The sequence below is a fragment of the Brevibacillus fulvus genome (assembly GCF_016908525.1).
In the GTDB taxonomy this organism is placed as follows: domain Bacteria; phylum Bacillota; class Bacilli; order Brevibacillales; family Brevibacillaceae; genus Brevibacillus_G; species Brevibacillus_G fulvus.
This window is the reverse complement of record NZ_JAFBEB010000009.1, coordinates 1-56,178: the sequence shown is the minus strand read 5'-3', so window position 1 is coordinate 56,178 and position 56,178 is coordinate 1. Positions and strand designations below refer to the sequence as shown.

The window sequence follows — 56,178 nt, the reverse complement described above, 5'->3', positions numbered from 1 at the left end:
GTATGTCCAAACTTCAGCAGAAAATGCCCGGGGCTCTCCGGAAACGGAGGAAGGACAAAAAACGTCGAGTTGTGTCGCAATCGTCATTCTAGGGCTATAATCGGTTGATTCATTTGCCGGATTCCCCACGTCAATTCTTTAGTGATGTGATTAAAAAGCCGACCCATAAGTATCATGAACGTGCATTAAAAACCCTGCAACAGCCTTTATTGGCCCAAGCTAAACAGATCGTTCGTAATGTTCGGACCCAACTAACTAAGACACGGAATGAAATCGATGTGATTTGTGTGTATGGTGGGGGGAGTATCTTAATGACTTTACATCTTTACCGTTAGCAAAATATTTAGTGCGTTGAAGGCAAAAGCAAAACAAGCTGTTTAATTAAATCGGTGGAAAAAGGGTAGGGGGTGATCGAGTGTCAAAAGGAAAAAAGACGGAAAAAATCCCTGGTAAGGGAGTTTCCTTCAAAACAAGAGTGGACGAACACCCTGCCGTTATGGAGTGGATCAATATACAGAGTAATCTTGCCGATTCGTTTCGCTATCTAATCGAACAGGAAATTATCCGGCGCGGTGGTGTGGTTGATTTGCAATTGATCATTCCAGCCAAACGTAATTTTGATTTTCCTGTTACGGAGTTGGTAGCCAGCAATTCGGTAATGCCACTAATTGAGCAGATTCCGGCTCCTCAGATTCGACAGCAGCAGCCTATCCTTAATGCGACAGAAGGGGTAGGGGAGGTTGCTTCTTCCGGAAAAGAAATCGAATCACCGCATCATGAAAAAGGGAGTATGGAAAAACCGGTTGCGGATGAGGTTGATCAGGTTACGATCCCGAAAAAGGAAGAGGATGCCGATTCATCTGATTCAGAAGCGATCTTTGAGATTGACGATGATGATATTGAATCCTGGTCGTAAAAATATGAAATTATCCCTGGGGGATCAATTGATTTAGGCGTTACGGCAGCCGGTAGCTGCCGCTGGGGGTCAGGGCAGGGAAGCCATCGATAACAAGAGGCGCTCGGAAAGCAAACCACGCTTTCTGAGCGCCTCTTTGTTAAGGTTGATTACGGACGTTTATCTTAAACTTTTTGTGACCATGAAGAGAATTTTTCTCAACATGAACAATCAAGTGATGCAGTTGTGGTTGTTCAAATCTGTAAGCTAGTTTGTAGTTTCCATCTCCCGTTTCGGTTGCTTCATGAAAGGAATGTTTTTCTTCTCCTTCCTTCCATATCTCAAAGCGAACTTTTGCATTTGTTAGTGGTAAATCGGACTGCATTATATGGGTGTTAAATACCGTCTCCTGACCACTTACAATCTTGGGAATCTCACTAGAGAGATGAATGATCACAGAACTTTGCTCAACTTCATGTTCGGTTTCATGGTGGTGTTCCTCCTGTGCCGAAACCTTTCTTTCGCCTACATTAGTATTACCTCCCTCTTTTGGAGAGCAAGCTACTAACACAGAAGTGAAGCAGATTAACAATAGTATTGAGATAACTCTATATTTCATTTGACGTGTCATAAAATTCCTTATTGCCAAGCTTCAGGATAATGATAGGATTCTAGCAAAACAATTCCAGATCATTTTGAGTACCATCTTTCAGCTTAATACTCTTTTGTGCTGTATAGTCTTTTCTTTTAAATGTACCCTTTAATTCTTTTTCCTTAATTCCTTTTACTTCAAAAGTACCATCGGAATTAACATCAATTTTTTCACCATTGATTTCAACCGTCCCTGTTCTTGCTGGATAAAACTTCTCAAGTCCTCTGTCAGTTAGGCGCCAACCGTTCTGTCCATCCAGTTTAGCGATTACATCTGCGTGAAGTTTTCGATCCTCTTTACTAATAGGGGCAATTAGTTGAATCCCTGCTTTCCCTTTTAAAGTTGTTTCTTGTTGAGCAGCAGCAACAAAATAAGACGTGTTCGCGTTTGCAATTCCGTAACCTGAGACAAGACTGGTTGCAATGGTTAATCCAGCAACAACATTAAAGATTTTGAACTTTGCCAATTAAATCTCAACATTTCAAAAGTTTTTAAATTCTTACAAAAATATACATTTGACACGGTTCGCTATTTTCCTTCTTAGTTTATGGTAAAAAAAGTAATTTTTTTTAAATGTAAATCCATATGTATATTGATAGTTAGGAGGGATACAATGAAGTTGATTTCCAAGTTAATCGGATTAACCGTTTTGGTTGCCATAGTAATTTTTATAAAGGTAAACTTTTATCCTAGTTTAGAAAGTATTGATACTAAAAAACTTCAGGTTGTATCAGAAAGTGTATCACCTGACGGAAAATATAGATTAAAAACTTATTTAATGGGGGGGGTATTGTTAAGATCCGACTATACTTACATTGGAGAAATTGAATATGGTAATGAAAGACGAAAAGTCTTTTGGATAAGTGGCGATAAAATCGACAGTTTAAAGTGGATTGATAACAAAACCATTGAAATCGCTGGCAAAAAAATTGATATCCTCAGTGAATATTACGATTTTAGATCGGATTTTTAAAAATCTTTGCATTCCTCTTATATGGGCATCAACTTCATACGCCCATTTACATGGCTCTTGATGAGATTGGGAACCTTGGACGAATTCCTAACTTGATTGAAAAATTACCGACCATGAGGGGGCGGCGGATCTATCCGATGATGGTATTTCAGTCCATTCCTCAGATGAAACAAAGGTATAAAGATTCTTGGGAGGAGATCATTAGTTATTGTGACACTCAGGTATATCTTGGTGTAAACGAACAAGGATCGGCTGATTATCTTAGCAATCTGCTGGGTGTAACGACCATTAAAATCCAAAATGCCAGTCGAAGTACCAAAGTAGGAAAAATAAATGGAGATGGGCTAACAGAAAGTTATAGCTACCAACAAAGAAAACTAATGTTTCCAGATGAAGTCCGGACGTTGAGCCGGGATAACTTAAGCTGCCTGCGCATATCGTAATGGAAAAATGATGTTGGAGGAAAGCGATGGAGCTTTGCAGCGACACGGTCTACTGCATATATTGTCGCAAGTTGGTCAAGCGGGAGCATTCTCAGCGTATTTTTCAAACCGGTTTTTATCAAAGGGTGTATCCGCTTGCGGAATGTTGCGCTTGTTTGCTGAAGACGACGGTAAGGCGGGTGAATGAGACACGGATGAACCGGGCAAATTATACGCGTAAGCAGCGAGAACAGGAGGTTTTCCGTTTGGAGAAATCAACGATTGAACTGCCTGAGGTCGACATTCCCGATGAAGTGACACAGGTAGAGCGTCCCGAAATTGGCGAGACTACCATCCACCCCGAGCCTTCCTCTCCGCAAGCAGAACAATTCAGCGAGTCTGCGAAAATCGGTTTTGGCAAATAAGAGCAAATGAACAGCGAACCCAATCTGTTCTCCGGATGTTCGGGGAAGTTGGGTTCGCTTGCTTTCGTCCACATGTTTACGATGTTTCCGCCGATCCGCTATAATTGGATGAGATGACGGTGAATATCGAAGAGGGTGTGAAGCATGTCCGTTCAACCTGGCTACTTTGACCAGTTCCAACATGCTGATATTGACGAGTTGGCTGACGCAATCGGCGATCTGCTCCAAAATCCGATTACAATCGAGGATGCTGACCATAAATTAATCGCGTATAGTTCGCACGGGGAAAGTACGGATTTGGCACGTCGATCAACGATCATGGGACGTCGTGTGCCGGAAAAAGTATTGACCCGCTTGTGGAAAGATGGCGTCTTCCAGCAACTGCTGACAAAAGAAGACCCGGTACATATTCCGCCGAAAGAGGATATCGGTTTGGGCAGACGGGTCGCAATCGCCATTCGTAAAGGGACAGATGTGTTAGGCTATATTTGGGCGCAGGAAGAGAACCAGCCCATTACCGAAAAAGACGATGAGATTTTGCGGCAGGCTGCCCGGGTCGCCGTGCCTCGCCTCGTCCAGCGCCAAGGAAAACGGAAAGCGGAAGAACAGAGGCGGAAAGAATTTTTTTGGGAACTGCTGCTCGGCAACCACACCAGCGAGTCATTTATCAAAAGAAAAGCGGAAAGCTTGCAGGTAGAATTGCCTGCGCAATATTTGATTTGCGTCATTGAAGCGGAGGAGACGCGCCTGGAACAGTATTTGTATCCGCTCCTGCTGCGGGACAAATTGCTCTGGGTCATGGACGGAGCGCAATTGATTTTGCTGATCGGCCTCAATTCGCAAGGGGGAAGAGAGAACGCGCTGCTGCTGCGCAAGGTGGAGCAGTTTCTTGATGATTCTCTGGAAAAGCTGGTCGATCATACGCCGCACGGCAAGGCGACGGCGGGGTACGGCAAAATTTACAGTGAATACAGCGATATTGTCAGGAGCTATCGGGAGGCGCTGCACGTCCTGGAAGTGAAACGGTTGTTTTTCGAGGAGACCCGACAGATTAAAGGGTATCACCAATTGGGCATTTATCGGTTTTTGCGCCAATTGAAAAGTTGGAGCGACGCGGAAGGGTACGTTAATGAACAATTGAAAACGCTGGCAGCGTATGATCAGGACAATCAGACGCACTTGCTGGAAACGCTGGAAACGTACCTGGACAGCGCAGGAAAAGTGAATGTAGCGGCACAACACTTGCATATTCATATTAATACTTTGAATTATCGGTTGCGCCGAATTGAAGAAATCATTCAGGTTGACTTGGATGATCAAAACCAGCGCACCTCGCTTTATCTTGATTTGAAGCTGAACAAGATGCCGGATACAACGGGAAAGTAAAAACAGCGATTTGTGAAAATTCACAAAAGGCAGGGGTTACGATTAATTGAATCACCAAAGAAGATTGCATGGAACCGCGGTACAATAGTAATCAAGAAGATGGATTGTACTCAAGGGGGACATGAATATGATCGTGGGGATTCCGAAAGAAATTAAAAATAATGAAAATCGTGTAGCGATCACACCTGCCGGAGTCACTGCATTGGTTCAAAATGGACATACCGTTCGAATTGAAACAAAAGCTGGCGAAGGAAGCGGTTTTACCGATGCGGAATATCAAGCGGTTGGCGCGGAAATCGTGGCAACAGCAGCGGAAGCCTGGGCGGCTGAAATGGTCATTAAGGTGAAAGAACCACTGCCATCGGAATACGGTTATTTCCGTGAAGGCCTCATCCTGTTTACTTATCTGCATCTTGCACCGGAACCGGAGCTTACTCGTGCGTTGATTGACAAGAAAGTGGTCGCCATCGCCTATGAAACGGTGCAACTCGACAATGGCGCATTGCCGTTGCTGACACCGATGAGTGAAGTTGCCGGACGGATGGCTGTGCAAATCGGTGCGCAATTTTTGGAGAAACCTTACGGCGGTAAAGGGATCTTGTTGGGTGGCGTGCCTGGCGTCCAAAAAGGAGAAGTGGTCATCGTCGGCGGCGGGATCGTCGGCACCAATGCAGCCAAGATGGCGGTCGGCCTGGGAGCCAACGTAACCATTATCGATATTAGTGCGGATCGTTTGCGCCAATTGGACGATATGTTCCAAGGCAAAGTGCAAACTTTGATGTCAAACAGCTTTAACATTGCCAATGCTGTGAAAAATGCGGACTTGGTGATCGGGGCTGTTCTGATTCCGGGAGCGCGTGCGCCGCGTTTGGTCACGGAAGAAATGGTCAAAACGATGTCGCCAGGTTCGGTCATCGTCGACCCGGCCATTGACCAAGGCGGTTCGATTGAAACCGTTGACCGGATTACGACCCATGACAATCCGACCTATGTGAAACATGGCGTGATCCATTACGCAGTTGCCAATATGCCTGGTGCGGTGGCGCGGACCGCTACGTTGGCTTTGACCAATGTGACAATTCCGTACGCTGTGCAAATTGCCAACAAAGGCTATCTGGAGGCGATCGCTTCCAATCGGGCGTTAGCCAAAGGGGTAAACGTTGCGCATGGCAAAGTAACATTCAAAGCGGTTGCGGAAGCGCACAATTTACCTTATGAACCAGTTGAAAATATCATGCTGGTAAGAAACTGATCATGCTGTAGCCAAACTGCTTGCCTGTTGACCGGGCAGGCAGTTTTTTTATGAGCGGAATCCGCTTTTTTGCATGTCGACGGACCGTAAATATGATATAGTACAGAGCAGGACAAGGAGCGGAGGAAGAGCGATGTACCAGCTGTTAAAAAAGTTTTTGTTTCAGCTTGACCCTGAGGAAGCCCACGAGCGGACGATCGCGGCATTGCGACTGATGGAACGGTCGGCGCTGGGCAGAAGCATGATGCAAACGATTTATGGCTATCAGCACAAACGTCTGGAGACGACGCTGTGGGGATTGACTTTTCCCAATCCCGTCGGACTGGCGGCAGGATTTGACAAAAATGCCGAGGTGTATCACGCGCTGGCCGCATTGGGATTTGGCTTTGTGGAAGTGGGAACGATTACGCCGCTGGCGCAGCCGGGGAATGAACGCCCCCGCCTGTTCCGCTTGCCTGAGTATGCGGCAGTCATTAATCGAATGGGTTTTAACAATCACGGGGCAGAGGCAGCTGCCAAGAATTTGGAGAATTATGCGAACGCAAATATACCGATCGGGGTCAATATTGGCAAAAACAAGACGACCGCTAATGAAGATGCCGGCAGCGATTACCAGAAATGTCTGGAAAAGCTGTATGCCTACGGTCATTATTTCGTGATCAATGTCAGCTCTCCCAATACGCCAAACTTGCGGGATTTGCAGGAGACAGCCAGTCTGCGCGCGTTGTTGCGCGGGATTGGAGCAAAGGCCAAACAGCTGGAAGACCAAGGGATCGAGCCAAAGCCGATCCTGTTGAAAGTCGCTCCCGATATGGCGGACGAGCAGATGAGAGATGTCGTTCAGGCCGCGATCGAGGAAGGGATCTCCGGTATCATCGCTACCAATACGACGCTGTCGCGAGAGCCGGTAAGCGGACACGTCCATGCCGAACAGGCAGGAGGACTGAGCGGAAAACCGCTGACAGAGCGTTCTACCGCCTGGATACGGGAGATTTATCAGGAGACAGGAGGCAAAGTCCCGATTATCGGGGTAGGGGGGATCATGAACGGAGACGACGCTTATGAGAAAATTCGCGCCGGCGCAAGTTTGGTGCAAATTTACACCGGCATGATCTATCAGGGCCCTGGACTGGCTGCTTCGATCAATAAACGGTTGGTGGAGCTGTTGCAGCGAGATGGTTTTGACCATATCGGACAGGCTGTCGGCCAAGATGCGAAAAGCAAATAAACGTATAAAAAATGGCAAGGCACCTTCGCGCGGAAGGTGCCTTATTACATATGAAAACCGATTGCCCCAAGAGAGCAATCGGCTTGACCGTACCAATATTTATAACCCCTAAATGTTTTTTCTTGTCTTTTCTATCTATATCTCTGGCTGCAGCCAGTCTGAATCTTACAGATCGTAGTACAATTCGTATTCTTTCGGATTGACCGTGCGTTCGACTTGTTGGATTTCAGCGCGTTTCAGGGAAATCCAGTTGTCGATGACATCTTTTGTAAAGACGTCGCCTTCGAGCAAGAAGTCATGATCCGCTTCGAGAGCATCGAGCGCTTCGCCCAAAGAACCAGGCACACTGCGGATTTCATGTTTTTCCACATCGCTCAGTTCATAGATGTTTTTATCAACCGGTCCGTATCCCAACTCGCGCGGGTCGAGCTTGCGCTTGATACCATCCAGGCCAGCCATCAGCATGGCAGCGAAAGCAAGGTATGGGTTGGCAGTGGAATCTGGTGTACGGAATTCAACACGTGCCGATTTTGGCGTAACAGCAGCGACTGGAATCCGTACAGCAGCTGAACGGTTTCCTTTGGAGAATACCAGGTTCACAGGTGCTTCATAGCCCGGTACCAGACGTTTGAAAGAGTTGGTGCTTGGGTTGGTCAAAGCGATCAAGGCCGGAGCGTGATGCAAGATCCCGCCGATGTAATGCAGTGCCATTTCGCTCAGGTTGGCGTAAGCGCCTTTTTCATAAAACAGCGGAGTATCACCATTAAACAAGCTTTGGTGAACGTGCATCCCGCTGCCGTTATCCCCTACGATGGGTTTCGGCATAAAGGTAGCTGTTTTTCCGTATTTGGCCGCTACGTTGCGAACGATGTATTTGAACAGCAACAGATTGTCTGCGGTACGAGTCAACGTATCAAAGCGGAAGTTGATTTCCGCTTGGCCCGCGGTTGCTACTTCATGGTGGTGGCGTTCGACTTTCAGCCCTGCTTGGCTCATCAGAGTAGACATTTCGTTGCGGATATCGGTTTGCGTGTCAGTCGGTTGAACCGGGAAGTAACCGCCTTTGTTGCGCACTTTGTATCCGAGGTTTTTGCCTTCCGCACCGGTGTTCCAGTAAGCCTCTTCGGAATCGATATGAAAATAAGAACCGTCTGGTCCGGAGGAATAACGAACGTTGTCGAAGATGAAAAATTCTGACTCCGGTCCAAAGTAAGCAGCGGTTGCCAATCCGGTCGCTTTCAAATAGTCTTCTGCTTTTTTGGCAATGCTGCGCGGATCGCGTTCATAAACAGTTCCATCTGGATCGAGAATGTCACAGACAATATTCAAAGTTGGGGCTTCCACAAATGGATCAACAAACGCGCTGGCAGGGTCGGGCATCATAACCATGTCGCTCGCTTCAATCCCTCTGTATCCGATCAAGCTGGAGCCGTCGAATGCGACACCGTTTACGAACGTTTCTTCGTCAACGGCGTAGGCGGGAATTGTTACATGGTGCTGGCGGCCAAGCATGTCAACGATCCGGAAATCCACATATTCAATTTTTTCAGTCTCAATCAAGGTCAAGATTTGTTTAGCATCCATGTTGTTCACTCCATTTACGAATATTATTTAAAATTACGTTAAACATTGTTCGTAACCTCATGTTATCTATAATATGGATTATAGTAATCAACACCCAAGGTGTCAATAGTTTTGGTTACATTTTGTGTTAGATTTTCTTACATAATATTGTTGCTTTCGAAAAAGGTGCATCTTTTGTAGAATGGAAACATGGAATGATCTGGATGATTGCGGGAGGGGTTGTACAATGAAAGTATTGGTATTGGGAGCGGGTGCAGTCGGCGGTTATTTCGGCGGGCGGTTGGCGGAAAAAGGAGCGGACGTAACCTTTCTCGTCAGGGAGAAGCGGCGAATACAGCTGGAAGAGCGCGGCTTGCGCATTGCCAGCGTCAATGGCGACGCCCATTTGCAACCGAAACTGCTAACGGCAGGCGAAGGCAAGGAGGCTTATGATTTGGTCATGCTGGCGACCAAGGCGTATCATCTAAACGCCGCCGTAGAGACGATTGCCGATTATATAGGAACTCATACAATGATTCTGCCGATGTTGAACGGGATCGCGCATATCGATTCTCTCAAGCAACGATTTGGCGCGGAACGGGTGCTCGGCGGACTTTGTTTTATTGAAAGCACCTTGAATTCGGAAGGCGATGTCATCCAGACGAGCAAAAATCACAATTTGGTCTATGGCGAGTGGGAAGGCGGGCGCAGCGAGCGGGTAACCGTACTGGAAGAGCTGTTTGCGGGCGCCAATGCCAATTTCGTCATGAGCGAATTTATTCAACGGGAGATGTGGCATAAATATTTGTTCATCACCACACTGTCCGGAATGACCACGCTGATGAATGCTGCGGTCGGCCCCATCCGCGATTCGGCTTATGGAAAAGAACTGACCCGCCAGCTGGCGGAAGAAGTCGCGGCGATCATGCGAGCGGTTGGCGCGCCAATAGCGGATCATGTCGTTGACATGCAAACCGAAGTCTTTTTGAACCAAGGATATAAGATGAAAGCATCGATGCTGCGCGATATGGAAAAAGGGTTGCCTGTGGAAGCCGAGCATTTGCAGGGCCACCTGCTACGGCTTGCTGATGCCAACGGAGTACAGGTGCCTTTGTTGAGAATTGTTTACAATAATTTGAAGGTTTATGAAATAAAACGTGCCGCCAGCATTGAGGTATAATAAAGCTGGATTGGATCAAGTATGAACCAACATAAAAAAGGAGGGGCAGAGATGGAAGTTGTAAAAATTTCCCCCCGCGGTTACTGTTACGGTGTCGTCGACGCGATGGTGTTGGCGTTGAAAACAGCACAAAATTTTGATTTGCCTCGTCCGATTCATATTTTAGGGATGATTGTCCATAATTCGCATGTCGTCGAATCATTTGAAAGCATGGGAATCAAGACGTTGGATGGCGATGATCGGCTTGCGCTGCTGGACAAAATTGACGAAGGGACGGTCATTTTCACCGCCCATGGCGTATCGCCGGAGGTTCGCCGCAAAGCTCGCGAGAAAGGGCTGACAGTTGTCGACGCCACTTGCCCGGATGTAACGAAAACGCATGATTTGATCCGAGAGAAAGTGGCTGACGGCTATCATGTCATCTATATTGGGAAAAAAGGCCATCCGGAGCCGGAGGGTGCGGTCGGCATCGCTCCCGACAAAGTGCATCTGGTGCAAACGCTGGAGGAGATCGAACAGCTTGCCCTGCCGGCGGATAAGCTGATTGTCACGAATCAAACGACGATGAGCCAATGGGATGTCAAGCACTTGATGGATGCTATCATCAAACGGTTTCCCGGTGTCGAAGTGCATAACGAAATTTGTCTGGCGACACAGGTGCGGCAAGAAGCGGTTGCTGCCCAAGCGGGTGAAGCGGATCTGTGTATTGTCGTGGGCGATCCGCGCAGCAACAATTCCAACCGGTTGGCCCAGGTGGCCGAAGAAATTGCCGGCGTGCCGTCCTATCGCATTGCCGATCTGTCGGAACTGCAACTGGACTGGTTGAAGGGGAAAAAGAAAGTGGCGGTTACTTCCGGTGCATCCACGCCTACGCCGTTGACAAAAGAAGTCATTCAATTTCTGGAGCAGTATGACGAAAACAACCCGGAAACATGGGTAAAACAACGCACGGTCAATATGCAGAAAATCTTGCCGACTGTCAAGTAAACATAAAAGCGGTCCGTTCTCCTCAAACAATGGGTTAGTTCAGTAAAGCGAGGAAATCCATCCATGAAACATGGGCAAACCGAACAGTTTCTACAAGAGCAAGGCAAGGCGGCGTCAAGGGCATACCTGATGATCAGCGGCCTCTATTTGGCCATTTATTACGGGATCGGTGCCTTTACGCCGCTCATTGCCCAGTATTATCATTCGATTCACCTGACAGGAACACAAATCGGCTTGATCAGTTCGATTACCCCGCTGATTTCCATTGTCACCCAGCCGATGTGGGGAATCATTTGCGACCGGTTTCAGGTGCGCAAGCGGGTGCTGTTTCTCACTCTGCTTGCCGCTGGCTTGGTCGTGTTGTTTTTTACCCGCGCGCAAACGTTTGGCCAGGTCATTGTTTTGCTGACCATTTTGTCTGTTTTTCAGAGCGCCGTTATCCCGATTTCCGACAGTTTGGCATTGGCTTATGGGAAGAAGCATAATATGCCGTTCGGCAATTTGCGCATGTGGGGAGCGGTCGGCTTTGCCGTATCCGCATTGGTGACCGGTTTGCTGATCCAGCTGTGGGGGCCGAAAGTTTTGTTTTTTGTTTTTGCTGCGGCTTTTGTGCTGGCCACTTTGTTTTTGAAAAAAATCCCCGATGATACGGAAGGGGCGCGCCTGCATGCAAGCATCTTTTCGGGCATTGGCAGTTTGCTGAAGATCCCCCGCTTTACCTTGTTTTTGTTCGGCGCGTTTTTCATCTATGGCGCCGTCAATGCCCACAATTTGTATTTTTCGCTGTTTTACCAGCATATCGGCGGATCGGTGGCGGGCGTCGGCCTTGCCTTTCTGCTGTTCGCCGGCAGTGAAGCCCCTTGCATGAAACTGGCCGCGATGATTACCCGTCGCTGGGGGCTGGAATACACCTTGTTAACCGCCGGCATTATTTCAACGGCACGCTGGTTCTGGTACAGCACCGCTCCCAACACGCTGATCGTGCTGCTGCTGTTTTTTATCCAGGGCCTCTCGATTGGCTTTTATTTGGCAGCAGCTGCCCAATATGTGCGGGAGAATACTCCCGGGACGCTGCAAGTGACAGCCTTGGCTGTATTTATGTCATTCGGGCAAGGATTGGGTGCGGTTTTTTGCGACTTTCTCGGCGGAATCGTCATGCAATATTTTGGCATTTTGCAAACGTACCTCTTCCTTGGGCTGGCCTCAGGACTTGGCCTGATTCCTGTTCTGCTCATTTGCTTTGGCCCATGGAAACGGCAAACCGCTTCCTGAAGTCATTCGATTGTTACGGTTCCGCGATATCCGGTTTCCGGGTATCCGGGACTGTTAGAGACAAACAGATACGTTCCTTTTTGCCCGGCTTTAAACTCCAAGGTCGCGGTTTGGTTGGGTTGGATATTGGCAGAAAACACTCGTAAGTCCGGTATCGTAAAATTATGGACATGGTTGTCGATATTGGTGATCATCAGCGATACGGTTTCACCCTGACGGCAATGAAGGTTTTGGGGCAAAAAGCCGGAATGAGTGATCGTGATCGGCTGATTCTTCTTGTTAATCGTCAGCGAGGAAGATTTGACCGACAACTGACTGTGCAAAATCAGCAAGACGGCAGTCAATGCCAAGGCAATCAGCGGGTATAGCAACTGGTTAAGGCGAGGTTGTTTGTTCATCATGCTTGTATCAACTCCTTATACCATCGTCTGTAACAAATCATTTGGTGTTAAAATTAGGGTTTCCCGAATCAACGCCAAAAAAACCCCAAAGTTCGCTGAGGTTTTGTCACGGAAACGATGCTAAGAGAGCGTGTGATACAAGCTGACGGCCATATAGACGGCGACGCCCCACATGATCAGTGCGGAGAGACGGTTGAGGATGCGCAGCAGCCGACCGGAACGATCAAGTTGTCCGACCATTCTGCCGGCCAGAGCCAGGGCGAAAAACCAGACGCAGGAGACGAGAATGCAGGCAATGGTATAACTCCATTTTTCCCCGCCCGCATAGACAAGCGAACTGGTTCCGATTACTCCGACCGTATCAAGGATGGCATGGGGATTAAGCAAGGAGACCGAGGCGGCAAACATCATTTGTTTTTTCGGGGAGAAGCGTTCCGCCTGCTGGCTCGAGCCTGTTTCGGGCTTGCTTTTCCAAGTTAACCAGCCCATGTATAGCAAAAAGAAGATTCCGATCGCAAACAAAAGCGTCTTGAGCCATGTAACAGTCAAAACAACCAGCGAGACGCCCAGCACAGCCAGCAAAATCAGGATCGTATCACAGATGGCCGCTGTGAAGACGACGGGCAACGCCCGTGAAAAGCGTTGTTGGGTCGCGCCTTGGGTAAAGACGAAAACATTTTGGGCGCCGAGGGGTAAAATTAAGCCGATGGCGAGCAAAAAGCCGTGCATAAATGCGCTTAACATCCTTGTTCTCCTTTCCCGATGAAAAAAATCCCATATGACTAAGCATAACGGATCACCGTCCGCTTGTCTGCAGTCAATCATATGGCGGGAAAGGCGAACCAAGAAATCGAGGGGACGAATAATGAACGAAACAAAAATGTGGACAGGGCGGCTTGTCCTGCCGGATCAGATTGTGGACGAAGGCGTTTTGTTGACAGAGGGCAGCAAAATCATCTACGCCGGTTCTCGTGCCGCTTGTCCGTTTTCTGCAACCAACGCAGAGCAAGTGGACGGTTGGATCTGGCCGGGATTGATTGATACCCATATTCACGGCATTGGCGGCAGCGATGTTATGGACGGCACACCAGAGGCATTGGCGGTGATTTCGCAAAGCTTGGCCAAATATGGCGTAACCGGTTTTTTGGCGACAACGATGACGGCAGAGGTAAACCGACTGGTAGAAGTGGTGGAAAATGCCGTCCGCAAGGCGCGGGAGCCGCAGGAAGCGTTAAGCGGCGCTCGCCTGCTGGGCATTCATTTGGAAGGTCCCTGGATTAATCCTGAGCTGAAAGGGGCGCAAAATGGCGAGTTTGTGGTTAATCCGACCCGGGAACAGGTAGAGCGGATTTATCACGCAGCCCAGGGGCTGCTGCGCACCGTAACGATTGCGCCTGAACTGCCGGGGGCAGCGGAGGCGATTCGTTTCTTGAAAGGGCAGGGAGTTACGGTATCAGCGGGACACACCAATGCCAAATTTGCCGAGGTCGAGGAGGCAATCAAAGAAGGGGTCGCCCATTTTACACACTGTTTCAATGCGATGCGCGGGCTGCATCACCGTGAACCGGGAGTAGTCGGCGCGGCGATGGTCCACGACGAATTGAGTACGGAATTGATCGCCGACGGCATTCACGTTCATCCGGCGGTCATGAAAATCTTGTACAAAGTAAAGCAGGAGAAGCGGATTGCCTTGATCAGCGACGCCATGCGGGCTACCGGAATGGCCAACGGAGAATACGACTTGGGGGGACAAATGATTCAGGTGAGAGACGGAATGGCCACACTGCCAGACGGTACGCTGGCCGGCAGTGTTCTCACCTTGAACCGGGCGGTGGCCAATCTGGTGACGCTCTCAGGCGTGCCGTTGCCGGATGCGGTTCGGATGGCTTCCTTGACCCCAGCGGAAATTATCGGAGTCTCCGCGCGGAAAGGGCAGCTGAAAACCGGCTATGATGCCGACGTCACCATCGTCAGCAATCAGTTTGAAGTATTGCAAACGTTCGTGGAAGGCAAGCTGGTCTACCAAAAGTAGAGCCTGCGGACAAACCGACCCATACAGAAAAGCCAGTCAACACACGAGTTTTGTGTAAGACTGGCTTTTTTGTATGGTGTTCTTACGCAGAGTGACTGTTAGCGGTGCTCTTTGCTTCTAGTAAGGAAACTGGGAAGCGTAATTGCTAAATTGCTGGTAAGTTTGCTGCAGTTTTTGCTGCTCTTCCGCCTCCAGCTTGTACCATCCCTTGCGGAACATCACTTCATACATTTCCCGCGCGCTTTGATGCGTTTCCGTCAAAATTTGCAGCATTTCCTCATAAAGTTCGCGATGGCTTGCTTCCCGAACCGCGACGTTCAAGCTGTCGGTCAAATATTTGCAGGTAGCCAGAGCATCATTAATAAAATCGCGATCGTTCATCTCCGGACTTTTCACTTTTGGCAGCTGCCCGGTTTGCGGGTTGGCGATCATATTGGAATTTGGCTGACTCATTGTCTCCACCGCCTTTAGTTGGACTGTGGCATATTTGCCATTTGTTGCGCATTGTTGACTTGCAGATGGGGGAGCAGCCTTTGAAAGTGCTGTTGATGCATTTGTCCGGTTTTCTCCAGAATTTGGCTGATTTCCGGATCCTGCACTTGTTGTGCATAAAAATGAAACTTTTTAAAGGCAAGCAGCTCCCAGGAAAGCGCGTCCTTCAAATAGGCAATATCTTTTGTTGTAATGACGCGGGGCGGCGCGGAAATGGGCGGCTGTTGCTGTTGTTGTTGTGGAGGGACTAAAGTTGCCGGCATTTGGGGTTCTCCTTTCGATTCGATTTCGGTAATAGCATGGACAACCCCGTCTGATTTATGCCTGGTCCTTTTTGTGCAACGAGATGGCTGAGACGTACAGATCAATGCTGGCCGGAGCAATTTCCAGCGAGTAGCTGATTTCGGCAAAAACCGCTTGCTGGATCCGGGATAGCAACGGCAATACAGGCTGCAAATACGCCATATTAAGAGAAAGGCTGATCGTTAACCGCGGCAAATCGTCAAACGTATAGCTTGTTTTCAGTTGCGGACCGACCTCCGGAAAACGCTGACAGGTGATTTGCACCAATTTTTTTAATACCTGTTCATTGAGTTGAATCCTGCCGCCAAAAAAGGTGGGGCGGACGATCGTTGTTTCGCCGATGATCTCCTTTTTCGCCGAAAAAATTTGCTGCGCTGAGGCGATAATCCGCTGGAAAAAGTCGCGCTCCACTTCGATGCGGGGAATCGGGATGACATGCTTCCCCTGCGTCTCCCGGATATACTTGGCCGCTTCAATTTCCGACAGCGATTTGACATCCTCGATCGGAATGAACGTAAGGTTGGCCGCGGGCAGCCGCAAAGCGTCAATGATACGGTGAATCATGCGTTGCGATGTGCCCAAAATCAACAATCGCTCCGGAGACAGCTGCCAGAGAACCTGGCGAACCTCCTCGGCATGGTCTTGATAGTGAAAGATAGCCCGTTTGACCGCCTGAATTTTTGTCTTTTCATATTTGGCCGACGAGCCCGCCGCTTTTTGTCCGCGGTAAATCAAGATGCCATCGTCAATGATCGTATCGACTTGCAGCTGGTGGGCCAATTTCAAAGCGCTGCTGCTCTTCCCGGTGCCGCTGGTTCCAAACAAAGCGTAGATATGCATCGGTTGATCCCCTCACTTTGCCACGATCACCTGTCCATTCGGCAGGGGTGGGTCGTTAGCGATATAGTTTGCCTAATTCCTCAGACTTTTCCGCAGCTCGCAAAATCGCATCAATCATTGCCTGTTGGAAAGAGTAGGAGTTGAGCACAGCCAAACCGGCTTCGGTCGTACCTCCCGGGCTGGTGATTTTGCGGCGCAATTCAGCCGGTTCCTCTTCCGCTTTCAACAGCATGTGGGCAGCCCCCAATAACGTTTGGACGGTTAGTTCGCGCGACAGATCAGCTGGCAACCCCGCTTTTACCCCGGCCTGTTCCATCGCTTCGGCCATATAGTAGATAAACGCAGGACCGCTGCCGGAAAGTCCGGTCAGGATATGCAAATCTGCTTCGGCGACTTGAAATACGCTGCCGATCGCCCGGAATAATTGCGCGGCGATTTCCAGATGAGATTCGCTGGCATATCGGCCGGCGGCGATTCCGGTCGCGGACAAGCCGACCGAAGAGGAAGTATTGGGCATGGTTCGGATAATCGGACAGTCGACTCCCAGCCATTCGTTGATATTTTTAGTTGAAATGCCCGCCATCACCGAGACGATCAACTGGTCGCGGCGAATGTATTTTCCGAGGCGCAGGCATACTTCCTTGGCTTCCTTCGGTTTGATCGCCAGCAGCAACATTGTGCTGTCCTTCACCATCGTTTCGAGGTCGCGAGTGGGGGAAACCCCGTAGCGTTGCTGAAGATAAAGGAGCCGTTGATCATTTTGATGGTTAGTGACATAGATTTGAGCGGGGGAAAGGATCTCGTTCTTGATGATCCCGCCCAATATCGATTCCGCGATGGACCCGGCGCCGACAAAGCCGACGCGCAAGGTATCGCGGTTTTCCAGAGTTCGCATGTTTGTGCTCATCCCTTTCTGTTCTTAGCGGATGTGGCCATTTCCGACAATGAGATATTTGGTGCTCGTCAGAGCGGTCAAGCCCATTGGACCGCGAGCGTGAATTTTTTGCGTACTGATGCCAAATTCCGCGCCAAAGCCAAATTCGCCGCCATCCGTAAAGCGTGTGGATGCATTGTGATACACGGCTGCGGCATCGACGGCGCCCAGGAAGCGCGCTGCCTTCCCGGTATCCTCGGTAATGATCGCTTCCGAATGACCGGTGCTGTGCTGTTCAATATGCTGCAGAGCTTCGTCAAGATCAGCGACGGTCCGTACCGCGATGATCAAATCCAAATATTCCGTATCCCAGTCGGCGTCGGTGGCTGACTGCAGCAGGTGAGCCAGTTCCGGATGCTGCTCACGGGTCAGCGGGCAGGCACGGAGCTGAACGCCGGCTGCGGCCAGCTCCGTCAACAATCGTTCGCTGTACGGCCAATTTTTATGGAGCAGCAGCTTTTCCGCCGCATTGCAGACGGCGGGGCGGCTCGTTTTGGCGTTGATGACGATCGGAATCGCTTTGTCCGGATCAGCAGACTGATCGACAAACAAATGACAGTTGCCAACCCCGGTCACCAGGACAGGGACAGTGGATGTTTTGACCACACGATTGATCAAATCTGCTCCGCCGCGCGGAATGATTACATCAATCAATCCATTCAAGGTGCACAATGTATCGACGGCTTCCCGCTGATCAGCGGTCAAGTATTGGACCGCTTCTTCGGGCAAATCAAGCGAACGCAATGCTTGCTGAATGCTTGCTGTCAGCGACTGGTTGGTTTGCCGCGCAGTACGGCTGCCGCGCAAGACAATCGCATTTCCCGTTTTCAAGGCAATCGCGGCGGCATCGATCGTGACATTGGGACGGGCTTCGTAAATCATCCCGATCACGCCGAGCGGCACGCGGATTTGCCGGAAAGACAGCCCATCGGCTCTTTGCCATTGAGCAACTTCCTCGCCGATTGGATCAGGCAAAGCGGCCAGCTCCTCCAAACTGTTGGCCAAGTCGAGTACTCGTTGGTGATTGAGCCGCAGGCGGTCAAGATAGGCTTGCGGATACTGGTTGTTTGCGGCCGCAGCCAGATCTTGTTCATTGGCGGCGAGAATCGTTGATTCGTTCTCCAGCAGCTGTTGGGCAATTTTGCGCAAAGCGGCATTTTTCTGTTCTGTGGATAGCAAAGCCCATTTTCGCGCTGCTTGCTTCGCTGCCAAAGCTTGTTGGACAACACTGTCTACATGCGTCATAATCGATCATTCCTTTCGTGACAAGTTGGATTTATGGCACCAAGACCCATTGGTCCCGATGGATGACTTCGTTTTCCAGGCGAACGCCCTGTTGTGGAGAAAGAGCCAATCGCAATACTTCGGCACCGTAGCGGCTGACCCCCCGGCCGAGCGGTTGACTTCCGCAAAACACTTCCACCACTTCGCCCGGCTGAAAGTCGCCGGCTACGTCGCGCACACCGCCGATCAAAAGGCTTCGTCTGTCGCGCGTCAGTGCATGGGCTGCACCTTCATCGATAAAAATTTGCCCTTTCACCGGAGAATGCAGGGCGATCCACTGTTTTCGCGTAGGCAAGTTTTCGTTTTTGCCGCTCACATAGGTACCTTCGCCGCGGCCAGCGGCAATCTCCAATAAACTGTCCGGCCGGGTAGCCCGCCCGATAAAAGTGGAAATGCCCAAATTTTGCGCGGTTTTGGCGGCGATAATTTTTGAGCGCATCCCGCCGGTGCCCAATGAACCGGCATCGCCTGCCGCCGCTTCCGCTTCCGCCGTAATCTCCGCAAGATAAGGAATGCGCACGGCGTCTTTATGTTTGCGCGGGTCTTTGTCATAAAGACCGTCGGTATCCGTAATAATCGTATATAGATCGGCATGAACCAATCCGGAAACGAGCGCGCCGAGCATGTCGTTGTCACCAAATGTCAATTCCGCGACCGAGACGGGATCATTTTCGTTAATAATCGGTACGATGCCGCGGGAAAGCAGTAAAGAAATAGTCTCAAAAGCATGGTGATAACGTTCCTTGTCGGAAAAATCGCTGCGCGTCAGCAAAATTTGCGCCACGTTGTAATGATGCTCGGCGAACAGGGAAGCATAGCTTTGCATCAAGACGCTTTGCCCGATGGCCGCTGCTGCTTGCTTGGCGACCAAAGTCCGCGGGCGCTGCTGGTAACCGAGCAGAGTATAGCCGCTGGCGACAGCTCCCGATGATACGAGCAGTACCTCATGCCCCTCATTTTTCAGCAGCGACAACGCTTCAACCAACAGCTTCATTTTAGCGAAATCGCAACCGCCGTGCGGTGAAGCGAGAGAACTGCTGCCCACTTTGACGACAATTCGTTTTTTTCCTTCCGACTGCATGTTGAAAAGACCTCCACAATGGAATATAAAGCAAAAAACCCTTTCATCCCTAAAAAATAAGGACGAAAGGGTAACTTCCGCGGTACCACCTTACTTGACAACCGCAAGCTGATCTTTCGGCAGACCAGTGCAGGTTATCCGGCTCTCTTTTTTGATAACAGGTAAAAGCAACCTGGCCAGGTTATATCCCTGGCTGCTCCGGGATGGGTTCAAACCGTTTCATGGACGAAATCTTTCAGCCGCCGGATTTCGCTCTCTGAGCCAGAAAGAGGGTTTTACTATTTCCCTTCGACGCAATGCCATATATGAATCATTGTAGCGTGTGCAAGTCAATTTATTTTCATTATTATGTGGATGAACCGAAAAAATGTCAAGGGCAATATTTAACATAGCCGGCGAAAAGCCCGCCAAATCGCTTGATCAGCAGGAGATCACCAGATAATAGGGGTTGTTTCTTGCCCGGTTTCCAACTATCATGGAAAGGAATAAAGTCACGTAGCTGAGGTGGAAAAATGTTTGGTTTTAGCAAAAAGGAGAAAAAACCGGATGGGACGGACCTGTTGCTGATCGCGGTTGATAGCCAGAACCGTTCGCTGTATCAGGTTGCCTTTCCGAGTATTGTGGCGAATGACATTGTCAGCATGCTGAAAAAACTGCAGCGTTCTCCGCTTAACAAAAAGGACTATATCGGGGAAATCGGCGGGTTTCGCATTATGACCCATATCGAAGCGGCCACCCATGTAGAAATCTTGGATGAAGCAGATTTGCAAGCACATCCGGTGCAAATTCAAGACTTCGCCAACATGCTGCTCATGCGGTTGGAAGCTTTGGAACAAAGCGGGAAACTGGAAGACTCCGAAGATCTGGCATTTCTTATGGGAGAATTGGTTATGCTGCGTGACGGCAGTTTTGTTCCGCAAAAATAACAAAACTCGATCATTGCGCTTCAGTAAATATATGGGAAAATTGTCTTTGCAACCGTTTTCTTCCTGGGGTAAACTGGAAGAGAAACGGTTGTTTTTCTTTTCTGTATATTCAATCTTTTCTTTGGCGTTGGTGGATAGTGACAAAGGAGGGGTATGTCATGAGGCGGGCAGTGATTGTTTCCGCGGTGCGAACCGCAGTTGGCAAGGCAAAGAAAGGCAGCTTGCGAGAGGTACACCCGGTCGATCTGGGAGCGGCTGTCGTGGAGGAATTGCTGCGGCGTACACCGCAGCTGGCTGCAGAGGAAATCGATGACCTGCTGATCGGAAACGCAGTGCCGGAAGCGGAGCAAGGGACCAATATGGCCAGATTGATCGGATTGCGAGCCGGCCTTCCCGACAGTGTGCCGGGTGTGACGATCAACCGGTTTTGCTCTTCGGGATTGCAAACAATTGCGTACGCGGCTTATCAGATAATGTCTGGCGACAGTGACGTTGTCATCGCCGGCGGTGTGGAAAGCATGAGTCTCGTCCCGATGCAAGGGCATCATGTCAAGCCTAATCCTGCACTGGTTGCAACGATGCCGGAAGCTTACATAGGGATGGGGGAGACAGCGGAACGGGTGGCGGAGCGCTATCGCGTATCGCGGACAGAGCAGGATGCGTTTGCCGTAGAGAGTCATCGGCGGGCAAAAGCGGCGTTGGCGGCAGGCAAATTTGCCGATGAGATCGTCCCGCTGACTGTCCACGAAAAAATTGTCGATGCGGACGGAGTGGAAACCGTCACGGAAAAAACGTTTGCCGTGGATGAAGGGGTTCGCCCGGATACTTCTTTGGAAGTGCTGGCTACGCTCAAACCGGTATTCCGCATGGATGGTACGGTAACCGCAGGGAACTCCTCCCAAACCAGTGACGGAGCGGCAGCAGTCTTGCTGATGTCGGAGGAAAAGGCGGAAGCGCTGGGGCTCAAACCGCTCGCCCGCTTCTGCTCCTTTGCGGTTGGCGGGGTTGCCCCGGACATCATGGGAATCGGTCCGGTCGTGGCTGTTCCCAAAGCGTTGAAGTCCGCGGGAATTTCTTTGGAGCAGGTGGACTTGTTTGAATTAAATGAAGCGTTTGCCTCACAGGCGATTGCCGTCATTCGCGAGTTGGGACTTGATCGGGAGAAAGTCAATGTGAACGGAGGGGCGATCGCTCTTGGGCATCCGCTCGGCTGTACGGGTGCGAAACTGACGGTTTCCCTTTTGCATGAATTGCAAAGACGCCAACAGCGCTACGGCGTAGTGACGATGTGTATTGGCGGCGGAATGGGTGCGGCGGGCGTATTTGAAAGGATTTGACTCGTCAGCCAGCAGACAGCAAAGACCCACTCAGGCACACAGTGTCGAGTGGGTCTTTTTGTCTCGTCCGCGCGCGGCCGGTCAGGTAGCCGGCAAGCTTACGTGGCGAAGCTGCAGCCAGCGCAGATGATATTCAAACAAAAATTCGAATGCTTCCAGATGGCGTTTCGCTTCAAAATCGGACGCGCCCCAGGCGTAAATGCCATGATTGCGGATCAACACGCCCGGAATGTCAGGGGTGATCACTTTCTCGATCGCGGCAGCCAATTTGGGAATATCGGCGAAATTCTCCACGATAGGAACAGCAATCGAGGCGTTCTCTTCCCAGATTCCCAACCCTTTGATCAATTCTTGTCCCTGAATCGAAAAGGCCCGTTGCCCGAAATAAAGTTCGGAAATCAGATTGTTGCCGAGTGTATGAACGTGAAAGCAAGCTTTTGCTTGAGGAATTTTTTTGTAGACGACGGCGTGAATCAAAGTTTCCGCAGAAGGCTTCAGGCTGGTTGGTTCCACGGGAGCCGCGTCTTCGTTGACGATCAGGTAGTCTTCCGGCGTCAGTTTCGTCTTGTCTTTTCCGCTTGCCGTTACGGCGAATTGCAGCGGTTGATCAGTCAGTTTGATCGACAGATTGCCGCTTGTCCCGGGAAACCAATCCCGTTTGGCAAACGTCAGCTTGACTTCATCCAAGCGTTTAAATGCATCCAGGCGTTGTTCAATGGTCAGGCTCATGCTTTTGCCTCCAGTTTCGTTTGTAAGCTTTTTACAATATCAATCACATCGAAAAAAGTGGTGAATGGCTCATAGGCCAGTTTAAGCTCAGCGCATTTTTCTTGTAAAAGCGAACGGGCGATCACGAAATCGGCAATCTTTGCCCCGGCTAAATCGGTGATGCTGTCGCCGATCACCACCCGGTAATAGTTGGCTGGATCGTACTGGCGAATAATAGAAGTTTTGCACATGCCGCAATCGTTGGCGCAGTGTTCGTCACAAGCGTGCGGCCAGGTGATCGTAATCGTATCGCCGCTAAAGTCGCTGCCGTTACAGTAGATCGGCACCGTCAGGTCAAAAGGTTCGAGAATCGGCTCCAGGAAGAAATCGATGCCGCCGCTCGTAATCAACAGCTCAACTTGCTGCTCCTGCCGGCAAAATTGCACAAACTCGGCAAAGCCGGGGCGAATTTTCGTCTCTTTCACAATAAAATCGATGATCTCCTGGCGCAAACTCGACGGAAGCATGGCAAACATTTTCCCCACGCCTTCGCGAACACTGATCTGTTGGCCAAGCACTTGGTCAGCAATTGCTTCCCAGCCGGGGGGAGCAAAACGTTTCATAATCGCGACGATGTTGTCTTTCTCCGTAATCGTCCCGTCAAAATCGCAAAATAACACGAGTTTTTTTGTCATCGACCGTTCCCCCATTTGGCCAGCGCTGTCTTCAATGGTTCCGATTGCTCGGCCGCTTCTTGCAGTTCTTGTCCGTTGACTACTGCCCGGATTGCTGCGACGAACGCCTGTGCTCCCGCTGTTGCGCCGCCCGGATGGCCATGAATACCGCCGCCGGCATTGACCACTTGATCCATTCCGAAGTCCTTGAACAACTGCGGCACTAATCCCGGATGGATTCCCGCCGACGGAACAGGGAATGATTTTTTCAACGCCAATTCCGGACTGACCAGATGTCCGGCCAACGCCAATGCTTCGTCCTTGTCCAAGGCCACATTTCCGTATGGAGACGGGAACAGAACAAGATCGGCCCCTACGAGTCGCAACAATTTGCCCAGCAGAAGCGAGACGGTGATTCCGTAGTCAGCGGACGGATAGTAGGCGCCAGCGAGAGCGGGATGGGCCATGATCGGAACGGTGATGTCCGGATCAGCAGCCAGTCGGTGCAAGGCGTCGTAGCCGTACGGGAGCACATTGAACAGCAGACATGGGGCGCCGGCTTCAATCGCTTGTTTGGCGCGATCGTTCAGGCGATCGACCGGACCGGTCAGGTTGGGCGCATAGAGAACCGGTTTTCCGGTTTGTTGTTCGACTTCGGCGGCGATTTGCCGAAAGGCTTTGATCCGTTCCAGAAAAGGAGCGCGTTCATCAGCGAAAAAGATCTCATCGTCTTTTACCAGATCGACTCCGCCCATGGCTTGCGCGCGGAATTGCGTTTTCAGATCGTCAAAGGGCAGCCCGAGGCAAGACTTAAAGATGCTCATCAGCAACGGCCGATCGTGCACGCCCAGACGCTCGCGCACACCTTCGATGCCGAATTTCGGGCCCGGAAAAGCGGAGACAAACTGTTCCGGCAGCTTGATGTCTACCAGCTTGATTTTGCCGTCCATCGACAGTTTGCCAAAGACGCCGGTCAATAGGGAAGGGACATCCTTGGTAAAGTTGCGAACGGGATAGCTGACGGTGATCGTCCCTCTAATCTCTCCGTTTTCCAATGTTTCCAGCGGATTGGCTCCAACCGCTTCGCCGAGATACGGCTGCAGTTCTGCTTGCTTGGCTGCGGGCAAATCTGTCCATGAGCCGACTGTCATGCCGACCGCGATCGCTTCCGCTTTTTTTTGCAAATCTTTTGCTTGCGTCAAATAGGTGACTTCAATGCGTTGTTCCGCCATGTATCAACAGCCTCCTTTAGATCGATAAACCGCCGGAAAGAAAAAACCTCCCAAGGAGGGAGGTGTCTGTTTTGGGCATCTCCTCTCATCTCTCAGGAGCGTTGTTCATCGATAACACGAACTTTTCGTTCATTGTTAGATTGGTAATGCTCCTGCAGGAATTAGCACCGTTACGCTATTTTTCGTCATAAGCGCCGGTTGCCGGGCATCATCGGGCCAGTCCCTCTGCCATCTCACGATAAGAGTCTACTTTCTTATTGGAAAACTTTCTTTATCCGACATAACTATCCAAATCATATGATGAACCGGCTGGGGGAGTCAACCCTTCTTTCCGAGGCGGCGAGAGCACACTTGCTGTAAAAAACCAGTTGACATGGGTTGGAACCAGTTGTATGATTCGAACTAGAATTTACAGTTAAATAGGATTGGATACCTTATCCAGAGAAGGTGGAGGGACTGGCCCGATGAAACCCGGCAACCGACATGGTGCAGATTGTCTGCGCTGTGCACGGTGCTAATTCCTGCAGAAACAAATGATTCTGGAAGATAAGGGGGAACCAATAGCGTTCGCATATAGGTGCCTCTTTCTTCGGAAAGAGGCTTTTACTTTTTGGTGATAATTATTGAATGCAGAGAGGGGAATGAACACGATGGCTTACCATCCATTAACCGAAGCGGAAGCAGTAACCTATGTAAAGAGATTGCCAAACTTGTTTTCCGAGGGAGCGGAGCTTTCCAGCAAAGAGATTGGCGATGGCAATTTAAATCTCGTTTTTCAGATACAAGACGCCGCCACAGGAAAGAGTGTGATAGTCAAGCAAGCCTTGCCGTTTGCCCGGGTGGTCGGAGAATCGATGCCGTTGACGTTGGACCGGTCGCGGATCGAAAGCGAAGCGCTGGTTTTTCAGCACAAGTTCGTTCCCGAGCTGGTGCCGCAAGTTTATCACCATGACGATGAGCTTGCCTTGACCGTGATGGAGGATGTCAGCGACCACGTCTTGCTGCGCAAAGGATTGATCGGAGGCAACCGTTATCCGCAGTTCCCCAAACAGATTGGCCGCTTTTTGGCCCAGACGCTGTTCTTTACGTCTGACTTGGGCGCGCATCCGTTTGAGAAAAAAGCGTGGGTCGGCAAATTCATTAATCCTGAATTATGCAAAATTACCGAGGATTTGGTATTCACCGATCCGTATGAAGATCATCCGGGCAACAATTTTAACCCATTGATTCGGAACGAAGTGGAAGCCATTTGGAATAATATTCCGTTAAAACGTGAAATTGCCCATTTGAAATACGGCTTCCTTACCCGCGCCGAAGCGTTGCTGCATGGCGACTTGCATACAGGCAGCATCTTTGTCACGGAAACGAGCACGAAAGTGATTGATCCCGAATTTGCGTATTACGGTCCGCTTGGCTTTGACATTGGGGCGTTGATTGCCAACCTGCTGCTTAACTTCGCCGGACAGCATGGACTGCAGCCGGATCGGGAAGAACGGGAGTCGTTCCGCAATTATTTGCTGGACACAGTAGAAGCGGTTTGGAACGAGTTTGTCTCACAGTTTGTCCAATTGTGGCACAAACAGGCCAAGGAACGCAGCGCCCATGTCGAAGGTTTCTGGCAAGAGTATGTCAATCGGCTGATTCAAGATTCTGCCGGCTACGCCGGATGCAAAATGATGCGGCGGGTGATCGGGCTGTCCGGGGTGGCTGACCTGAATTCGATTGCGGACGATCACGTCAGGGCCGAAGCGGAACGCCTGGCTTTGCAGATTGGGCAAGCGCTTGTATTGGAGCGCAAGACGATTGTGGAAGCAACGGATATTACGGCGATCGTGCGCCGTGAAGCGGCGAAATTTTATCAGGAGGAAACGGTATGACGACAGCAAGTCAATTGACACCGGTCAAGTGGGAGCAAGACCATCTTCTCCTGCTGGACCAAACCAAACTGCCTGTGGTGACTGAATATTTGACATTGACCACGATTGAACAGGTGTGGGAAGCGATTCGCCATATGCAGGTACGCGGCGCGCCTGCGATCGGAATGGCGGCCGCATACGGTTTGTATTTAGGAATCCGCGACAGCGGCGCCGCTTCGTTTGCCGCGTTCTGGACAGAGTTCGAGGAAAAAGCGGCTTATCTGGCAACCTCCCGACCGACCGCAGTCAATCTGTTTTGGGCGATCGAACGGATCAAAGACCGCGTCCAGCAAGAAAAAGAGCAACCGCTCTCGACAATCAAGCAAGCCGTCTTGCAGGAAGCATTGGCGATCCAGGCTGAGGACGAGCGAGTTTGCAAGACGATCGGGGAAAATTTGCTCAGTTTGCTGCATGATGGCATGGGAATTCTCACTCACTGCAATCCGGGCGCACTGGCGACGGCCGCTTATGGCACGGCTACCGCTCCGCTTTATTTGGCAAAAGAACGGGGATGGAATTTGAAAGTGTTCGCCGATGAGACACGACCGGTGTTGCAGGGAGCGCGCTTGACCGCTTACGAATTGCAACGCGCCGGTATCGACGTGACCCTGATCTGTGACAATATGGCGGCGATGGTGATGGCCCAAGGCAAAGTGCAAGCTGTGATCGTGGGAACCGACCGTGTTGCCGCGAACGGAGATGTCGCCAACAAAATCGGCACGTATGGCGTTGCCGTACTGGCCCAGGCGCATGGAATTCCGTTCTATGTAGCGGCGCCGCTTTCTTCGATCGATTTGAACACGCCGACCGGGGCGGAAATTCCGATTGAGGAACGTCCGGCCGAAGAGATTACGCACGGTTTCGGCAAACAGGTCGCGCCTGACCAGATCAAGGTTTACAATCCGGCTTTTGATGTGACGCCGGCCCGATTTATTACAGCGATTGTGACAGAAACCGGCATCTTCAAGCCGGAGGAAATTGCCAAAAGTAAAAATTAGAGGCATAATCGTCTGGCGTCCGTGCTACTTATGAAAGCAACGGACGCTTTTTCGTTTCCATCGCGATGGCCGGAACGTCCAGGCCAGGTTACAATGTAGAAAACAGGCTGAAGCGAATTTACGCTGCGTTTCGATCTATTTGCGTATAAAGAGGGGGGTGCCCCATGTACATGCTGACCATTGCTCCTGATGCATGGCTGAGACCGTTGGATTTGCAGGATACGCTGCCGATGTTTCAATTGATTCAGCAAAATCGTGTCCATTTGCGACAATGGCTGGGCTGGATAGAAGATACGGAAACATATGAAGATACAGCTTCCTTCATTATGATGACGATCCGTCAGGCCAACAATAAGCAAGGCAGCCATTTTGGCATTTGGTACAAAGGAGAATTGGCCGGAACAATCGGCGTTCATGGCATCGATTGGAACAACCGTCATACGACGCTCGGTTATTGGCTGGGCGAGCGTTTTCAAGGGAAAGGGTTAATGACCTCTGCTGTCGCTGCCTATCTCGACGAATGGATTTTCGGCAAATGGAATTTGCATCGGGCAGAGATTCGCGCTGCCACAGGCAACAAGCGGAGTCGGGCGATCCCGGAACGGCTCGGCTTTCAATTGGAAGGCGTGCTGCGCGCCAATGAATTTTTGTATGACCATTATGTCGATCATGCGGTTTATGGATTGTTGGCTGACGAATGGAAAGGGATATAAAGTTTTTATAAAATAGAAAAAAGTCTGATTGACAAGGAAAAAATTGTCAGATAGCATGGGTATTATGCGATCAAGGGTTGCGAAAAAACGCATCCCTTTCTTTTTGCTACCCAAGTCTGAATTGGGCAACGGTCTGATGAAGTTTTTGGATGATAAAGGAAGGTTGAGCGGCATGCACACTTTGCTACAACTCGGCTGGTTTTTTAAAAAGTATTGGAAGCGTTACACTCTCGGCATTGCGCTGTTGCTTGCCGTCGATTTGCTCATGCTGCTGCCGCCCGGATTAATCGGACAAACGGTTGACCAGATACGCAATGGCACGCTGTCTCGAACCGAACTGACCGAACGCATCTTGCTCTTGCTAGGTTTGGGCATTGGCTTGTACGGAATGCGCATCGCCTGGCGTTTTTTGCTGTTTGGCGGTTCGCTCATGCTGGAACAGCGTTTGCGGGAGCGCTTTTTTGCCCATTTAACGAAGATGACGCCCTCTTTTTATCAAACAAGAAGAACGGGCGATTTGATGGCGGTAGCCACCAACGATATACCAGCGATCGAACAAACCGCGGGGATGGGCGTATTGACGCTGGTCGATTCTTTGTTTATGTCGGTGCTGACACTCGGTATTATGGTTTATACGATCGATTGGAAGTTGACTGTTGCCGCGCTTGTCCCATTGCCGTTTCTGGCCTGGTCAAGCGCCTATTACGGAAGGCTGCTGCACGACCGCTTTTTGCTTGCGCAGGAAGCGTTTGGCGTGATGAACGATCATGTGCAGCAATCGATTTCGGGTGTCCGCGTCATCCGGGCGTTCGTCCAGGAGAAACACGATGTCGAGTCATTTCGCAAAGTCAGCGAGCATACCTTGGAGCGGAATGTCAGTGTGGCCAAGGTGGATGCGCTGTTTGAACCGACAATCGGCGTGATCATCGGCTTCAGTTTTCTGATCGGCCTTGGCTACGGAACCTTTTTGGTGTTTTCCAGTCAGATTTCGCTTGGTGATCTGGTTGCGTTCAATTTGTATCTTGGCATGTTGATTTGGCCGATGCTGGCCTTTGGCTGGCTGATGAACATTTTGCAGCGTGGCAGCGCTTCAGCGAAGCGGCTTCAGGAATTGCTGGAAGTCGAGCCTGATGTGCAGGAGCAAAATGACGCTGTGCGGGAAGTTCCCGCCGGCAGCATTGTGATCAACGAATTGACTTTTACTTATCCCGGCGCCAGCCATCCTGCCCTGCAAAAAATTTCGTTTGCTTGTCAAAAAGGGGAGACGATCGGCGTGGTCGGGCGAACCGGCAGCGGCAAATCCACCTTGTGCCGTGTGTTGCTGCACCAGTATCCGGTGCCGGCGGAGCGGGTCTTTTTGGCGGGAACTCCGCTCGAACAAATTTCGCTCGGCACCTTGCGCGAAAAAATCGCCTACGTCCCGCAGGAACATCTCCTGTTCTCCCGTAGCATTGGTGAGAACGTCGCGTTTGGCCGTCCGGGCGCGACGCAAGAGGAAATTTGGCAAGCATTGGCTTTGGCTGAGATGAGTCACGATCTGGAGCGCTTTCCGGAGGGGCTGGAGACGATGGTCGGCGAAAAAGGGGTAATGCTCTCCGGCGGACAAAAGCAGCGGATTTCCATTGCCCGCGCGCTGCTGTTGGATGCGGAAATCCTGATTCTCGACGATTCCCTGTCGGCAGTCGATGCCCGGACGGAAGAAAAAATCATTCAACATTTGCGAAAGGAACGTCAGGGCAAGACGACGATTATTACGGCGCATCGTTTGTCGGCAGTGCAGCATGCCCAGCAAATTCTCGTGTTGGACCAGGGGGAAATCGTCGAACGCGGGACGCATGATGAATTGATGGCGGCTAATGGCTGGTATGCGGAACAATTCCGTCGGCAACAGATGGAGCGGCAGGTGGCCGGCGCGGAGAGGGGGCTGGAAACATGAAGGAAGGAAGGGTCTGGCGGCGGCTGGCCAAGTATGCGAAGCCGTTCCGCAAGCGCATCATGCTCGCCTTGCTGCTGCTTCTGGTCGGAGCAAGCGCAGATTTGTCCGGCCCGTTTATCGCCAAAACGATCATTGACCAGCACATTTTGGCCATTCAGCAGGACTGGTACGCGTTTGACCAGCAGCCTTTGACCAGGGAAGATGAACCGCTTGGCATTTTGTTGGCCGACAAGTATTATGTTCGGGAGGATTGGCTCGGCCAGGTCGCTTCGCCCTCGCCGGGAACGGCGCATAAAGCGCAAGTATTGACGGAAGGAACGGCGTACTATTTGCTGGAAGAACCTGTTGCCACAGAAGCGGGTGTCACAATCTCGCCGGTGAGCGAAGCAGCCGGACGGGAAACTGTGCTTGTCTCCGCCGGCGCTCAAACGGTGCAGGGAATTCATTTGTTGCCCGAAGAGGTAAAGACGCTTTACGAGAATGACGTCTGGCCAATCGCCGGCTTGTTGGCAGGCTACGGGGTGTTGGTCCTGCTTTCGGCTGGCCTGAACTACATGCAATATTTGAGTTTGCAAATAACGGCGCAACGGATCATCCAGCAAATGCGCATGGATTTGTTTGCGCACTTGCAAAAGCTGTCCGTCGCCTTCTTTGACAAGACGCCGGTCGGACAGCTCGTCTCCCGCGTCACCAACGATACCGAGGCCATCCGCGAATTGTATGTCAGCGTGCTGGCCACGTTTGTGCAAAATGGCGTCTATATGGTCGGGATACTGGTTGCACTGTTCATTCTTCAGCCGCAATTGGCCGTCTTGTGCTGTCTGTTGTTGCCGGTGTTATTGCTGTTGGTGACGATTTACCAGAAATTCAGCAATCGTTTTTACACAGTGATTCGCGGTAAACTGAGTGAAATGAACGGAACGCTGAATGAAATGATTCAAAACATGATGGTTGTGCAAGCATTTCGGCGGCAGAAGGATATGCAAGCAGAGTTTAACCAAATCAATCGCGACTATGCCAAAGCGCGCTTGCAAGAAACCAATCTGGAGTCGTTTATGCTTCGTCCTGCCGTGGATTTGATCTGGAAAGTGTCACTAACGATCATTATCTGGTACTTCGGCTCGCGCTCGTTGGACGATAGTATTTCGCTTGGCGCGTTATATGCATTTGTCGATTATATGAGCCGATTTTTTGAACCGGTCAATATGATTATGAATCGATTTTCCCAGCTGCAGCAGGCGGCGATTTCTGCGCAGCGCGTCTTTGCCGTGCTGGATACTCCCGTGGACGAGCGGGAAACGGATTATGCTGCGCCGCTGCCGCGTCCAAAGGGAGAAGTGATTTTCGAGCGGGTGTCTTTTGCTTATCTTGAAGATCAATTCGTATTGCATGATGTATCCTTTCATGCGAAACCGGGGCAAACGATTGCGCTGGTCGGCCATACCGGTTCCGGCAAAAGCTCCTTGATGAATTTGCTGCTTGGTTTTTATCCGGCAACCAAAGGACGAATCCTGATCGATGGCGTTGATTTGCGCGAATTGAATCCGCAAGCGCTGCGGGAACATTTCGGGCTTGTGCTGCAAGATCCGTTTCTGTTTACCGGCAGCATCGCTTACAATATTCGGCTTTACAATCAACAGGTCAGCGACCAACAGGTAATCGAAGCGGCCAAGGCGGTCAAGGCAGACGCCTTTATCAGCAAATTGCCGAGACAGTATGAGGAACCTGTCGTGGAACGAGGGGCTACCTTGTCGGCAGGGCAACGTCAACTGCTCTCTTTCGCCCGCGCCCTGGTCAATGATCCGGCGATCTTGATTCTGGATGAAGCGACGGCAAGCATTGACAGTGAGACGGAACAGGCCATTCAGGAAGCGTTGCGGGTGCTTTCTGCCGGCCGGACGACTTTTATTATTGCGCACCGTCTGTCCACGATTCAGCATGCCGACCAAATTCTTGTTTTGTCCCGCGGCGAAATTGCGGAACGCGGAACGCACGAAGAATTGATGCAACAGGGCGGTATTTATCAAAAGATGTATCAGCTCCAGCTGGGAGCCGGTAAAGTTCAAGTTGGCTGATGGCCACGATTACAGAAACACACCAAGAAGGTGCTTGAAAGGAGCTTCATGGCAATGCATGCTTCACGACATTTATTTTGGATTTTGATTATCGTCGTTGCCATCGCAGGAGCGAATCAAGGGCTTACGCTGCCGTTGTTGGCGATTTTGCTGGAGGAGCAGGGCGTATCGTCCCTGGCCAATGGTTTTAATGCGGCGGCTCTTTATATCGGCGTCTTTCTGGTCTCTCCTTTTTTGGAGATTCCGCTGCGGCGGATTGGCTACCGCTCAACGATTATTTGCGGACTGGGCCTGCTGATGGTTGCCACAGTCGCTCTGCCGTTTTTCTCCAGTCTGACAGTCTGGTTTATGATGCGTCTATTGATGGGCATTGGCGATTCCAGCATGCATTATGCCAGCCAAATGTGGGTGACCCAGATCGCCGCACCGGAGCGGCGGGGGCGGGACATCTCGCTGTACGGCTTGGCATACGGCATTGGGTTTAGTGTTGGCCCCCTGGGCTTGAGTTTGCTGCAATTTGGCAAATGGATGCCTTTCGTGGCGCTTTGCTTGCTATACATGATCGCTTTTTTGCTTGTTTTTACGATGAAAAATGCCTTTCCGCTGCAAGTGCAGCCTTCGTCAAACAAAGAGAATCGATACCTTCGCGTCATACGCATGGGATGGCTGGCGCTGATCCCGGCCTTCCTTTACGGATTTATGGAAGCCTCGCTAAACGGCAGTTTTCCGGTTTATGCCCTGCGTGTCGGCATCTCTGTCGATATGGTGTCTTATATCCTTCCGGCTTTTGTTGTCGGCAGCATCATGCTGCAGATTCCGTTGGGCATCTTGAGCGACAAGCTGGGACGACAGAAGGTGATGACGGGATGCGCGCTGATCGGCGGCACTTTATTTACGCTCTTTCCGCTGGCGGAAGCCAATGTCTGGTTGATGATGCTGCTATTGGCGCTGGCCGGTGCGGTTGTCGGTTCTTTCTACTCGTTGGGGCTTGCCTTTTCGGCAGATATATTGCCGGCGGGGATGGTGCCTGTTGCGGGAATTATCGCCTCGATCAACTTCAGCATCGGCAGCATTGTAGCGCCCAACATTAATGGATTGATTTTGGAAACAGGTGCCCCGTCGTATATGTTCCCGGTGATGGGGATGATGATCTTGCTGTTTGCGGTGCTTAGCTTCTTTTTTCGCCGAGAAAAAGCGATCGCTCACGAATTAAATCAGTAAAGGAAAATTATACACTTTTCCCCAGCAGCCCGGCTGGCATATAATTAAAGTTATACAAAGAGAAAGAAAAATCTGACGAGGGGGAGCATGAATGATTATCCAGGTAACAGACCTGCATAAGAGCTATGGCAAACTGGAAGTATTGAAAGGGATTACGACAACGATCGCCGAAAAAGAAGTGGTTTGTGTTATCGGCCCGTCCGGTTCGGGGAAAAGCACCTTTCTGCGCTGTCTCAATCAACTCGAAGAGGCGACTAGCGGACGCATCGTGATCGATGGAAAAGAAATTACCGATCCAAAGACGGATATTAATAAAGTCAGAGAAGAAGTAGGAATGGTTTTTCAGCGGTTTAATCTCTTTCCTCATAAAACCGTGCTTGAAAACGTAACCTTGGCTCCGATCAAGGTACGGAAAATGGCTCCCGAGGAAGCGAAAAAAATTGGACTGGCTCTCTTGGAAAAAGTCGGTCTGAAAGACAAGGCCGATGTTTATCCTGACCGGCTCTCCGGTGGACAAATGCAGCGGGTGGCAATCGCGCGCGCTTTGGCGATGAATCCGAAGGTGATGCTGTTCGACGAGCCTACATCTGCCCTTGACCCGGAATTGGTCGGCGAGGTGCTCAATGTCATGAAAGATCTGGCCAAAGAAGGGATGACGATGATCGTCGTCACCCATGAGATGGGTTTTGCGCGGGAAGTGGGAGACCGGGTGATCTTTATGGACCAGGGAATTATCATGGAAGAAGGCAAGCCGGAGGATTTGTTCACCGATCCGAAAAACGATCGGCTCCGTGCCTTTTTGGGAAAAGTGCTGGCCTAGCTTTCCCCGTCGTGCAAAATGGATGCAGCCGTGCTTCTTGAGAAGCTGGCTGCATTTTTTTGCTTCCCGGATGTCAGCTGGCGGCATCAAGCAATTGACTTACGGTGACAAATTTATAGCCTTTTTTCTTCAAATCGGTAATGAGTCCTTGCAACGCGGACAACGTTTGCCGCTGATTTTGCCCTCCGTCATGAAACAGAACAATATCCCCGCTTGTCAAGTTTTCTTTTACGCTGTTGGTAATCACGGAGGCGCTTCGTTTCAGCGACCAGTCGCGCGGATCAACAGACCAATGAATGATGTCGTAACCGGACGATTGCACGGCACTCATTACGTCCGGGGTCATCACTCCGCCCGGCGGACGATAATACTGGGGAAGAATACCGGTTGTCTTTAAAATGGACTTTTCCGCTCGTTTAATTTCGTCGTAAATTTCCTGTTCCGTCAGTTTGTGGAGGTCGTAGTGGTAGTAACCGTGGTTGCCGATTTCATGCCCGGCTTTTTTGATCCAGTCCATCACTTTGGGATATTTCTCCGCTTGTGAACCCAACACGAAAAAAGTGGCCGGAACTTTGTTGCGGTGCAGCAGCTCCAGAATCAGCGGGGTATACTTGGCATCGGGTCCGTCGTCAAAAGTGAGCGCAACCACCTTCTTTTTTGTATCAATGCGGTGAATGGGCTCGTAAACGGGCTCAATCGCCAGTTTGGCCGACACTGCGAACGCGCACAGCAGCAAGACGGACAGCATGATCAGCTTCAATCGCATAAATTCCCTCCTTTGCGGTGCAAGAAACTGGCAAAGATCCCGCTGCCGTGAAGCTGGGATGGTTTTATCTTCACCGAATCCCTTGAAATGATGCTAGGTAAATGAAAACAGTCTACCGAACAGGAGATCGTATGTTACAATAAAAAAAAACGAATCGAAGGGGAGACAAAATTGCAAATTAACGGACTGTTGCACGGACTTGTCCACCAATATCAGGGGAAAGACCAGCCGGTTGATTACTATATGCAGATTGAACAGGACAAACTTTCTTTGAATGAACTGTTGGGTCAGCAGGTAACAATCAGCTACCTTGGCCAAAAGAATTGTATCGAATGCGGTCGCAAAACAAATAAAACTTTTAACAACGGGTACTGTTACCCTTGTTTTACAACTTTGCCGGTTAACGATTTATGCATCGTCAAGCCGCATGAGTGCCATTTTGAGCAAGGTACTTGTCGCGATTCCAGCTTTGGGGAGACCCATTGCATGATTCCTCATTATGTTTATCTGGCGCTTTCCAGCGATGTCAAAGTGGGACTGACCCGCAAACATAACGAATTGAAACGCTGGGTCGATCAGGGGGCGATTCGGGCGATTCCGATTGCCGAACTTCCTACCCGGCGAATGGCGGGAGAGTTGGAGTACCATCTCAGCCAGTTTATGCCGGACAAGACCAACTGGCGGAAAATGCTGAAGGGCGATGTGCGGGAAGTGGATTTGCTGGCGCTGCGCGAAGAAGTGTACGGGCTTTTTCCGGAACCGTTCAAAGCGTTTCAATACAGGGAGGAGGAGTGGATCGAGATTACTTATCCGATCCTCGAATCGTTGGACAAAATTACTTCCTTGTCGTTGGACAAGCTGGAAACGATCGAAGGAAAACTGCTTGGCGTCAAGGCCCAGTATTTAATCCTCGATAATGGGGTCTTCCACGCGAAAAAACATGCGGGATACCAAATTCGGGTAACCGCTTAGGGAGGAGAACGTATGACGATCAAGGCATATCTCTACGATAAATGCGGCACCTGCCGCAAAGCCAAGCAATGGCTGCAACACAAGGAAATTCCGTTCGAGACGATTCCCATTGTCGATGCGCCCCCGTCGCAGGAGGAACTTCGCCAGATGTGGAAAAACAGCGGGTTGGAGCTGAAAAAGTTCTTTAATACAAGCGGACAGTTTTACAAAGAATTAAATTTGAAAGAGCGTCTGCCGGGGATGAGCGAAGAGGAAATGCTGAAACTGCTGGCCTCCAACGGAAAATTGATCAAACGTCCGCTGCTGACGGACGGGAAAAAGGTAACAGTCGGTTTTAACGAAGAGCAGTGGGACGCAACCTGGGCGCAACCGTAATTTTTTGGCGTACATAACAGCGGAAAACATGCTTGGCCGCAGGAATAAAAGGCAGAATTTGCCATAAGAATGGACTCAGCGGCGGCAATGAAACTTTACTGGCCAGCATCCGACAAGAGCTTGAAAAAACAGCTTGCTGAATTTTGCAGATGAAAGAGGAATCTTTGCCACGATGTCCAATATAATACGCAAATGTGTTTTTGCTTGATAATCGATAGGAGGAAGTTCAAGATGGGTTATCCGAAAGAATTGCTGTACAGCGAAGAGCACGAATGGGTACGGGTTGAAGGCAACAAGGCGTATATTGGCATTACTTCCTTTGCACAAGATGAGCTGGGGGATATCGTATTTGTGGAATTGCCTGAAGTCGGCACGACCATCCAACAGGATGAACCGTTTGGCAGTGTCGAATCGGTCAAGACCGTATCCGAGCTGTACGCGCCGGTTAGCGGAAAAGTGGTTGAGGTCAACGGAGAATTGGAGAACGCCCCTGAACTGGTCAACTCTTCGCCCTATGATAAGGCGTGGATGATCGCGGTGGAAATCTCTGATACGAGTGAGTTGGAAAAACTTCTCGATGCCGACAAATACGAAGCGATGGTTAAGGAATAGGCCCGGAGTTCTTCCGCCTTTCTCCTCCCCATGAGAAAATTAAACTGACATGGAAATACTTTTTGACTAGTGCAAAACAGGAATCTGCGCTACAATCAAGAGAAGATGTCTTGGCGTGGAGATAGCCTGAAAGCCGGCCGGGGCGGAAGTGCCCCCCGTGGGGGGTTATTTTTGTTCACCGCGCCTTGTTGTCGAAAAGTGCCCGACTCTTCGGAATGTTGACATTTTACAAACAGCTGAGGGCATAATGGGGAGGGAAAAGAAATGGGCTTTTGTTGTGGAGCAGGAATGATCGGATCGATCGGGAACGTTCGCCATTACAAAACATTGGTGTTGAATGTGCCGATTTTGTTCTGTCCCGCTTGTGATCGAATTGAGGTTCATCCTGCGATTGAAGGGGAATACGAGATTCTTGTAGAATATGCACAAGGAGATAATGCACTTGAAGTCGATTTCCGCGACTTCGTCAGTGTTGAAAATATACCAGATCTTTTTGAAAACTGCGCCATGGTTGACGAAGCTGGTCAATTTGTGGAAGTATTAAAACAGCAAATCGACCTATCGCTTGACTTGTTAGTAGTCGCTAAAGAACTGAAAGAAGATATGTGGCGAGAAGAGCTGATGAACCGTTTAAAACGACTGAGCGAGCGATTGAAGGCATATCAGAAACGGAAAGAAACGACACAGCATAGTGCATAAGAGAGTTCCGCTTGGGAGGCTGTTTAAATGTTTCAATTAAAGGGCGTTCATCACATCGCGTTAAACTGCCGTGATGTACAGAAAGTAGCTCAATTTTTTAAAGAGATTCTGGAAGTACCGATCCCTGCAGAAAATATGGCAGACGGAGCGCCTGTTTATTTTGAAATTGGCTCTTACACGAAAATCGGCCTTCATCCATCCAACGAAGAACGCCGCGAAGGCATTGGCTATGTAGACCATATCGCTTTTGCTGTGGAAACGCGGGCAGAGCTGGATTATTTGGTGGATAAGCTGGAGGCCAAAAATATTTGCTATCGTGGTCCGATTGAACGAGAGAGCAGTTATAATCTTTATTTTGAAACTCCGGATGGTCACCATTTGGAAGTGCGGTTGGACATAGACGGAGATGAAGTGGAAGAATAAAAAATGCCCGAAGCAGGGCGTCAGGCTGTCGAGTTGGCAAAGCTCGGCGGCCTATTTTATTTGTAGCGCCCTGGCAGAGACCCCGACGGCCACCGCATGAACAAAGCGGCCTTTTGCGCTTCCTGTCGAGAAGTTTTCGGACAGGAAGACAGCAACCGACAGTACCTCTAAACTCTCGCCAAAGGATTCGACTTTGCTGTTCACGAAAAACAGGAGAGAGCGAGACGATGAGGGGGTTGGAAAAGATGGCGGCGATGCTGCAACGATTCATTGAACGATTAAAGCGAAAGCCATACCTAAACTCGATTCGGCACAACTGGACGCGCCGGGTGGGGATTATTGTGGAAGATCAACAGCTTCGGTTCAGCCTTACTTTTCGCGGAGAAGAGATGGAATGGTGTGAATGGCAGGAAGGACAGCCGATTGACCTGCTGTTAACCGGAACCGAACGCAACTTTCAATTATTGTTCGCCGGAGATGCTTTGTCTTATCTATACGCCAAAAAGGAAATTAAGATCAGCGGCCATCTGCGCGATCAACTGAAGCTGGAAACATTGATTCGGTTAAGTTAAGTTCGTTAAAAATGAAATTTTGCCAAAATTGCGTTATAATAATGGAGTAAGATTAAACTTTTCGCTCAAGGGAGATATTACGATGGACATAGCAGCTGCGTTAAAAGAGACGGTAGCTTCACGCAAAGAAGCGATCCTGAACACATTTTCCCATTTGCACGCCAATCCGGAAATCAGTTGGAAAGAGGTAGAAACGACCCGCTATCTGGAAGCTAGAGCCCGCCGGTTGGGGTTGCGCGTGACCACTTTTGAGGATTGTACCGGACTGGTTGCGGAATGGGGGGAAGGGAAACCGGTCGTCGGATTGCGAACGGACATAGATGCTCTTTGGCAAATCGTTGACGGCGAATGGCGGGCCAATCACTCCTGCGGGCACGATGCACACATGACGATGGTTCTCGAGGCGGTCGAAAGCCTGATCGCAGCCGGTTTTCAACCAAAAGGGACGTTGAAAATTTTGTTCCAGCCAGCGGAGGAAAAGGGCAACGGCGCATTGAAGCTGGTGGAAAAAGGGATGGTCGATGATATCGAGTATTTGTTTGGGGTTCATTTGCGCCCGGTGCAGGAGATGAAAGATGGTTTTGCCGGTCCGGCGATTTACAATGGTGCCGCCATGTTTATCGAAGGCGAGATCAAGGGGACAGCCGCTCACGGAGCGCGGCCGCATCTCGGGGTCAACGTCATCGAAGTAGCAAGCGCCATTGTAAATGGCTTGGCCGATATTCATATCAATCCGGTCGTTCCGGCGACGGTCAAGATGACCATGCTGCAGGCCGGGGGAGAAAGTTACAATATTATCCCTGACTATGCCACGTTCGCGCTTGATCTGCGGGCACAAACCAATCAGGCGATGGAAGAGTTGGTCGCGGGCGTAAATAGGGTTGTACAAGGTGCTGCCGCCATGTATGGCGCTGCGATCAAGCTCACTCCCGGCTCGAGCATGGTTGCAGCGGAAGTCGACGAAGAAGCCAAGCAGTTGATGGCGCAAGCGATCGTTGACACGCTTGGCGCAGACAAGCTGGGAGAGGCACCGGTGACGCCAGGTGCGGAAGATTTTCATCACTATACCGTTTCAAGGCCGGCGATTAAAGCGACAATGCTGGCGTTGGGTTGCGATCTTACGCCGGGATTGCACCATCCGGAAATGACTTTTAATCGGGAAGCGCTGGTGAGCGGTGTAGAAATTTTGGCAAGAGTAGTCGTGCGCACGTTTGACAAACTGTCGAAATAAAGGCGGTTAAGCGAACTCGATCAGGTTGGTTGTATCTCAAAAGGGATACAACCAACCTTTTTTAAACATTTCACACTTTTTTAACAGAAAGCGCCCAAAAGGTGTGTCTCAATTTATTTAATGTGATATACTAATTGCAAATCAACTTTGCGAAATAAAGAAAAAACATACACGGTGACCTCATTTTGGGAAGGAGTTCGTTTACGAATGGAAACGAAGACGGCTGCAAAACTGGATGAAGTATTGCAAGCGACGGAAGCGCATTTTAATTTGCCGGTGGCGAAACTGGTGGAACTTGCTGTTCAACGCGGAGAAGGGGTGCTCACGGACAAAGGAGCGCTGAATGCGTTGACAGGCAAATATACAGGCCGCTCGCCCAAAGACAAGTTTGTCGTCGATGAAGCGTCGGTTCACGACAAGATCAACTGGGGACCAGTCAACCAGCCGCTTTCTGTAGACAATTTCACTCGTTTGTACCAGGATGTCATGGAATATTTGCACGGCAAAAAGCTGTTCGTTTTTGACGGATTTGCCGGAGCAGAGCGATCCTTTCGTTTACCGATCAGGGTGATTAACGAGTATGCTTGGCATAACTTGTTTGCCCGCCAATTGTTTATTCGTCCGACAGCGGAAGAGCTGGCACAGCATCAAGCGGAGTTTACGATTGTTTCCGTTCCGGGCTTCAAAGCCGATCCGGCGATACACGGAACCCATTCGGAAACGTTTATCATTATCAGTTTCACGCAAAAAATCGTCCTGATTGGCGGTACCGAATATGCAGGCGAAATGAAGAAATCGATCTTCAGCATTATGAACATGCTGTTGCCACAACGCAATGTGCTGTCGATGCACTGCTCCGCCAACATTGGCAAAGAAGGCGATGTTGCGCTGTTTTTCGGTCTGTCCGGTACGGGCAAAACAACGTTGTCGGCTGATCCGAATCGCCATCTGATCGGTGACGACGAGCACGGTTGGTCCGATAACGGCGTCTTTAATATTGAAGGCGGTTGCTACGCCAAATGCATCAACTTGTCCGCAGAGGGAGAACCGCAAATCTGGCAGGCGATCCAGTTTGGCACGGTGTTGGAAAATGTGGTGATTGATCCGGAAACGCGCCAAGCCGACTTTGACAGCAAAACCTATACGGAAAACACTCGTGCCGCTTACCCTGTGGAGATGATCCCTGGCGCTGTCATCCCGGGTATCGGCGGTCATCCCCATGTCATCATCTTTTTGACTGCAGACTCGTTTGGGGTAATACCTCCGATCTCCAGATTGACCAAAGAGCAAGCGATGTATCATTTCCTGTCCGGATATACGAGTAAAATGGCGGGGACAGAGCGCGGCGTAACCACTCCGCAAACCGAGTTTTCCACCTGCTTCGGTTCGCCGTTTTTGCCGCTGCATCCGGTCGTATATGCGGAGATGCTCGGCAAGAAAATTGAAGAGCACAATGTACAAGTATACCTGGTCAATACAGGTTGGACGGGTGGTCCGGTCGGTGTGGGCAAACGGATCAATCTGGGCTATACCCGTGCGATGGTCACCGCTGCGCTCAATGGGGAACTGGCCAATGTGGAGTACGTTACTGATCCAACCTTCGGCGTGCAAGTGCCGGTTTCCTGTCCGGGCGTTCCCGCAGAGGTGCTGCAACCGCGCAATACGTGGGAAAACAAGGCGGACTTCGACAAGCAGGCAGAAGAGTTGGCCAAACGCTTTGCCGAAAACTTCGCCAAAAAATTTCCTGAACACAAACAAATCGCTCAGGCAGGACCAAAAGCATAGCCGATCCTGCTCATCTGGATGGAAAAAAAGTTTTGTCGCCTGTTGGTGGCAAAACTCTTTTTTTGCGGTTTTCCAACTTTCAACTCCCCGCCTCTTTTGCTACAATAATGAGGATGAACAATCAAGGCTGCACTTGGACAAAAGAGGGGAGTGATTGTTATCCTTACCGCAATACAGCAACCAACGTCTACACTGGCTTTGAAAGAATGGGCTGTTGCCATAAAGGCGCTTGGCATGGGAAACCAGATTATTACCATCCGCAAAGGCGGTTTATATGAAGAAACGCGTGAGTTCAAACTGGAAAACGACACCTTTTATCTCTATCCGACTTACGAGCATCAAAAAGCGGAAATGGTGAAGCCGGAGTTTCATCCGCTGCTGCAATCAACGCTTGAAGGATGGAGTCCGGAGAAAACGACGGTAACAGTTGAATATATCGCACATATTACAGATGACGTCGAACTGCTTGATGAGGAAAAGCTGCGCGCGCTGGCGCCATACCACATCTGGACCGATAACTTTGCCGACGTCCGTCTCCATTGGAAAAAGAAAAAGCCGCTGCATATCTTGTTTGCCCGTGTATATAAATTAAATCAACCGAGCGTGATTGAGATTGCCGATGAATACAAAGGGTGCAAATCCTGGCATCATCTGTTGGAGAGCGTTGCTCCAACCGATCTGACCCCGGTCTTGACGGATGAAGAGTATGCATCCAAGCGAAAAGAGATTCTCGCTTTGTTACAAGGATAATGTAGGAAAACCGTCAGAAGCCCGCACAGGGCAGGCGGTTTTCTCCTTTTTTCAAACTGGGATTTCTTTACATACTAAACAAGAATATTTATAAAAAGAACGACGCGTTCCTTGATTTAAAATTATTATTATTATAGAATGGTAATTGAGAATGGATTGAGAATCTCTGGCTTTGAGATACTAAGATGAATGGCTGAGTGGAATCAATCGAGTACAATTTAGATATGTTCATTGGAGGGAAAAAGCAATGACTGCAGTGCCACATTTGGTGATAAAAGATCTTCATGCCAAGATTGAAGATAAGGAAATTTTGAAAGGACTCTCGCTGGAGATCAAAGGCGGCGAAATTCACGCCATCATGGGTCCGAACGGTACGGGAAAATCTACGCTTGCTTCGACTTTGATGGGGCATCCCAAATATGAAGTTACCAGCGGAAGCGTAACGCTGAACGGCGAAGACGTATTGGAAATGGCGGTGGACGAGCGGGCTCGCGCCGGTCTGTTCCTGGCAATGCAATATCCTTCGGAAATCAGCGGGGTAACCAACTCTGATTTTCTCCGTTCTGCGATCAATGCTCGCCGCGGTGAAGGCAACGAAATCTCTCTGATGAAGTTTATCCGGGAAATGGACAAAAAAATGGCCACTCTGGAAATGGACGAATCTTTCGCCCATCGCTACCTCAATGAAGGTTTTTCCGGCGGAGAGAAAAAACGGAACGAAATCCTGCAAATGATGATGCTAGAACCAAGCATTTGCATCCTTGATGAAATCGACTCCGGTCTGGACATCGATGCGCTGAAAATCGTCGCAAACGGCGTCAATGAAATGCGTTCCGCCGATCGCGGGTTCCTGGTGATCACCCACTATCAGCGTTTGTTGAACTACGTGAAACCTGATTTTGTGCATGTGATGATGCAAGGACGCATTGTAAAATCCGGCGGTTCCGAACTGGCGGAAAGACTGGAAGCGGAAGGCTATGATTGGGTAAAAGAAGAGCTCGGTATCGTTGATGAAACCGTTAATGCAAGCGTGTAGGAGAGGGGGTACTGATGATGAGTGTTGAAACACAACTCCGCTTCGACCGCGAAGCTATCAGCCAATTTTCAAAAGCGAATCAGGAACCGGAATGGTTTTTGCAAAAACGATTGACCGCCCTGGATTCTTTCGCTGAGTTGGCTTTGCCAAAATTGGAGAAAACCAAAATTGATAACTGGAACATTGATCAATTTCAGCCATTTCAACAGGAACAAGAGCTTTCAACGGCCGATCAACTGGATGAAGTGGTCAAAGCGGAAATTGATTTGACCGCGGCAAAATCTTTGCTGGTGCAAAAAAATGCCTCCATTGTTTATCGCAGTATCCCAGAGGAGCTGGCCAAACAAGGCGTGATTTTTGCCGACTTGGCTACCGCTTTGCGCGAGCATGGCGATCTGGTGCAAAAATATTGGATGCAGGCTGTTGCCTTTGATGAACATAAATTGACCGCTTTGCATGCAGCAGTGGTCAACGGCGGCGTGTTCGTCTATGTGCCCAAAAATGTCGAGTTGGAAGCACCGCTGCAAGCGGTCTTTGAAGTGGCAGGCGACGCTTCCTTGCTTTGCCCGCACGTATTGATCGTAGCGGAAGCAAACAGCAAGGTTGCCTATGTGGATACATTCGTTTCCGCAGAAGGACAATCGCTCGTCTCCAACAGTATTGTCGAAGTGTTTGTTGGAAATGGAGCTTCTGTTCAGGTTGCTTCTGTTCGCTCCCTTTCCACTGAAGTTCACGACTATGCGTTCCGTCGGGCGATTGTTGAGCGCGATGGGAAGATGGAATGGATTTTGGGCGAGATCAATGACGGAAACACCGTAGCCAACAACACGACCATTTTGAAAGGTGTCGCTTCGCAGACCGAGACCAAAACAGTCTCCGTCGGTACAGGCGCACAACGGCAAAATCTGACCTCGCAAGTGCAGCATATCGGCACTTACACGGAATCAAATATGGTCAGCAAAGCGGTGATGACCGGGGAAGCGGTCACCATTTTAAACGGGATTACCAAAATTGAAAAGGGTGCGGAAAAATCCGACGGCGAACAAGCGGAGAACATTTTGATGCTGAGTGAAAAAGCGCGCGGTGACGCCAACCCGATTTTGTTGATTGATGAAGATGACGTAAAAGCAGGCCATGCGGCATCCGTTGGACGTGTGAGCGAAGAGAGCATTTACTATCTCATGTCTCGCGGTATTTCGCGCCAAGAAGCGGAACGCTTGATCATTCTCGGATTCCTGGAACCAGTCGTAGCTGAAATCCCAATCGAAGAAGTGCAAAATCGACTTCGGCAGGCGCTTGAAAGGAAGTTGGGCTAAATGAATGCCAAGGAAATCCGCCAGTACTTTCCGATTTTAAACCAGCAGGTGAACGATCATCCGCTGGTTTATCTGGACAGTTCGGCAACTTCGCAAAAACCGGTGCAAGTGATTGAAGCTGTAAACAAATACTATCGGGAGTATAACTCCAATGTGCATCGCGGTGTTCATACGCTGGGCACCAAGGCAACCGACGGCTATGAAGGCGCACGCGAAAAGGTGCGCCAATACATTAACGCCAAAGAGGCGGCGGAAGTTGTCTTTACACGGGGAACGACCTCTGCGATCAACCTTGTTGCCCACGGCTTTGTCAGAGGACTTTTGCGACCGGGCGATGAGATTGTCACGACTGTGGCGGAACACCACAGCAATTTCATTCCGTGGCAGCAAGCTGCCAAGGCGACCGGCGCCACCTTCAAGTTTATTCCGCTTGCAGAGGACGGCACGGTCACACTGGAAGCAGTGAAAGAGACGATTACGGACAATACTAAGTTTGTTGCGATCCATCATATTTCCAATGTTCTGGGCGATGTTGTACCGATCAAGGAAATTGCCGAGATTGCTCACCAGCATGGCGCGTTTTTGCTCGTGGACGGTGCGCAGAGCGCTCCGCATAAACCAATCGATGTGCAAGACCTCAACTGCGATTTTTATTGCTTCTCCGGACACAAAATGTGCGGTCCGACGGGGATCGGCGTTTTGTACGGAAAACGCGATCTGCTCGAACGCGTAGAACCGGTTGAATTCGGCGGCGAAATGATTGATTTTGTCGATCTGTATGATTCGACCTGGAAAGAGTTGCCGTGGCGGTTTGAGGGCGGTACCCCGATCATCGCCGGTGCGATCGGTTTGGGGGCGGCAATTGATTTTCTAAGTGAGATCGGCTTGGAGCAGATTGAAGCGTATGAGAAAAAACTGGTCGCGTATGCGATTGAACAGATGAAACAGATCGAGGGTTTGACAATTTACGGTCCGACAAGCAACCGCAGCAGTTTAATAACTTTTAACCTGGCTGACCTGCATCCGCATGATTTGGCAACCGTGCTGGATTCATACGGTATCGCCGTACGAGCCGGACACCATTGTGCCCAACCGCTGATGCGCTGGTTTAATGTAACGGCTACCGCACGGGCAAGCTTTTACCTTTACAATACAGAAGAGGATGTTGATGCATTCATAGCCGGGTTGAAAAAGACGAAGGAGTTTTTTGGCAATGTCCTCTCTTGATGATCTTTACCGCCGGGTGATTATGGATCACTATCAAAAACCGCGCAATCGTGGTACGCTGGATGAAACGGATGGTTTGACCGTTCATTTGAATAATCCGACTTGCGGAGATCGCATCTCGTTGTCGCTGAAAATTGAAGACGGCAAGGTGACCGATGCCAAATTTCTTGGGGAAGGTTGCTCGATCAGCATGTCTTCCGCATCGATGATGACCGAAGCCGTCAAAGGCAAGCCGGTGGACGAAGCGTTGAAGTACGCGCATGCGTTTTCCGAGTTAATGCAGGGACATGAAGTAGATGACTCGCTTGATCTGGGTGATATTGAAGCGTTGCAGGGCGTCGCCAAGTTTCCGGCGCGGATCAAATGCGCTACCTTGGCCTGGAAGGCGTTGGAGCAAGGTGTTAAGCAGTTTGAACAGAAAAAGGAGTGAGTAAGCTATGGCAAAGAAAGCCCCAGAACTTCAGGATTATCAATACGGCTTTCACGATAAGGACGTTTCCGTCTTTCGGACCAAGAAAGGCTTGACTCGTGAGATCGTAGAAGAAATCTCCCGCATCAAGGGAGAACCACAGTGGATGCTCGATTTCCGCTTGAAAGCATTGGACATTTTCAATAAAATTCCGATGCCAAAATGGGGCGGCGATCTCGATGGACTCAATTTTGATGACATTACGTACTATGTAAAACCGTCGGAAAAAACCGGCCGCAGTTGGGATGAGGTTCCTGAGGAAATCAAAGCGACTTTCGACAAACTCGGGATTCCGGAAGCGGAACAAAAGTTCCTTGCCGGGGTATCCGCCCAGTACGAATCCGAAGTCGTTTATCACAATATGCAGGAAGACCTGGAAGAAAAAGGCGTGCTGTTTACCGACATGGATTCTGCGGTAAAACTGTATCCGGAGATTGTCAAAGAGTACTTCGCCACAGTGATTCCGCCAGCCGATAACAAGTTTGCCGCGTTGAACTCAGCAGTATGGTCCGGCGGGTCCTTCATTTATGTGCCAAAAGGCGTAAAAGTGGAGACGCCGTTGCAAGCGTATTTCCGGATCAATTCTGAAAATATGGGACAATTTGAGCGGACCTTGATCATTGCGGATGAGGACAGCTTCGTCCATTATGTAGAAGGCTGTACCGCACCGATTTACAGTACGGACTCGTTGCACTCCGCAGTCGTGGAAATTATCGTGAAAGAACGTGCGCGCGTGCGTTATACGACGATTCAAAACTGGTCCAACAACGTCTACAACCTGGTAACGAAACGTGCGGTTGCCTATGCTGACGCTACAATGGAATGGATCGACGGCAACATCGGTTCAAAATTGACCATGAAATATCCGGCTGTGATCATGAAAGGGCCGCGTGCCAAAGGAACGGTCTTGTCCATCGCGGTAGCCGGTAAAGGACAGCATCAGGATGCCGGCGCAAAAATGGTGCATCTGGCTCCCGATTGCACGTCAACGATTATTTCCAAATCGATCTCTCGCGATGGCGGGAAAGTAACCTACCGTGGTCTGTCGCAGTTTGGCCGTCAATCGCAAGGCTCCAAATCCAACATCAAATGCGATACGCTGATTTTGGATAAACTGTCTACATCTGACACGATCCCGTACAACGAGATCATGAACGATAACATTACGCTGGAACATGAAGCGACCGTATCCAAAGTATCGGAAGAACAGCTGTTCTATCTGATGAGCCGCGGATTGTCGGAAGCGGAAGCGACCGAGATGATCGTCATGGGCTTCATCGAACCGTTTACGAAAGAATTGCCAATGGAATACGCGGTTGAGATGAACCGTCTGATCAAGTTCGAGATGGAAGGTTCGATTGGATAATTCTCTCCCGCCGGTATCGATTCATATTTTGCTTTTCGTGTAGAAGACGAACTTGTTAAGTTCGTCTTCTTTCCTTTTCTCGGTGACCGCCATCCAATCGGAAAAATGACATGATGATGGATGCCGTTAGCGGGGAGCATAATCCGTATCGCAAGCGGAAAGGAGCAGCGAAATGAACAACACCATTGTTTGAGTTGGCCGGTCTCACATACTATACTAATGATACGAATGGTACGTGTGCGAGCGGGTGCTTGCAACTCACAAGGGGGAAAACGATGAGTGAACTTCGCCTCAGAGTAACGGTGGTGGTTGAACACCAGGGGAATATATTGCTGATCAAGGAAAGAAACGGGGAGGAGGCTTTTTACAGCTTGCCAGGCGGCAGTGTTGAATTTTTGGAATCGATACCGGAAGCCACGCAGCGGGAAGTGTGGGAAGAGACGGGATTATTGGTGCACTTTGAGCGATTGCTGTGGGTGGATGAGCGGATTGATCAAGCAGGTGAAGGAAAACATACGGTTGGAGTAGGTGTGTTGGCCAAATTGGCCGGGGAAGAGACGACGCCGATTCCCGGCGGTGTAGAAAACGAAGAGATTTTATGGACAGGCTGGGTTCGGTTTGACGATTTTCAGAAGCTGCCGATTTACCACGACCAACGTCAGCAGCAGATCATTAAAGCGCTGAGCGATTCCGGATACAGACCTGCCTATATCGGAAATATCGTCCAGTCAAAAGGAGCGCAACCGTGAATCTTTTGTTGGAACCTTTGTACCAGACCGCTCCGTTTCTTCGCCGGCATTTGATCAGTCTGGTGTTGGCCGGCAGTCACGGTTATGGAATGGCCACAGAGACAAGCGACATCGATCTGCGTGGCATCGCCTATCCGCCGCCGGAAGCTGTTTTTGGGCTGCAAACGTATGAGCAGACGACTTTGGCGGAACCGGATACGGTTATTTACAGTTTGCCCAAATTTGTGCGCTTGGCAATGAAAGGGAATCCAACTTTGTTGGAAATGCTGTTCGCCGAGACGGAACATTGGTTAATTTGCACGGAAGAGGGCGAACGGTTGCGGGCTCATCGCCATCTGTTTCTCTCCAAACGGGTTTTTTATTCATTTGGCGGGTACGCTTACAAACATCTGCAAAAACTGTCCGCGCAGGCAGACAACCCTTCCGCTTCTTACCACGGCAAAGATGCCAGTCATTTGATTCGGCTGCTGCAATGCGGTATCGAACTTTTGCAGGAAGGCGCTCTGCGGGTGAAACGCGAAAACGCAGCGGAGTTGCTTTCGATTCGGCAAGGTCAATGGAAGCTGACGGATCTGCTTGCTTATGCGCAAAGCTTGTATGACCAGCTGCAGGCAGCCCATGCCAACACACGCTTGCCCGATCAGCCTGACAGCGCGACGATTGAGCGATTGCTGATGCAGATGCAGATGCGTTTCTATCTTGAGCGCGGAGACGAACCCACTGCTACCTGATTTCATAGTCGTGCTGGACAAACCGGTTGCCGCTGTAACGATACAGTCGAAGATCGGCTTTTCCGCCCGGGAAGGAAAGAATCCAGTAGCTGAGCATCGGATAATGCCAGCCTTGTCGATCTGCGGTGGACGGAAGCGGGAGCGTGGCGGGATGGGTATGCAGCACACCTTGCCAAAGCAATCCGTCTGCTTTTATTTTCCGCAGGGAGGCGAAAAAATCCGGTCCTTCCCAGACGAAAGCGGCAGGCTGTCTGGACGCGGCGGGTGCTGCCACAAATTGGCTGATCGCGTTTGCCCGGCCGGCCAACAACGCCGAATATTCGAACGGCAGCGCGCTTTCGGCCTCGGCAAGCAGGTGTTTTAACACTTTTCGATCTATACAGATTTTGGTATCCTTATTCGCAAAGGGATCGCCGAGCAGATCGGTTAACAAGCTGGTGCCCCCTTTCACATTTTTGGAGGATTTAGGATGAACAAAGGAAACCTGCAGGTCGGCGTATGCGGTTGGGGAGACCACGATGAGTTGTACCCGCAGGGTGTACGCGATCGAGATAAATTGTCCGTATACGCCAGCCATTTCGCTCGCGTGGAAATTGACAGTTCGTTTTATGCTATCTTACCACAAAAAAACTATGAAACGTGGGTGCGTGACACACCGGACGCGTTTCGTTTTGTCGTAAAAGCTTATCAGGCGATGACTGGGCATCGGCGCGGCGGCGCGGAGCTGGAACGAGAGGAGATGTTTCTTCGCTTTGCGGAGAGCATCGAGCCGTTGCGCCAGGCGGGAAAGCTGCATGCCGTGCTTTTTCAGTTTCCGCCCTGGTTTGACTGTACCAAGGATCATGTCCAATATCTTGCCGCCTGCCGCCAGCTTTACCCGGATCTGCCGCTAGCGGTAGAGTTTCGCCATCAAAGCTGGTTTAGCGAGAACTATTGTGACAAAACCTTGCAATTTTTAAGACAGTTGGCGGTCACTCATGTGGTCTGTGATGAACCGCAAGTACCGAACGGCTCTGTTCCGATTGTTGTCGCGGTTACGGAGCCAAGACTGGCCTTGGTGCGCTTTCACGGCAGAAATACGGCGGGATGGCGCGATCCCGGCAAAGGGACGAATTGGCGGGATGTCCGTTATTTGTACAATTACAGTGAAGCCGAACTGCAGAGCTGGCTGCCCAAAATCAAGCAACTGCAGGAAACTGCGGATGAAGTTTGCATTCTGTTTAATAATAACTCTGGGGGAGATGCGGTCAACAATGCGAAGCGGTTGATGCAACTGCTAAACATCGAGCCAACAGGCCTGTATCCGCGTCAGATGGAATTGTTTTAGCGTTTTAGGGAAAGAGGACCTCACTTATGTTTATGATCATGCTCATCTTGTTTCTTGCCATCGGTTTGCTTGCCGGAATCATCGGCAGCTTGGTCGGATTGGGAGGCGGCCTGTTTTTTGTTCCGGCCTTGCTTTCCTTCGCCAATCAATATCAACCAGGCTCGATGACCCCGCAAATCGCGGCGGCTACCTCGCTGTTGGTCATTGCCGTGACCGCCCTGTCATCGACGGCCGGTTACTTGAAACAGAAGAAGGTAGATGTGCAAAGTGCCTTGCTCTTTTTTATCGGAAGCGCACCGGGTTCTGTGGCGGGCGTTTATTTGAACGGCATGCTCCATGCCCAGTCTTTTTCCTTGTTATTCGGATTATTCCAGTTGGTCATGTTCGGCGTCCTGATGGTCAAAGACAAACTGTCGCCAAGAGCGATCGATTGGAAGGTCAAACGCCAGTTCATCGAACAAAACGGGATGAAGCACGAATATGGTTACAGCCCGCTGCTGGTCGTCCTGATCGCCTTTTTTGTCGGGGTGGTCTCTTCCTTGTTCGGCGTAGGCGGGGGAATCCTGATGGTGCCGACAATGCTGGTTTTATTCCGCTTTCCGCCCCATATCGCCACGGCGACCTCCATGGCGGTCATTTTTTTATCGGCCGTCGTCGGTTCTGTTACCAATGGCGTTCATGGCTACATCAACTGGCTTTATGCCGTGTTGTTGGCGCCGGGTGCGTGGGTCGGCGGAAAACTGGGCGTCGTGATCTCCGCTCGTCTGAAGGGAAAAACGATCGTTATTTTGCTTCGGCTGATGATGTTAGGAATTGCGCTGGAAATGATCGGTGAGGCGATATTCCAATAGATAGATTCGGGGGAGAGGAAAACGTATGGCGAGTACTTGTACCTTACATATTTTGCACACCAACGACTTGCACAGCCAATTTTCCAATATGCCGCGCATCGCCTCCTGCCTGAAACAACAGCGGGCAGCATGGGAGGAGCGGGGAGATTATGTGCTTACCGTCGACATTGGCGACCATTTGGATCGTTACAATATCAAGACGGAAGCAAGTTGGGGACATGCCAATGTCCAGGTTTTGAACGAAAGCGGCTATCAATATGTGACGATTGGGAATAATGAAGGCGTTACGCTGCCGAAAGACAAATTGGATGCTCTTTATCAGCATGCTGCTTTTACGGTCATTGTAAGCAATCTGCTCGAATTAGACGGAACTCTCCCCCGTTGGGCGGTGCCGTTTGCTATCCATCGCTGGAATCAATTGCAGGTTGCCATTCTCGGCGTTACCGTTTCGTATGCGTCTGTCTATGAAACGATCGGCTGGAACTCCCAGGAGCCGCATGAGTTGCTTCGGCAACAGATCGACTCTTTGCGGGAGCAGGTGGATGCCATCATTCTGTTGTCTCATCTCGGCTACAATCAAGATGTGGAATTAGCCAAACAGTTTCCCCAGATTGATGTAATTTTGGGAGCGCATAGCCATCATTTGTTGAAGCAAGGTGAACGAATTGGGCATACACTGATTACCCAAGCAGGCAAGTATGGCGATTATATCGGGCACGTGGAGCTGACGATTGATTTGTCCGGAAAATCGGTCACGGCTGCACAATCGGAACTGTTGGCTGCAGCTGATTATCCTGCCGATCAGGCGCTGCTTTCCTTTTTGGAACAAGAAGAGCAAAAATCGCGGCAGGTGTTGTGTCAGGAAGCCGCGATCTTGCGCAGAGATCTGCCGGTTGCGTGGGACAGGGAGTCGCCGTTGGCCACCTTTTTGGCCGCCAGCTTGCGCCAATGGACCGGCGCAGAGATCGGTCTGGCCAATAGCGGGTTGCTGTTAAAATCGTTGCCGGCAGGCTCGGTAACCAAGCTGGATTTGCTTCAATCGCTGCCTCATCCGATTAATCCATGCACGTTGCTCTTAACGGGCGAAGAGCTGTGGCAGTTGCTTCAGGCTTGTCTGCAACCGAGGCTGATCGAGAGACAACTGCATGGATTCGGCTTTCGCGGCAAAGTCATGGGCTGGATGGCGGTAGATGGTTTGGAGATCGATTACCGGGATGACGAGCATCCGGTCATTACCCAAATCAGACTGGCGGGGAATCCGATCGAGCGAAATCAATTGTATCGGGTTGCGACTGTTGATATGTTCATTTTTAATCGATTGTTTCCCCAATTGCAGGAAGGCCGCGACTTGACGTTTTTTCTTCCGGAGATGTTGCGTGAAATCATCTTGGAGACCGTCAGCGACGAACATTTGTTGGAAAGCTGTTTTGCAACGCGTTGGCACAAGTTAGCGTAGGCAAGCAAGGTGATTTTCTCGTTCCAGTTTGGGCCGTCGGGAAACAAGGAGGGAAAAGATGAGATTTATCGACGAACTGTACGAATTGTATCGGGGACACTTCAATGGTGATGAGGAGGATATCACGGCGATTGTTGTGGGCGTATTGGAAGAACAGTCAAAAGAGGAACTTCATTCGATCGTCAAGGCGATGGATGAAGAGGAGCTGTTTCACATGCTGGCCATCTACATGATTGAAGTGTTGAGACGAAAAGTGGCGATGGATGATGAACGTCCCTCTACTTCGTTTGTCCATTAGGATGGGAATACACCTTTTTGACACAATTCACATAGAATATGGTAGGCTAAGTATAAATGAATGGAAACAGACAATTCACTGCTGCTGTTTAACGAATTGTCACAGAGGGGGAGAGAAAAATGATTGAGGTTCACCCCATTCAGTTTGCGGAAGGAACGGCAATCGCCGTAACGGTTCGTTTGCCCAAAACCACCTTGCTTTCGATCAGCACGGATAAAGGGTATATTATGTGCGGAGCACTCGACGTAGGATTATTGAATGAACGTCTTGCCAGCAGAGAAATCATTGCGGGGCGGGCTGTAGGGGTCAAAACAATTGAGGAATTGCTTGAAGCACCGCTGGAATCGGTCACGACGACTGCCGAGCAAATTGGCATCCACCCCGGTATGCTGGGACGTGAAGCAATACGCAAGATGTTTTGAAGCTTTCCCTGGGGGAAAGCTTTTTTCTTCTGTTAACACGCCTGAACGAAGACCGCTGTTTTGCCGATAGATACTAGTAGAGACCAAAGAAAGGTGTTAACAAGAATGCGACTTCTTTCCGTGCATCAGTGCAAGCCTGGAGATAGACTGGCCAAACCCCTTTACACCGACAATGGAACCACGCTGATCGGAGAAGGAGTGGAGCTGACTCAAAAGATGCTCGACCGACTTGTGGCATTAAATGTGACGAGCGTCTATATACATGACAGCCGGACCGATGACATTATAGTAGAAGATATTGTCTCAGCCGAAACGCGACGTGAAGCGATGCAGGCGATTCAGGAGACGTTTCGCAGCATGCAGCATGATCAGCAACCGCATAAATTGCGGATGGTCAATGGGCAGTTAGACCGGCGTTTTCGACAAGTTATTTCGGCGATCATTGATGAATTGAAACAAAACCGGTCGGCGATGAACTTATTGGGAAGCATCAGCGGCTACGATCATTACGTTTTTACTCATTCGTTCAATGTAGCGCTATATTCCGTTTCTCTGGGGATGAAAGCTGGACTCAACGACAAAGAATTGAGTGAGATTGGCTTGGGCGGCATTTTGCACGATGTCGGCAAAATGCTGATTCCCCAAGAAATCCTCAATAAACCGGGGAAATTGACCAAAGAAGAGTTTGAAGTTGTAAAAAAGCACACGGAATACGGATTTGAAATCTTGCGGAAACAAGATGAAATTTCCTTGCTGGCGGCCCATTGCGCTTATCAGCACCATGAGCGCTGTGACGGGTCCGGCTATCCGCGCCAATTGAAGCGAGAGCAAATTCATCGGTACGCATTGATCATGGGAATTTGTGATGTATTTGACGCTTTGACAACACAGCGCGTGTATCGCAAATCGATGCCGCCGCATACGGCCATGGAATTTTTGTACGCTGGTGTTGAGCGGCTGTTTGTCGAAGAACTCGTCTTGCAGTTTCGGGAAACCGTTGCCCTTTATCCGGTCGGGATGAATGTCACTTTGAATACAGGCGAAGCGGGAATTGTCGTGGAATACAAACAGAGTGCGCCTACCAGGCCGACCGTCCGCATTTTGAACGATCCGGCGGGAAAAGCGCTGTCCCACCCTTATGATATTGATTTGGCCAAGCAGCTTAATTTGGTCATTGTCGAATCAGACCCGTTAATTCCACCAATGTAACTATAACCAGTTTTTTCGTTTGAACACGAGATACATCGTTACACCGAGCAATGCAATAAACGCCAGCACCATGTAATAGCCATACGGCATATGCAACTCTGGAATATTAGGGAAGTTCATTCCGTATATCCCGGTGACGATCGTGATCGGCATGAAAATGGTCGTCAAGGCGGTAAAGACACGCATAATATCATTTGCCCGCCCGGATAAGGAAGCTTGGTACGCTTCGCGCAAGTTGCTGATCAGCTCGCGAAAGGTCTCAAAACTGTCCGCGACTTTAACGGCGTTTTCATAAATATCGCCAAAATACTTTTGCAGATTGTCATGGATCAGGGAAAGTTCCTTTTTGTTTAAAGCGGCAATCAGATCGCGCTGGGGGATCAGCATCTTTCGAGCGTACAAAACTTCGCTGCGCAAGCCGATAATCTGGTTGAGGTGGGATTTGTGGGCATTGAGCAAGATTTCTTCCTCAAGTTTTTCAATAAGATCTTCAATTTTTTCGATCACTTGAAAATACGATTCCACAATCAGATCAATCAGGTGGTACAAAAAATAATCCGGTTTGCTCACTTCCTCTTCGCGCAAAATCCGGGTTATTTTTTGCATTTCCTCAATCGGATGCTTGGTTACGGTAATAATAAAGTCCTTGCCCAAAAACAGATTGACTTCCCGCAGCATAATCTCTTGACTGGCAAATTGAATGCTGTTGATCACGATAAAATAATGGTCTTCGTATATTTCCAGTTTGGGACGTTGTTCTTCCTCGTCGATGCAGTCTTCGATCGCCAAGTCATGCAATCCATATCGTTGTTGCAAAAGATCCAAATCGAACAGGCCTGCGTCAATCCAGTAGAATCCGTTTCGAGGCGGACGGCGTGTTTCTTCAATATCCTCAATTTCTTTGAACAGCCCGTTTTGCACCAGCTTGATTTTCATGCTGACTGTTCCTCCTGCAGAAATGGTTACCGTTAGTATGAACCATTCTGTCCCTTTTGAGTAGAAATGGGGGGGATTTACCGGGTTCTTGTGCGCTGTCTTCCCTGAGAATGCGGGGGAGAACGGTGGTTACGATGTACTGCAAGGCCATGCGCAGAGCTTTCGGACTCGGTGTATTCCGCTGTTCCTTCTGGTTGCTTTCCATCGCGGTCGCCTCCTTTGCTTTACAACTATATGTGTAAAAGCTTGGCTCATAGACCGGATATGCCCAGAAGGGGGGATTTTCCATCGGACAAAAGTGTAGAGTCTGGATAAAACTGTGGTATACTGAAACAAATGAATAAGAAAACCTTCAGGGCAGGGTGAAAATCCCGACCGGCGGTGATGACGATCTGTCTGAGCCCGCGACTCGGCGAATGGCAACGTTCGCTGACTGATCTGG

Annotated in this window: 59 protein-coding genes, 2 riboswitches and 1 other annotated feature; of the genes, 42 read left to right on the top strand and 17 right to left on the bottom strand. The window is 50.0% G+C overall.

What is annotated here, in order from left to right:
* Positions 1-415 precede the first annotated feature (415 nt).
* Positions 416-916, top strand: coding sequence for a hypothetical protein (locus JOD01_RS13265; protein WP_204518814.1), 501 nt, complete (start codon positions 416-418; stop codon positions 914-916).
* Between the two features lie 139 nt (positions 917-1,055).
* Here JOD01_RS13265 and JOD01_RS13260 read toward each other — a convergent pair whose 3' ends face one another.
* Both JOD01_RS13260 and JOD01_RS13255 read right to left on the bottom strand, forming a co-directional pair.
* Positions 1,056-1,526, bottom strand: a complete 471-nt coding sequence (locus tag JOD01_RS13260; protein WP_204518813.1) for a FixH family protein — start codon at positions 1,524-1,526, stop codon at positions 1,056-1,058.
* A 40-nt stretch (positions 1,527-1,566) separates the two neighbouring features.
* Positions 1,567-2,013: a hypothetical protein gene (locus JOD01_RS13255; protein ID WP_204518812.1), complete on the bottom strand. Its 447-nt coding sequence runs from the start codon at positions 2,011-2,013 to the stop codon at positions 1,567-1,569.
* 147 nt (positions 2,014-2,160) lie between these two features.
* Between JOD01_RS13255 and JOD01_RS13250 the strand changes: the two genes are divergently transcribed.
* The 6 genes from JOD01_RS13250 to JOD01_RS13225 all read left to right on the top strand — a co-directional run bounded on the left by JOD01_RS13250 (position 2,161) and on the right by JOD01_RS13225 (position 7,233).
* A complete protein-coding gene (locus JOD01_RS13250) occupies positions 2,161-2,520 on the top strand; it encodes a DUF5412 family protein (protein ID WP_204518811.1) in 360 nt (119 codons plus the stop codon).
* A 50-nt stretch (positions 2,521-2,570) separates the two neighbouring features.
* Positions 2,571-2,963 (top strand): TraG/TraD/VirD4 family protein, encoded by a 393-nt coding sequence (locus JOD01_RS13245; protein WP_204518810.1) that lies wholly within the window; start codon positions 2,571-2,573, stop codon positions 2,961-2,963.
* Between the two features lie 245 nt (positions 2,964-3,208).
* Positions 3,209-3,367 carry a hypothetical protein gene (locus tag JOD01_RS13240; protein ID WP_204518809.1) on the top strand — a complete coding sequence of 53 codons (159 nt, stop codon included), beginning with the start codon at positions 3,209-3,211 and terminating at the stop codon, positions 3,365-3,367.
* A 144-nt stretch (positions 3,368-3,511) separates the two neighbouring features.
* Complete coding sequence (locus JOD01_RS13235) at positions 3,512-4,753, top strand: PucR family transcriptional regulator (protein WP_204518808.1); 1,242 nt, start codon at positions 3,512-3,514, stop codon at positions 4,751-4,753.
* A gap of 127 nt (positions 4,754-4,880) precedes the next feature.
* Positions 4,881-6,005, top strand: a complete 1,125-nt coding sequence (gene ald, locus JOD01_RS13230) for an alanine dehydrogenase (RefSeq protein WP_204518807.1) — start codon at positions 4,881-4,883, stop codon at positions 6,003-6,005.
* A 133-nt stretch (positions 6,006-6,138) separates the two neighbouring features.
* Positions 6,139-7,233: a quinone-dependent dihydroorotate dehydrogenase gene (locus tag JOD01_RS13225; RefSeq protein WP_204518806.1), complete on the top strand. Its 1,095-nt coding sequence runs from the start codon at positions 6,139-6,141 to the stop codon at positions 7,231-7,233.
* Between the two features lie 165 nt (positions 7,234-7,398).
* Here the strand turns inward: JOD01_RS13225 and glnA are convergent, their stop codons facing one another.
* Complete coding sequence (gene glnA, locus JOD01_RS13220) at positions 7,399-8,817, bottom strand: type I glutamate--ammonia ligase (protein ID WP_204518805.1); 1,419 nt, start codon at positions 8,815-8,817, stop codon at positions 7,399-7,401.
* A gap of 226 nt (positions 8,818-9,043) precedes the next feature.
* On the opposite strand from glnA, the gene panE reads away from it, so the two are divergent.
* The 3 genes from panE to JOD01_RS13205 all read left to right on the top strand — a co-directional run bounded on the left by panE (position 9,044) and on the right by JOD01_RS13205 (position 12,235).
* Complete coding sequence (gene panE / locus JOD01_RS13215; protein ID WP_204518804.1) at positions 9,044-9,976, top strand: 2-dehydropantoate 2-reductase; 933 nt, start codon at positions 9,044-9,046, stop codon at positions 9,974-9,976.
* A 51-nt stretch (positions 9,977-10,027) separates the two neighbouring features.
* Positions 10,028-10,963: a 4-hydroxy-3-methylbut-2-enyl diphosphate reductase gene (locus JOD01_RS13210; protein ID WP_204518803.1), complete on the top strand. Its 936-nt coding sequence runs from the start codon at positions 10,028-10,030 to the stop codon at positions 10,961-10,963.
* A gap of 63 nt (positions 10,964-11,026) precedes the next feature.
* Positions 11,027-12,235, top strand: a complete 1,209-nt coding sequence (locus tag JOD01_RS13205) for an MFS transporter (RefSeq protein WP_204518802.1) — start codon at positions 11,027-11,029, stop codon at positions 12,233-12,235.
* Between the two features lie 2 nt (positions 12,236-12,237).
* Here the strand turns inward: JOD01_RS13205 and JOD01_RS13200 are convergent, their stop codons facing one another.
* Together JOD01_RS13200 and JOD01_RS13195 are read right to left on the bottom strand one after the other, a co-directional pair.
* Positions 12,238-12,636 (bottom strand): cupredoxin domain-containing protein, encoded by a 399-nt coding sequence (locus JOD01_RS13200; protein WP_239565444.1) that lies wholly within the window; start codon positions 12,634-12,636, stop codon positions 12,238-12,240.
* Positions 12,637-12,756: 120 nt separating this feature from the next.
* Complete coding sequence (locus tag JOD01_RS13195) at positions 12,757-13,380, bottom strand: LysE/ArgO family amino acid transporter (RefSeq protein WP_204518801.1); 624 nt, start codon at positions 13,378-13,380, stop codon at positions 12,757-12,759.
* Positions 13,381-13,501: 121 nt separating this feature from the next.
* Between JOD01_RS13195 and nagA the strand changes: the two genes are divergently transcribed.
* Positions 13,502-14,668, top strand: coding sequence for an N-acetylglucosamine-6-phosphate deacetylase (gene nagA / locus JOD01_RS13190; protein ID WP_204518800.1), 1,167 nt, complete (start codon positions 13,502-13,504; stop codon positions 14,666-14,668).
* Positions 14,669-14,785: 117 nt separating this feature from the next.
* On the opposite strand, the gene JOD01_RS13185 is transcribed toward nagA, so the two are convergent.
* Genes JOD01_RS13185 through proB form a run of 6 tightly spaced genes read right to left on the bottom strand, consistent with a single transcriptional unit; the run spans position 14,786 to position 19,602 of the window.
* A complete protein-coding gene (locus JOD01_RS13185) occupies positions 14,786-15,121 on the bottom strand; it encodes a spore coat protein (protein WP_204518799.1) in 336 nt (111 codons plus the stop codon).
* 14 nt (positions 15,122-15,135) lie between these two features.
* Positions 15,136-15,423: a ferritin-like domain-containing protein gene (locus JOD01_RS13180; protein WP_204518798.1), complete on the bottom strand. Its 288-nt coding sequence runs from the start codon at positions 15,421-15,423 to the stop codon at positions 15,136-15,138.
* Between the two features lie 55 nt (positions 15,424-15,478).
* Positions 15,479-16,303, bottom strand: a complete 825-nt coding sequence (locus JOD01_RS13175) for a hypothetical protein (protein ID WP_204518797.1) — start codon at positions 16,301-16,303, stop codon at positions 15,479-15,481.
* A gap of 55 nt (positions 16,304-16,358) precedes the next feature.
* Entirely contained in the window at positions 16,359-17,198 is an 840-nt protein-coding gene (gene proC / locus JOD01_RS13170; RefSeq protein WP_204518796.1) for a pyrroline-5-carboxylate reductase, read from the bottom strand.
* A gap of 24 nt (positions 17,199-17,222) precedes the next feature.
* Entirely contained in the window at positions 17,223-18,482 is a 1,260-nt protein-coding gene (locus tag JOD01_RS13165) for a glutamate-5-semialdehyde dehydrogenase (RefSeq protein WP_204518795.1), read from the bottom strand.
* A 31-nt stretch (positions 18,483-18,513) separates the two neighbouring features.
* The gene (proB, locus tag JOD01_RS13160; protein WP_204518794.1) at positions 18,514-19,602 is read right to left on the bottom strand and encodes a glutamate 5-kinase; all 1,089 of its coding nucleotides are present in this window, start codon (positions 19,600-19,602) and stop codon (positions 18,514-18,516) included.
* A 55-nt stretch (positions 19,603-19,657) separates the two neighbouring features.
* Positions 19,658-19,903 (bottom strand) — a binding site (T-box leader).
* Positions 19,904-20,114: 211 nt separating this feature from the next.
* On the opposite strand from proB, the gene JOD01_RS13155 reads away from it, so the two are divergent.
* Positions 20,115-20,528, top strand: a complete 414-nt coding sequence (locus JOD01_RS13155; protein WP_204518793.1) for a hypothetical protein — start codon at positions 20,115-20,117, stop codon at positions 20,526-20,528.
* 158 nt (positions 20,529-20,686) lie between these two features.
* Positions 20,687-21,865: an acetyl-CoA C-acetyltransferase gene (locus JOD01_RS13150; RefSeq protein ID WP_204518792.1), complete on the top strand. Its 1,179-nt coding sequence runs from the start codon at positions 20,687-20,689 to the stop codon at positions 21,863-21,865.
* 81 nt (positions 21,866-21,946) lie between these two features.
* Here JOD01_RS13150 and JOD01_RS13145 read toward each other — a convergent pair whose 3' ends face one another.
* From JOD01_RS13145 to JOD01_RS13135, 3 genes are read right to left on the bottom strand one after another with little or no spacing between them, the layout of a single operon-like run.
* Entirely contained in the window at positions 21,947-22,594 is a 648-nt protein-coding gene (locus tag JOD01_RS13145) for a methylthioribulose 1-phosphate dehydratase (RefSeq protein WP_204518791.1), read from the bottom strand.
* Entirely contained in the window at positions 22,591-23,268 is a 678-nt protein-coding gene (locus JOD01_RS13140) for a 2-hydroxy-3-keto-5-methylthiopentenyl-1-phosphate phosphatase (protein WP_204518790.1), read from the bottom strand. Before JOD01_RS13140 ends, JOD01_RS13145 begins: the two co-directional genes overlap by 4 nt.
* On the bottom strand, positions 23,265-24,479 hold the full coding sequence (locus JOD01_RS13135; protein WP_204518789.1) for a 2,3-diketo-5-methylthiopentyl-1-phosphate enolase: 1,215 nt from the start codon (positions 24,477-24,479) through the stop codon (positions 23,265-23,267). The genes JOD01_RS13140 and JOD01_RS13135 overlap by 4 nt, the downstream gene beginning before the upstream one ends.
* 119 nt (positions 24,480-24,598) lie before the next feature.
* A riboswitch (SAM riboswitch) is annotated at positions 24,599-24,724 on the bottom strand.
* Positions 24,725-24,910: 186 nt separating this feature from the next.
* Positions 24,911-25,032: riboswitch (SAM riboswitch) on the top strand.
* A gap of 97 nt (positions 25,033-25,129) precedes the next feature.
* On the opposite strand from JOD01_RS13135, the gene mtnK reads away from it, so the two are divergent.
* The 7 genes from mtnK to JOD01_RS13100 all read left to right on the top strand — a co-directional run bounded on the left by mtnK (position 25,130) and on the right by JOD01_RS13100 (position 34,158).
* Entirely contained in the window at positions 25,130-26,356 is a 1,227-nt protein-coding gene (gene mtnK / locus JOD01_RS13130; RefSeq protein ID WP_204518788.1) for an S-methyl-5-thioribose kinase, read from the top strand.
* The gene (gene mtnA, locus JOD01_RS13125; protein ID WP_204518787.1) at positions 26,353-27,393 is read left to right on the top strand and encodes an S-methyl-5-thioribose-1-phosphate isomerase; all 1,041 of its coding nucleotides are present in this window, start codon (positions 26,353-26,355) and stop codon (positions 27,391-27,393) included. Before mtnK ends, mtnA begins: the two co-directional genes overlap by 4 nt.
* A 164-nt stretch (positions 27,394-27,557) precedes the next feature.
* On the top strand, positions 27,558-28,106 hold the full coding sequence (locus JOD01_RS13120; RefSeq protein WP_204518786.1) for a GNAT family N-acetyltransferase: 549 nt from the start codon (positions 27,558-27,560) through the stop codon (positions 28,104-28,106).
* Between the two features lie 172 nt (positions 28,107-28,278).
* Positions 28,279-30,042, top strand: a complete 1,764-nt coding sequence (locus JOD01_RS13115; RefSeq protein ID WP_204518785.1) for an ABC transporter ATP-binding protein — start codon at positions 28,279-28,281, stop codon at positions 30,040-30,042.
* Positions 30,039-32,117 (top strand): ABC transporter ATP-binding protein, encoded by a 2,079-nt coding sequence (locus JOD01_RS13110; protein ID WP_204518784.1) that lies wholly within the window; start codon positions 30,039-30,041, stop codon positions 32,115-32,117. Before JOD01_RS13115 ends, JOD01_RS13110 begins: the two co-directional genes overlap by 4 nt.
* A gap of 54 nt (positions 32,118-32,171) precedes the next feature.
* Positions 32,172-33,338, top strand: a complete 1,167-nt coding sequence (locus JOD01_RS13105) for an MFS transporter (protein ID WP_204518783.1) — start codon at positions 32,172-32,174, stop codon at positions 33,336-33,338.
* Positions 33,339-33,429: 91 nt separating this feature from the next.
* Positions 33,430-34,158, top strand: coding sequence for an amino acid ABC transporter ATP-binding protein (locus JOD01_RS13100; RefSeq protein WP_239565443.1), 729 nt, complete (start codon positions 33,430-33,432; stop codon positions 34,156-34,158).
* Between the two features lie 73 nt (positions 34,159-34,231).
* Here JOD01_RS13100 and JOD01_RS13095 read toward each other — a convergent pair whose 3' ends face one another.
* A complete protein-coding gene (locus tag JOD01_RS13095; protein ID WP_420829088.1) occupies positions 34,232-34,906 on the bottom strand; it encodes a polysaccharide deacetylase family protein in 675 nt (224 codons plus the stop codon).
* Positions 34,907-35,095: 189 nt separating this feature from the next.
* Here JOD01_RS13095 and JOD01_RS13090 point away from each other — a divergent pair, with 189 nt between their 5' ends.
* The 16 genes from JOD01_RS13090 to JOD01_RS13015 all read left to right on the top strand — a co-directional run bounded on the left by JOD01_RS13090 (position 35,096) and on the right by JOD01_RS13015 (position 49,237).
* Positions 35,096-35,896, top strand: a complete 801-nt coding sequence (locus tag JOD01_RS13090) for a DUF2797 domain-containing protein (RefSeq protein ID WP_204518781.1) — start codon at positions 35,096-35,098, stop codon at positions 35,894-35,896.
* Positions 35,897-35,908: 12 nt separating this feature from the next.
* Complete coding sequence (locus tag JOD01_RS13085) at positions 35,909-36,271, top strand: arsenate reductase family protein (protein WP_204518780.1); 363 nt, start codon at positions 35,909-35,911, stop codon at positions 36,269-36,271.
* 231 nt (positions 36,272-36,502) lie between these two features.
* The gene (gene gcvH, locus JOD01_RS13080) at positions 36,503-36,883 is read left to right on the top strand and encodes a glycine cleavage system protein GcvH (protein WP_204518779.1); all 381 of its coding nucleotides are present in this window, start codon (positions 36,503-36,505) and stop codon (positions 36,881-36,883) included.
* A gap of 264 nt (positions 36,884-37,147) precedes the next feature.
* On the top strand, positions 37,148-37,582 hold the full coding sequence (locus JOD01_RS13075) for a hypothetical protein (RefSeq protein WP_204518778.1): 435 nt from the start codon (positions 37,148-37,150) through the stop codon (positions 37,580-37,582).
* 27 nt (positions 37,583-37,609) lie between these two features.
* Positions 37,610-38,005, top strand: coding sequence for a VOC family protein (locus JOD01_RS13070; RefSeq protein ID WP_204518777.1), 396 nt, complete (start codon positions 37,610-37,612; stop codon positions 38,003-38,005).
* Positions 38,006-38,232: 227 nt separating this feature from the next.
* Complete coding sequence (locus JOD01_RS13065; protein ID WP_204518776.1) at positions 38,233-38,577, top strand: SCP2 sterol-binding domain-containing protein; 345 nt, start codon at positions 38,233-38,235, stop codon at positions 38,575-38,577.
* An 82-nt stretch (positions 38,578-38,659) separates the two neighbouring features.
* Entirely contained in the window at positions 38,660-39,808 is a 1,149-nt protein-coding gene (locus JOD01_RS13060) for a M20 peptidase aminoacylase family protein (protein ID WP_204518775.1), read from the top strand.
* A 207-nt stretch (positions 39,809-40,015) separates the two neighbouring features.
* The gene (pckA, locus tag JOD01_RS13055) at positions 40,016-41,593 is read left to right on the top strand and encodes a phosphoenolpyruvate carboxykinase (ATP) (RefSeq protein ID WP_204518774.1); all 1,578 of its coding nucleotides are present in this window, start codon (positions 40,016-40,018) and stop codon (positions 41,591-41,593) included.
* A 159-nt stretch (positions 41,594-41,752) separates the two neighbouring features.
* The gene (locus tag JOD01_RS13050) at positions 41,753-42,343 is read left to right on the top strand and encodes a DUF1802 family protein (protein WP_338028560.1); all 591 of its coding nucleotides are present in this window, start codon (positions 41,753-41,755) and stop codon (positions 42,341-42,343) included.
* A gap of 247 nt (positions 42,344-42,590) precedes the next feature.
* Entirely contained in the window at positions 42,591-43,379 is a 789-nt protein-coding gene (gene sufC / locus JOD01_RS13045) for a Fe-S cluster assembly ATPase SufC (RefSeq protein WP_204518772.1), read from the top strand.
* Positions 43,380-43,396: 17 nt separating this feature from the next.
* A complete protein-coding gene (sufD, locus tag JOD01_RS13040) occupies positions 43,397-44,695 on the top strand; it encodes a Fe-S cluster assembly protein SufD (RefSeq protein ID WP_204518771.1) in 1,299 nt (432 codons plus the stop codon).
* Positions 44,696-45,922, top strand: coding sequence for a cysteine desulfurase (locus tag JOD01_RS13035; protein ID WP_204518770.1), 1,227 nt, complete (start codon positions 44,696-44,698; stop codon positions 45,920-45,922).
* On the top strand, positions 45,909-46,352 hold the full coding sequence (gene sufU, locus JOD01_RS13030) for a Fe-S cluster assembly sulfur transfer protein SufU (RefSeq protein WP_204518769.1): 444 nt from the start codon (positions 45,909-45,911) through the stop codon (positions 46,350-46,352). Before JOD01_RS13035 ends, sufU begins: the two co-directional genes overlap by 14 nt.
* 7 nt (positions 46,353-46,359) lie before the next feature.
* Positions 46,360-47,757 carry a Fe-S cluster assembly protein SufB gene (gene sufB, locus JOD01_RS13025; RefSeq protein ID WP_204518768.1) on the top strand — a complete coding sequence of 466 codons (1,398 nt, stop codon included), beginning with the start codon at positions 46,360-46,362 and terminating at the stop codon, positions 47,755-47,757.
* Positions 47,758-48,032: 275 nt separating this feature from the next.
* Complete coding sequence (locus JOD01_RS13020; RefSeq protein WP_204518767.1) at positions 48,033-48,506, top strand: NUDIX domain-containing protein; 474 nt, start codon at positions 48,033-48,035, stop codon at positions 48,504-48,506.
* Positions 48,503-49,237: a DNA polymerase beta superfamily protein gene (locus tag JOD01_RS13015; RefSeq protein WP_204518766.1), complete on the top strand. Its 735-nt coding sequence runs from the start codon at positions 48,503-48,505 to the stop codon at positions 49,235-49,237. Before JOD01_RS13020 ends, JOD01_RS13015 begins: the two co-directional genes overlap by 4 nt.
* Here the strand turns inward: JOD01_RS13015 and JOD01_RS13010 are convergent.
* Entirely contained in the window at positions 49,230-49,670 is a 441-nt protein-coding gene (locus JOD01_RS13010; protein ID WP_204518765.1) for a M67 family metallopeptidase, read from the bottom strand. The genes JOD01_RS13015 and JOD01_RS13010 overlap by 8 nt on opposite strands.
* 36 nt (positions 49,671-49,706) lie before the next feature.
* Here JOD01_RS13010 and JOD01_RS13005 point away from each other — a divergent pair, with 36 nt between their 5' ends.
* The 6 genes from JOD01_RS13005 (at position 49,707) to JOD01_RS12980 (ending at position 54,800) form a co-directional block, all read left to right on the top strand.
* The gene (locus JOD01_RS13005; protein ID WP_204518764.1) at positions 49,707-50,564 is read left to right on the top strand and encodes a DUF72 domain-containing protein; all 858 of its coding nucleotides are present in this window, start codon (positions 49,707-49,709) and stop codon (positions 50,562-50,564) included.
* Positions 50,565-50,590: 26 nt separating this feature from the next.
* Positions 50,591-51,415 (top strand): sulfite exporter TauE/SafE family protein, encoded by an 825-nt coding sequence (locus JOD01_RS13000; RefSeq protein ID WP_204518763.1) that lies wholly within the window; start codon positions 50,591-50,593, stop codon positions 51,413-51,415.
* Between the two features lie 25 nt (positions 51,416-51,440).
* Complete coding sequence (locus JOD01_RS12995) at positions 51,441-52,871, top strand: bifunctional metallophosphatase/5'-nucleotidase (RefSeq protein ID WP_204518762.1); 1,431 nt, start codon at positions 51,441-51,443, stop codon at positions 52,869-52,871.
* 58 nt (positions 52,872-52,929) lie between these two features.
* A complete protein-coding gene (locus tag JOD01_RS12990; protein ID WP_204518761.1) occupies positions 52,930-53,169 on the top strand; it encodes a DUF6154 family protein in 240 nt (79 codons plus the stop codon).
* A gap of 119 nt (positions 53,170-53,288) precedes the next feature.
* A complete protein-coding gene (locus JOD01_RS12985) occupies positions 53,289-53,591 on the top strand; it encodes a YunC family protein (protein WP_204518760.1) in 303 nt (100 codons plus the stop codon).
* Between the two features lie 105 nt (positions 53,592-53,696).
* On the top strand, positions 53,697-54,800 hold the full coding sequence (locus JOD01_RS12980; protein ID WP_204518759.1) for an HD-GYP domain-containing protein: 1,104 nt from the start codon (positions 53,697-53,699) through the stop codon (positions 54,798-54,800).
* Here the strand turns inward: JOD01_RS12980 and corA are convergent, their stop codons facing one another.
* Positions 54,801-55,736, bottom strand: a complete 936-nt coding sequence (gene corA / locus JOD01_RS12975; protein WP_204518758.1) for a magnesium/cobalt transporter CorA — start codon at positions 55,734-55,736, stop codon at positions 54,801-54,803.
* Positions 55,737-56,178: the final 442 nt, after the last annotated feature.

Bases quoted from the DNA above. Each gene is read 5' to 3' on its own strand.
- JOD01_RS13115 (WP_204518785.1), top strand. From the start codon at position 28,279: ATGCACACTTTGCTACAACTCGGCTGGTTTTTTAAAAAGTATTGGAAG.
- JOD01_RS13070 (WP_204518777.1), top strand. From the start codon at position 37,610: ATGTTTCAATTAAAGGGCGTTCATCACATCGCGTTAAACTGCCGTGAT.
- JOD01_RS12995 (WP_204518762.1), top strand. From the start codon at position 51,441: ATGGCGAGTACTTGTACCTTACATATTTTGCACACCAACGACTTGCAC.
- JOD01_RS12980 (WP_204518759.1), top strand. From the start codon at position 53,697: ATGCGACTTCTTTCCGTGCATCAGTGCAAGCCTGGAGATAGACTGGCC.
- JOD01_RS13185 (WP_204518799.1), bottom strand. From the start codon at position 15,121: ATGAGTCAGCCAAATTCCAATATGATCGCCAACCCGCAAACCGGGCAG.
- corA (WP_204518758.1), bottom strand. From the start codon at position 55,736: ATGAAAATCAAGCTGGTGCAAAACGGGCTGTTCAAAGAAATTGAGGAT.
- mtnA (WP_204518787.1), top strand. From the start codon at position 26,353: ATGACGACAGCAAGTCAATTGACACCGGTCAAGTGGGAGCAAGACCAT.
- JOD01_RS13085 (WP_204518780.1), top strand. From the start codon at position 35,909: ATGACGATCAAGGCATATCTCTACGATAAATGCGGCACCTGCCGCAAA.
- JOD01_RS13020 (WP_204518767.1), top strand. From the start codon at position 48,033: ATGAGTGAACTTCGCCTCAGAGTAACGGTGGTGGTTGAACACCAGGGG.
- JOD01_RS13000 (WP_204518763.1), top strand. From the start codon at position 50,591: ATGTTTATGATCATGCTCATCTTGTTTCTTGCCATCGGTTTGCTTGCC.
- sufC (WP_204518772.1), top strand. From the start codon at position 42,591: ATGACTGCAGTGCCACATTTGGTGATAAAAGATCTTCATGCCAAGATT.
- JOD01_RS13005 (WP_204518764.1), top strand. From the start codon at position 49,707: ATGAACAAAGGAAACCTGCAGGTCGGCGTATGCGGTTGGGGAGACCAC.
- JOD01_RS13110 (WP_204518784.1), top strand. From the start codon at position 30,039: ATGAAGGAAGGAAGGGTCTGGCGGCGGCTGGCCAAGTATGCGAAGCCG.
- JOD01_RS13135 (WP_204518789.1), bottom strand. From the start codon at position 24,479: ATGGCGGAACAACGCATTGAAGTCACCTATTTGACGCAAGCAAAAGAT.
- JOD01_RS13145 (WP_204518791.1), bottom strand. From the start codon at position 22,594: ATGAGCCTGACCATTGAACAACGCCTGGATGCATTTAAACGCTTGGAT.
- pckA (WP_204518774.1), top strand. From the start codon at position 40,016: ATGGAAACGAAGACGGCTGCAAAACTGGATGAAGTATTGCAAGCGACG.
- JOD01_RS13195 (WP_204518801.1), bottom strand. From the start codon at position 13,380: ATGTTAAGCGCATTTATGCACGGCTTTTTGCTCGCCATCGGCTTAATT.
- nagA (WP_204518800.1), top strand. From the start codon at position 13,502: ATGAACGAAACAAAAATGTGGACAGGGCGGCTTGTCCTGCCGGATCAG.
- JOD01_RS13250 (WP_204518811.1), top strand. From the start codon at position 2,161: ATGAAGTTGATTTCCAAGTTAATCGGATTAACCGTTTTGGTTGCCATA.
- JOD01_RS13235 (WP_204518808.1), top strand. From the start codon at position 3,512: ATGTCCGTTCAACCTGGCTACTTTGACCAGTTCCAACATGCTGATATT.
- JOD01_RS13095 (WP_420829088.1), bottom strand. From the start codon at position 34,906: ATGCTGTCCGTCTTGCTGCTGTGCGCGTTCGCAGTGTCGGCCAAACTG.
- JOD01_RS13065 (WP_204518776.1), top strand. From the start codon at position 38,233: ATGAGGGGGTTGGAAAAGATGGCGGCGATGCTGCAACGATTCATTGAA.
- sufU (WP_204518769.1), top strand. From the start codon at position 45,909: ATGTCCTCTCTTGATGATCTTTACCGCCGGGTGATTATGGATCACTAT.
- JOD01_RS13120 (WP_204518786.1), top strand. From the start codon at position 27,558: ATGTACATGCTGACCATTGCTCCTGATGCATGGCTGAGACCGTTGGAT.
- JOD01_RS13155 (WP_204518793.1), top strand. From the start codon at position 20,115: ATGTTTGGTTTTAGCAAAAAGGAGAAAAAACCGGATGGGACGGACCTG.
- sufD (WP_204518771.1), top strand. From the start codon at position 43,397: ATGAGTGTTGAAACACAACTCCGCTTCGACCGCGAAGCTATCAGCCAA.
- JOD01_RS13245 (WP_204518810.1), top strand. From the start codon at position 2,571: ATGGCTCTTGATGAGATTGGGAACCTTGGACGAATTCCTAACTTGATT.
- JOD01_RS13105 (WP_204518783.1), top strand. From the start codon at position 32,172: ATGCATGCTTCACGACATTTATTTTGGATTTTGATTATCGTCGTTGCC.
- proC (WP_204518796.1), bottom strand. From the start codon at position 17,198: ATGCGAACTCTGGAAAACCGCGATACCTTGCGCGTCGGCTTTGTCGGC.
- JOD01_RS13035 (WP_204518770.1), top strand. From the start codon at position 44,696: ATGAATGCCAAGGAAATCCGCCAGTACTTTCCGATTTTAAACCAGCAG.
- JOD01_RS12990 (WP_204518761.1), top strand. From the start codon at position 52,930: ATGAGATTTATCGACGAACTGTACGAATTGTATCGGGGACACTTCAAT.
- JOD01_RS13100 (WP_239565443.1), top strand. From the start codon at position 33,430: ATGATTATCCAGGTAACAGACCTGCATAAGAGCTATGGCAAACTGGAA.
- sufB (WP_204518768.1), top strand. From the start codon at position 46,360: ATGGCAAAGAAAGCCCCAGAACTTCAGGATTATCAATACGGCTTTCAC.
- JOD01_RS13175 (WP_204518797.1), bottom strand. From the start codon at position 16,303: ATGCATATCTACGCTTTGTTTGGAACCAGCGGCACCGGGAAGAGCAGC.
- glnA (WP_204518805.1), bottom strand. From the start codon at position 8,817: ATGGATGCTAAACAAATCTTGACCTTGATTGAGACTGAAAAAATTGAA.
- JOD01_RS13225 (WP_204518806.1), top strand. From the start codon at position 6,139: ATGTACCAGCTGTTAAAAAAGTTTTTGTTTCAGCTTGACCCTGAGGAA.
- JOD01_RS13140 (WP_204518790.1), bottom strand. From the start codon at position 23,268: ATGACAAAAAAACTCGTGTTATTTTGCGATTTTGACGGGACGATTACG.
- ald (WP_204518807.1), top strand. From the start codon at position 4,881: ATGATCGTGGGGATTCCGAAAGAAATTAAAAATAATGAAAATCGTGTA.
- JOD01_RS13200 (WP_239565444.1), bottom strand. From the start codon at position 12,636: ATGATGAACAAACAACCTCGCCTTAACCAGTTGCTATACCCGCTGATT.
- JOD01_RS13210 (WP_204518803.1), top strand. From the start codon at position 10,028: ATGGAAGTTGTAAAAATTTCCCCCCGCGGTTACTGTTACGGTGTCGTC.
- JOD01_RS13205 (WP_204518802.1), top strand. From the start codon at position 11,027: ATGAAACATGGGCAAACCGAACAGTTTCTACAAGAGCAAGGCAAGGCG.
- panE (WP_204518804.1), top strand. From the start codon at position 9,044: ATGAAAGTATTGGTATTGGGAGCGGGTGCAGTCGGCGGTTATTTCGGC.
- JOD01_RS13150 (WP_204518792.1), top strand. From the start codon at position 20,687: ATGAGGCGGGCAGTGATTGTTTCCGCGGTGCGAACCGCAGTTGGCAAG.
- proB (WP_204518794.1), bottom strand. From the start codon at position 19,602: ATGCAGTCGGAAGGAAAAAAACGAATTGTCGTCAAAGTGGGCAGCAGT.
- gcvH (WP_204518779.1), top strand. From the start codon at position 36,503: ATGGGTTATCCGAAAGAATTGCTGTACAGCGAAGAGCACGAATGGGTA.
- JOD01_RS12985 (WP_204518760.1), top strand. From the start codon at position 53,289: ATGATTGAGGTTCACCCCATTCAGTTTGCGGAAGGAACGGCAATCGCC.
- JOD01_RS13165 (WP_204518795.1), bottom strand. From the start codon at position 18,482: ATGACGCATGTAGACAGTGTTGTCCAACAAGCTTTGGCAGCGAAGCAA.
- JOD01_RS13075 (WP_204518778.1), top strand. From the start codon at position 37,148: ATGGGCTTTTGTTGTGGAGCAGGAATGATCGGATCGATCGGGAACGTT.
- JOD01_RS13180 (WP_204518798.1), bottom strand. From the start codon at position 15,423: ATGCCGGCAACTTTAGTCCCTCCACAACAACAACAGCAACAGCCGCCC.
- JOD01_RS13260 (WP_204518813.1), bottom strand. From the start codon at position 1,526: ATGACACGTCAAATGAAATATAGAGTTATCTCAATACTATTGTTAATC.
- JOD01_RS13060 (WP_204518775.1), top strand. From the start codon at position 38,660: ATGGACATAGCAGCTGCGTTAAAAGAGACGGTAGCTTCACGCAAAGAA.
- mtnK (WP_204518788.1), top strand. From the start codon at position 25,130: ATGGCTTACCATCCATTAACCGAAGCGGAAGCAGTAACCTATGTAAAG.